General features: G+C 48.1%; 43 protein-coding genes (1 of these 43 running past the window's edge). 3 read left to right on the top strand and 40 right to left on the bottom strand.

The annotated features are described in order from the left end of the window. From gmd to BM123_RS10980, 37 genes are all read right to left on the bottom strand, one after another. Positions 1-663: the 5' portion of a GDP-mannose 4,6-dehydratase gene (gene gmd / locus BM123_RS11160; protein WP_090168346.1), read on the bottom strand. Its footprint begins 453 nt before the window's first position; 663 of the gene's 1,116 nt are visible here — the first part of the coding sequence; it begins with the start codon at positions 661-663; its stop codon lies beyond the left edge, outside the window. A gap of 330 nt (positions 664-993) precedes the next feature. Continuing rightward, the gene (locus BM123_RS11155; RefSeq protein WP_175489337.1) at positions 994-2,826 is read right to left on the bottom strand and encodes a DUF1501 domain-containing protein; all 1,833 of its coding nucleotides are present in this window, start codon (positions 2,824-2,826) and stop codon (positions 994-996) included. An 8-nt stretch (positions 2,827-2,834) separates the two neighbouring features. Further along, positions 2,835-4,445: a DUF1800 domain-containing protein gene (locus BM123_RS11150; RefSeq protein ID WP_090168340.1), complete on the bottom strand. Its 1,611-nt coding sequence runs from the start codon at positions 4,443-4,445 to the stop codon at positions 2,835-2,837. 234 nt (positions 4,446-4,679) lie between these two features. Next, positions 4,680-6,095 (bottom strand): exopolysaccharide biosynthesis polyprenyl glycosylphosphotransferase, encoded by a 1,416-nt coding sequence (locus BM123_RS11145; protein WP_175489336.1) that lies wholly within the window; start codon positions 6,093-6,095, stop codon positions 4,680-4,682. Positions 6,096-6,106: 11 nt separating this feature from the next. Then, positions 6,107-7,327 carry a WcaI family glycosyltransferase gene (locus tag BM123_RS11140; protein ID WP_090168337.1) on the bottom strand — a complete coding sequence of 407 codons (1,221 nt, stop codon included), beginning with the start codon at positions 7,325-7,327 and terminating at the stop codon, positions 6,107-6,109. After that, complete coding sequence (locus BM123_RS11135) at positions 7,324-8,235, bottom strand: hypothetical protein (protein ID WP_090168334.1); 912 nt, start codon at positions 8,233-8,235, stop codon at positions 7,324-7,326. Before BM123_RS11135 ends, BM123_RS11140 begins: the two co-directional genes overlap by 4 nt. After that, the gene (locus BM123_RS11130; protein ID WP_090168329.1) at positions 8,235-9,686 is read right to left on the bottom strand and encodes an MBOAT family O-acyltransferase; all 1,452 of its coding nucleotides are present in this window, start codon (positions 9,684-9,686) and stop codon (positions 8,235-8,237) included. The genes BM123_RS11135 and BM123_RS11130 overlap by 1 nt, the downstream gene beginning before the upstream one ends. A 45-nt stretch (positions 9,687-9,731) precedes the next feature. Next, positions 9,732-10,292, bottom strand: a complete 561-nt coding sequence (locus BM123_RS11125) for an outer membrane beta-barrel protein (RefSeq protein WP_090168326.1) — start codon at positions 10,290-10,292, stop codon at positions 9,732-9,734. Between the two features lie 85 nt (positions 10,293-10,377). Further along, entirely contained in the window at positions 10,378-10,932 is a 555-nt protein-coding gene (locus BM123_RS11120; protein WP_090168320.1) for a putative colanic acid biosynthesis acetyltransferase, read from the bottom strand. Further along, a complete protein-coding gene (locus tag BM123_RS11115) occupies positions 10,925-11,887 on the bottom strand; it encodes a glycosyltransferase family 2 protein (RefSeq protein WP_090168319.1) in 963 nt (320 codons plus the stop codon). Before BM123_RS11115 ends, BM123_RS11120 begins: the two co-directional genes overlap by 8 nt. Next, complete coding sequence (locus tag BM123_RS11110; protein WP_090168315.1) at positions 11,854-12,984, bottom strand: glycosyltransferase family 4 protein; 1,131 nt, start codon at positions 12,982-12,984, stop codon at positions 11,854-11,856. The genes BM123_RS11115 and BM123_RS11110 overlap by 34 nt, the downstream gene beginning before the upstream one ends. A 71-nt stretch (positions 12,985-13,055) precedes the next feature. Next, positions 13,056-14,072: a glycosyltransferase family 4 protein gene (locus tag BM123_RS11105; RefSeq protein WP_090168312.1), complete on the bottom strand. Its 1,017-nt coding sequence runs from the start codon at positions 14,070-14,072 to the stop codon at positions 13,056-13,058. Continuing rightward, on the bottom strand, positions 14,065-15,303 hold the full coding sequence (locus tag BM123_RS11100; RefSeq protein ID WP_217642157.1) for a hypothetical protein: 1,239 nt from the start codon (positions 15,301-15,303) through the stop codon (positions 14,065-14,067). Before BM123_RS11100 ends, BM123_RS11105 begins: the two co-directional genes overlap by 8 nt. A 116-nt stretch (positions 15,304-15,419) precedes the next feature. Then, a complete protein-coding gene (locus BM123_RS11095) occupies positions 15,420-16,673 on the bottom strand; it encodes a glycosyltransferase family 4 protein (protein ID WP_090168309.1) in 1,254 nt (417 codons plus the stop codon). Between the two features lie 44 nt (positions 16,674-16,717). Continuing rightward, positions 16,718-17,701, bottom strand: coding sequence for a glycosyltransferase family 2 protein (locus BM123_RS11090; RefSeq protein WP_090168305.1), 984 nt, complete (start codon positions 17,699-17,701; stop codon positions 16,718-16,720). Beyond that, on the bottom strand, positions 17,698-18,723 hold the full coding sequence (locus tag BM123_RS11085; protein WP_090168302.1) for a hypothetical protein: 1,026 nt from the start codon (positions 18,721-18,723) through the stop codon (positions 17,698-17,700). Before BM123_RS11085 ends, BM123_RS11090 begins: the two co-directional genes overlap by 4 nt. Before the next feature lie 2 nt (positions 18,724-18,725). Next, positions 18,726-19,328: a DUF4254 domain-containing protein gene (locus BM123_RS11080; protein WP_090168298.1), complete on the bottom strand. Its 603-nt coding sequence runs from the start codon at positions 19,326-19,328 to the stop codon at positions 18,726-18,728. 18 nt (positions 19,329-19,346) lie between these two features. Continuing rightward, a complete protein-coding gene (locus BM123_RS11075; protein ID WP_090168295.1) occupies positions 19,347-20,471 on the bottom strand; it encodes a glycosyltransferase family protein in 1,125 nt (374 codons plus the stop codon). After that, positions 20,468-21,418: a hypothetical protein gene (locus tag BM123_RS11070; protein ID WP_090168293.1), complete on the bottom strand. Its 951-nt coding sequence runs from the start codon at positions 21,416-21,418 to the stop codon at positions 20,468-20,470. The genes BM123_RS11075 and BM123_RS11070 overlap by 4 nt, the downstream gene beginning before the upstream one ends. Before the next feature lie 249 nt (positions 21,419-21,667). After that, positions 21,668-22,600, bottom strand: coding sequence for a hypothetical protein (locus BM123_RS11065; RefSeq protein ID WP_090168291.1), 933 nt, complete (start codon positions 22,598-22,600; stop codon positions 21,668-21,670). After that, complete coding sequence (locus BM123_RS11060) at positions 22,597-23,310, bottom strand: hypothetical protein (RefSeq protein ID WP_139211848.1); 714 nt, start codon at positions 23,308-23,310, stop codon at positions 22,597-22,599. Before BM123_RS11060 ends, BM123_RS11065 begins: the two co-directional genes overlap by 4 nt. A gap of 179 nt (positions 23,311-23,489) precedes the next feature. Further along, positions 23,490-24,776, bottom strand: a complete 1,287-nt coding sequence (locus BM123_RS11055; protein WP_090168286.1) for a lipopolysaccharide biosynthesis protein — start codon at positions 24,774-24,776, stop codon at positions 23,490-23,492. A gap of 2 nt (positions 24,777-24,778) precedes the next feature. After that, a complete protein-coding gene (locus BM123_RS11050) occupies positions 24,779-27,097 on the bottom strand; it encodes a GumC family protein (RefSeq protein ID WP_090168283.1) in 2,319 nt (772 codons plus the stop codon). Between the two features lie 287 nt (positions 27,098-27,384). Beyond that, the gene (locus BM123_RS11045) at positions 27,385-28,098 is read right to left on the bottom strand and encodes a polysaccharide biosynthesis/export family protein (protein WP_175489334.1); all 714 of its coding nucleotides are present in this window, start codon (positions 28,096-28,098) and stop codon (positions 27,385-27,387) included. Positions 28,099-28,189: 91 nt separating this feature from the next. Beyond that, positions 28,190-28,936, bottom strand: coding sequence for a tyrosine-protein phosphatase (locus BM123_RS11040; protein WP_090168278.1), 747 nt, complete (start codon positions 28,934-28,936; stop codon positions 28,190-28,192). A 286-nt stretch (positions 28,937-29,222) separates the two neighbouring features. Further along, positions 29,223-29,780 carry a transcription termination/antitermination NusG family protein gene (locus BM123_RS11035; RefSeq protein ID WP_090168276.1) on the bottom strand — a complete coding sequence of 186 codons (558 nt, stop codon included), beginning with the start codon at positions 29,778-29,780 and terminating at the stop codon, positions 29,223-29,225. A 662-nt stretch (positions 29,781-30,442) separates the two neighbouring features. Next, positions 30,443-31,675: an ADP-ribosylglycohydrolase family protein gene (locus BM123_RS11030; protein WP_090168274.1), complete on the bottom strand. Its 1,233-nt coding sequence runs from the start codon at positions 31,673-31,675 to the stop codon at positions 30,443-30,445. A 126-nt stretch (positions 31,676-31,801) separates the two neighbouring features. Continuing rightward, positions 31,802-37,921 carry a hypothetical protein gene (locus BM123_RS11025; RefSeq protein WP_139211847.1) on the bottom strand — a complete coding sequence of 2,040 codons (6,120 nt, stop codon included), beginning with the start codon at positions 37,919-37,921 and terminating at the stop codon, positions 31,802-31,804. A 447-nt stretch (positions 37,922-38,368) separates the two neighbouring features. Continuing rightward, the gene (locus BM123_RS11020; protein WP_090168269.1) at positions 38,369-39,541 is read right to left on the bottom strand and encodes an adenylosuccinate synthetase; all 1,173 of its coding nucleotides are present in this window, start codon (positions 39,539-39,541) and stop codon (positions 38,369-38,371) included. 123 nt (positions 39,542-39,664) lie between these two features. After that, on the bottom strand, positions 39,665-40,540 hold the full coding sequence (locus BM123_RS11015) for a hypothetical protein (RefSeq protein WP_139211846.1): 876 nt from the start codon (positions 40,538-40,540) through the stop codon (positions 39,665-39,667). Positions 40,541-40,756: 216 nt separating this feature from the next. Further along, on the bottom strand, positions 40,757-42,682 hold the full coding sequence (locus BM123_RS11010) for a histidine kinase dimerization/phosphoacceptor domain -containing protein (protein ID WP_139211845.1): 1,926 nt from the start codon (positions 42,680-42,682) through the stop codon (positions 40,757-40,759). Between the two features lie 377 nt (positions 42,683-43,059). Then, positions 43,060-43,269: a hypothetical protein gene (locus BM123_RS11005; protein WP_090168263.1), complete on the bottom strand. Its 210-nt coding sequence runs from the start codon at positions 43,267-43,269 to the stop codon at positions 43,060-43,062. Positions 43,270-43,299: 30 nt separating this feature from the next. Further along, positions 43,300-44,721, bottom strand: a complete 1,422-nt coding sequence (locus BM123_RS11000; protein ID WP_090168261.1) for a SusD/RagB family nutrient-binding outer membrane lipoprotein — start codon at positions 44,719-44,721, stop codon at positions 43,300-43,302. 11 nt (positions 44,722-44,732) lie between these two features. Then, positions 44,733-47,840 carry a SusC/RagA family TonB-linked outer membrane protein gene (locus BM123_RS10995; RefSeq protein ID WP_090168259.1) on the bottom strand — a complete coding sequence of 1,036 codons (3,108 nt, stop codon included), beginning with the start codon at positions 47,838-47,840 and terminating at the stop codon, positions 44,733-44,735. A gap of 368 nt (positions 47,841-48,208) precedes the next feature. After that, on the bottom strand, positions 48,209-50,743 hold the full coding sequence (locus tag BM123_RS10990) for a ribonucleoside-diphosphate reductase subunit alpha (RefSeq protein ID WP_090168257.1): 2,535 nt from the start codon (positions 50,741-50,743) through the stop codon (positions 48,209-48,211). Between the two features lie 116 nt (positions 50,744-50,859). Next, positions 50,860-51,837, bottom strand: coding sequence for a ribonucleotide-diphosphate reductase subunit beta (locus BM123_RS10985; RefSeq protein ID WP_090168255.1), 978 nt, complete (start codon positions 51,835-51,837; stop codon positions 50,860-50,862). Positions 51,838-52,407: 570 nt separating this feature from the next. Next, on the bottom strand, positions 52,408-53,424 hold the full coding sequence (locus BM123_RS10980; RefSeq protein WP_090168253.1) for a Gfo/Idh/MocA family oxidoreductase: 1,017 nt from the start codon (positions 53,422-53,424) through the stop codon (positions 52,408-52,410). Positions 53,425-53,534: 110 nt separating this feature from the next. On the opposite strand from BM123_RS10980, the gene BM123_RS10975 reads away from it, so the two are divergent. Then, entirely contained in the window at positions 53,535-54,461 is a 927-nt protein-coding gene (locus tag BM123_RS10975; RefSeq protein WP_090168251.1) for a DnaJ C-terminal domain-containing protein, read from the top strand. Then, complete coding sequence (locus tag BM123_RS10970) at positions 54,461-54,775, top strand: chaperone modulator CbpM (protein WP_090168248.1); 315 nt, start codon at positions 54,461-54,463, stop codon at positions 54,773-54,775. Before BM123_RS10975 ends, BM123_RS10970 begins: the two co-directional genes overlap by 1 nt. Before the next feature lie 68 nt (positions 54,776-54,843). On the opposite strand, the gene BM123_RS10965 is transcribed toward BM123_RS10970, so the two are convergent. Further along, positions 54,844-55,275 carry a hypothetical protein gene (locus BM123_RS10965; protein WP_090168245.1) on the bottom strand — a complete coding sequence of 144 codons (432 nt, stop codon included), beginning with the start codon at positions 55,273-55,275 and terminating at the stop codon, positions 54,844-54,846. A gap of 354 nt (positions 55,276-55,629) precedes the next feature. Here BM123_RS10965 and BM123_RS24210 point away from each other — a divergent pair, with 354 nt between their 5' ends. Continuing rightward, complete coding sequence (locus BM123_RS24210; protein ID WP_175489333.1) at positions 55,630-56,157, top strand: GNAT family N-acetyltransferase; 528 nt, start codon at positions 55,630-55,632, stop codon at positions 56,155-56,157. On the opposite strand, the gene BM123_RS10955 is transcribed toward BM123_RS24210, so the two are convergent. Together BM123_RS10955 and BM123_RS24205 are read right to left on the bottom strand one after the other, a co-directional pair. Next, entirely contained in the window at positions 56,154-57,263 is a 1,110-nt protein-coding gene (locus tag BM123_RS10955) for a TlpA family protein disulfide reductase (protein ID WP_175489332.1), read from the bottom strand. The genes BM123_RS24210 and BM123_RS10955 overlap by 4 nt on opposite strands. A gap of 158 nt (positions 57,264-57,421) precedes the next feature. Continuing rightward, on the bottom strand, positions 57,422-57,671 hold a 250-nt coding region (locus BM123_RS24205), incomplete at its 5' end, for a hypothetical protein (RefSeq protein ID WP_217642156.1).

The following is a 57,671-nucleotide window of genomic DNA, read 5'->3' as shown; positions in this document are numbered from 1 at the left end:
CAGATTACCTAAATAGAGGTTTTCCTGAAGGCCCAGGCTGATCTTGGCAACGGCACGGGTAATCTTCCGGGTTACAAAAGTTTCTCCCCTGAGCGGGCTCTCATGATTAAAGAGTATTCCGTTACAGGCGAACATGCCGTATGCCTCCCGGTAATTAACCGTTATCCAATACGCATACAATTTTGCAGCGGCATAAGGAGATCTTGGGTAAAAAGGCGTCGTTTCACTTTGGGGAACTTCCTGCACAAGTCCGTATAGCTCCGAGGTGGAGGCTTGATAAAACTTGGTTTTGTCTTTGAGCCCAAGCAAACGTATGGCTTCCAGTATGCGTGTTGTACCGATACCGTCAGCGTCCGCAGTATACTCAGGCATTTCAAAGCTCACCTTCACGTGGCTCATTGCTGCCAAATTATAAATTTCATCCGGCTGAACTTCCTGCACAATGCGAACTATATTCGTACTATCCGTCAAATCTCCATAATGCAGGATAAAGTTGCGATCCGAAATATCCGGCCCCTGGTAAAGGTGATCGATTCGGTCAGTATTCAGCAAAGATGCCCGGCGTTTTACGCCATGAACGACATACCCTTTATTGAGCAGTAATTCGGCAAGATAAGTACCATCTTGGCCGGTTATACCGGTGATGAGTGCGCGTTTTGCCATTTTTTTGAAATTAAAAAACCTTAACCATATTTGGCCAGGCGACTTGGAATGAAATTAGAGTTACAGACTTCATAAAGTGTGACGCAGATCATCAACAAATCAATTGTTTTTGGTATCAGAACGTCAGTCCATCAGCGTCATTGAGCGGTATCGGCTGACGCAAGTTTTGTTTAACAGGTATTTTTAAGAGTAGGTTAGGACAACCAGGCTAATTCCATGAATAGCCTATAAGACGAACTACTATTCGTGGAAGAAAATGGAACATCATTCTTAATTCCAACATCTTTGTAGGGTATTAGGCAAATTACCTACATTCCCGAATGTTAACCACTATTTCTCCACGACAAGTTTGAAACTATGTATTTTTTTGGGGCCAGTAGACACTTTGACGGAATACATCCCTGAAACCAGTGCTTTAGTAGGTAGAGTTACCCGATGACCAGGTCCGGCAGCGACAGCAGTAGATACCTCAGCAACGGTTTCCCCATTGAAGCTGTAGCAAGTGATCCTTACCGTACCATCACCTGGTGCATCGACGACAAAGTCAGTCCATTCCTTACACGGATTTGGTGAAGGAATGCTTACCGTCCAATCATTGACTAAGTCCGGAGTCACCATAGCGGAGGCAATTCTGGTCGTTGATACATTTCCGGCAAGATCAATCACCTGTAACTGATAGTAATAGAGTACCCCCGGCTCGACGTTTTCGTCAAGTATACTGTAGCTTCTATTATTAGGATCAACAGTCCGGGAAAGAAGCACCTCAAAATTTTGTCCATCCGTACTCCGGCTGATCCTGAATACATCATGGGGTTCATCGCTGAAATACTGCCATTCAAGCCGAATAGCTTTTTGCCAGGCAGATGCTCTAAAGTTCTCGATTAATGTTGGCAAGGTTGACGCACAAGCGCTAAGAATTGGCAAGTACTCGAAATCCGGAAAAAGTATTTGTCGAATTTCCTGATCTTTTGCTCCTAACCAATCGATAAGGACTGACCCAAATACATTGCGGTAGTCATATTGCATATCTACACCAGCAGATATGCTTACCTCTGGGTCAATAGTAACGTCGTCTCCAAACACTGCACCTAATGTACAGTTGCCAAATAAAAACATAGGGCCGGCATCACCATGATCGGTTCCCCGGCTGGCATTCGCCTTTATCCGTCGACCAAACTCACTATATGTCATTCCAATAACTCTATCTTCCAGGTTGAGGTTAAAGAGATCATTTTGAAAAGCGGTTACTGCTTCACTAAGCTGTTGCAATAAGTTAGCATGAAAACCTTCACTTCCATCCCCGCCAACCTGATGAGCGTGAGTATCAAACCCATCCATCCGAAGAACGTATATTTTCGTGCTTAAGCCTCCATGAATTAGCCTGGCGACGTCCCTTAGCTCGCGGCCCAACTTTGAATTGGGATATTCCACCAGATTATCTCCCAGGTCGCTGGCATTAGCAATTCGATTCCCGTAAGCATTGGTCTGCTCAATGGTGTCCAATAGAAAGTCCATATGCTCTCCATAATAACTGTCTTCAGGAATATTCCCCCCATTTTCCTGCAGTGTAGTAAAGCCATTAGTACTATCAAGCGTTTGGCAATAGTTTACAATGGGCCCTTCACAGGTAGGGTGAGCTACTGAACTAAAAGTTATGGCCAACGGGTCAGGGTTTTCTGAATTCGGGTAGCCATCAGGGTAGTCTTCAGCAGACATTGCGAGGTAACGCCCCAGCCAACCTGTCTCAAGTTCCACATCAGAGGCCGAGCCTGTTGCCCAAATATCGCTGGAACGAAAATGACTCCGGTTGGGGTTGGGGTATCCTACACTCTGTATAACCGACAACAGACCTTCTGCAAACATGTTTTTCATGCCTTCCATTGCAGGATGAATGGCCAAATTCTCCTGTAGAGGTAGCAGACGATTCTCGGGAGCAAGAAGATTTTCTCTTACTGACAATAAGCTGTCATATGAACTCAAAGGAAATAATGTATTGAGGCCGTCATTGCCTCCAAACATCTGGATGAGAACAAACACCCGATCCTCTGTACTAAAATTCAACTTGCTTAGTGAAGGATGTGAACGAGCCCTTGCGGCCAGATTATTCCCCATAACGGCCAGCGGGAGTAAGCCTGCATGTTTTAAAAAATTTCTTCTTTTCATGCTCATCCTTATTGAAGCTGAAACTCAGCCATATTAAAAATAGCTTGAAGTAGCCGTCTGACACGACGTTCAATCAGATTACTTATTTCTTCATCATTTGGATTCGAGATGAAGTCGGCGTAGAGTTCCAACCACGTAAAGGCCGGTAGCCCTTCTAAAATTTGCTCCTGAAGAATGCTCACTCGAAATGGCGAAGGTCTTTTCGGAAGAAAAAGTAAAATTAGTTGATCAATCAAATTGTTTACATCCCCGGGGGTCTCCAACGAGCTAAAAAAACCAATCAAATCCAAAGGGAGTAAATAATTATTAGTATGAAAGTGTGGGCTGGTAACTCCGTCAGAAAATTCCCGGCGGCGTTGTAGCAATACCGGACTAACCCAATTTCGGGTATAGCCTGGTGAGTCATAGTAGGCTCGCCACCCTGATACTGTAGGGCTGAAGAGAAAGGACATATTCATTGTTGAGATCAGGTTACTCAACTGACTCCCCATCTGGTAATGAATATTAGTGGTCAGATTTAAATGATCATACCCGCCTAGTGGCCGAACTACTCCAAGCACAAATTCGTAAGGGTTCTTAATCATCGCCCCCCTGAATGACAGGTCAAAAAAGTGTTGAGAACCCAATAGTTCTTTAAGTACTGTACCGATATTATAACCGTTGCTAAGCAGACGATTAGCCATACAGGCAATCACCGTTTGTTCTACCTCCTCAGGTATTTCACTGTACACAAAGTAGCGATAAAGTTCACGGCTGATCGCGTACGCGGTTTCCTCTTGTTCCAGAATCAGACTAATTAATACTCTGTATTCTTCTTCTCCCTGATTACTGATAACCCGATTACCAAAGTGGTAACTCATGATCTTTTCCCCTTCATCATGGTAGGAACTATCGAAGTAACTGTCTACCGGAGTATCATTATCGCTAAAAACAAAATCATAGTTTCGCCACCCCGTCAGGATGCGGGCTGCGGCCGCAACGTCTTGTTCAGTATAATTTGAGTAGTCGCCACCTCCTATTTGCACGCCTTTCTGAATCGTGTATAGTTCCAGGAGCTCCCTGGCATAGTTCTCATTAGGGTTATTACGATGATTAACTTCTCCGTCCAAAAACTGGAGCATACCGGGATCAACTGTAATTTGCTCAAGTAATGTACCAAAGTGCCCCGAACCGTAAGTATAAAAAAGCTCAATGGTTTTATACTGAGCCCGATGGTCAATCACCCCGCTCATCCCAAAATGGTTTACCCAGAAAAGATTTAGTTTTTCCTGAATATTAACCGTGTCAGAAAGTTTGTTATGTATGTACCAGGCGTTTAAAGACTGAATCCGGTAATTCTCATCATCCTGAACGCGGTAAGGCTTGTCTACCCAGGTGGTGCCAACGGGTATGGTCGGGTCACCGGTAAAGACGTAATTAATGGGGGGAGCCGGTACAGGCATGGGCTCAAACAGCCGGTCTATTGTAGCGGACAATCCATCCCGCACTGCCTCATGAATCTCACTTAGCTTAGGACCATACATAGCCCTTCGCAACAAATAAGCTGCTTCAGACTCTCCCCACGAACCAGAATATGGTTCCAAAGGATCTCCCACCAATTTTAGTGAATCTGAATTCATTTTGATCTTGAAATATGGGAAGCAAAGCCTCCCTCTACTAATCGCGAAAGAATCTTGTCAAACCTTGACAAAACGACACATAGGCAAGATAAAGACACATTTTGAGGCTACAAAAACAATATTCCGTTTTAACGTTTGCAAACCGCTCGAAACCATCTAAAATACCGAAACAGGCAAAACAGCTTCGCATTTATTAGGACAATCACTAATACAAGGGAAAGAGCGCAGAATTCCCTACACTGCATTTTCTTCTCCCTTTGCTACATTGAATACTGTGTACAAAATGCACCTGATATCAAGAGGAAGGCTCCAGTTTTCTAAATAGCGAACGTCATACTCTACACGCTTTTTCATTTTCCACAGCTCTTCTGTAGGTCCCCGGTATCCATTCACCTGTGCCCATCCCGTAATTCCGGGTTTAATCTTATGTCGGATCATATACTGCTCTATCAAGGCGGCATACTGCTCGGTATGCTTAAGCATATGAGGCCTGGGGCCAACTACTGACATCGTACCAAATAGCACATTAATAAACTGTGGCATCTCATCAATACTCTTTGCCCGTAAAAACTCCCCCAGCTTAAAAACTCGTTCATCTCCTTTCTGTGCCTGCACCAAGTTGCTATCGCTATTCACTCGCATTGTCCTAAACTTGATCACCTTAAAAACTTCATTATGGTAACCGGAGCGTTCCTGAACAAAGAAAACAGGTCCCGGGTCTTTAATTTTTATCAGAATACCTATAATCGGTATTAACCAGGACAAGATAAAAACGATGACCAGCAGACTAAAAAAAATATCAAAAGCCCTTTTCACCACCTTATTTCGTAACATTGACAGCGGCTCCTGCTTCAACGTCATTATGAACATATCTCCGTGCTGATGCCCTTTATACCCCCGAGGAAATATGCTAACCTCCCTGGGCGCAATTTCCACATCAATAAACTGTGCCTCACACATCTTGAGGATTTCCCGCTTACTTTCCAGGCTTAAGCGACTATAAAACATTATCACTTTCTGAATATCAGGCCGGCCAGCTAAATAGGGTTTTATATCTTGATACCCCCCTATATTATTAATGCCTTCGTATACTGAGCGGCCAAAACGCCCTACCATAGTTGCATTCTTAGGGAAAGAGTGTTCAAAAGCTTCAATCAATGCTTTGATGTTCACCTCTTCACCGCCAACCACTATATATTTAAAGGAAGCGCTTCGTCCGCGTACCCGCAAGTGATGGATAATCCGACCAGTGTTAATAGCCAGAAAGGCGATAGCATACGTCAACCAGAGGTAGCCGGAGGTAGGAGCATCATATAGTATCTGATAATAAAAAACGGTAATAAATGCCAGATGAAACACCAGGATTTTCAGGATTTTGCCTAGCTGCAACTCAATTCGTATTCTTTCGTACCAGCGATAAGCTTCAAAGTGCATAGACAAAGCGACCCAGGTAGCATTTACAAAGAACACTAGCGGCAGGTGCCTGTAGATCATATTATTAACATCAAGGCTATCGTATATCAGGAAAGCTGCCACCAAAAAGGACAGGTTTATCGCCACAAAGTCCGTGATGATAAGATCGTACCGATGCGGTACTTTTCTGATTGGGCGAGTAGCCAGGGAGCTTGCTTTTTGATGGTTTTTCGTCACAGCAAAATAATCTATGTGTTCGCAATAGAAGTTAAAAAGCTTGTCAACACCTTTTCTTTGTTCAACTTTGTTTCCGCAAAATCCCGGGCACCAATACCGTCTGCATGTCGGTTGCCTGCCAAGATTTCATCCAGCATTTCCGCCATTGCATCAGCATTTTCCGGAGCGACCAAAGAGCCAAGTTCAAACTCAGAAACGACATCATACAGGGTCGTTCCTGGTTCAGCGGTAACGAGAGCATGACCGCCGACAGCAAGTATATTCGTGAGTTTCGAAGGCATTACCAGATCAGCAGCAGCCTTTTTCTGTAAGACCAGATGTATGTCCGCAGCAGCAAGACAAGGCGCTAGTTTCTCCAATGGCTGCAGTGGCAGAAACCTTATGTTCGTTAATTTATCAGCGTCAACTCGCCTCACCAGTCGATCCTTAATACCCCCTTCCCCAATAATCAGGAAATGGATATCGGGCTGTTGTTCAAACCTTGGCGCTATATCGAACAATATTTCCAAACCCTGCTTTTCTCCTAAATTTCCAGCGTACAGGATTATTTTATCCTGATCACTGAATCCCCACTCCTCTCGCAGGGATTCGGCACGACTTACCGGAAAGATCACCTTATCGTCTACCCAATTAGGGAAAAGGAGAATATTGTTTTCAGGAATACCTTTAGCACGCAGCTTATCTCGCATCCCTGTGCTAATCGTAGAAACCAGACTCATCCTTTTCAGAAGAAATTTTTCTGTCTTCTCAAGCATCCGGAGTAAAGGGTTAGATTTAATAATACCTAAATCACGAGCCGCATCGACCTGAAGGTCCTGAATGTGATTAACCACTTTAGTACCATGCAACCATTTGTGTACCAGAGCGGGAAAGGCGAGATGAAAAGGTGGGCTAATCGCAATCACAACATCATAGCGCCGGAAGTATCTGGGAATCCACCATCGAAGTGAACTGAGCAAAAAAGAAAACTCGTGAATGATTCGTTTCATACCATTTACCTGGCCAGGCACATAAAGGGGACAGCGCAACACTCTTACCCCTCGCAGGTATTCTTTCCACCACCCCTTGTTACGGTAATCCTCACTGACAGACCACTTCGGGTAATAGGGCGGTGCCGTTATGAACTCGACCGTATGGCCTTTGCTCACAAAGAACTCTGCCATCTCACCGCTATACTTTCCTATACCCGTAAGCTCTGGCGCGTAATTAATCCCGTACATCAAAATTTTCATTCCCTTTCTAACTTATTCAGGCAGGTAGCCAGTTCTGAGGTGAAAAGGCCAGCCCCCTTTCGATTCAGGTGCGTTGGATCATTATAGCAGGTCGAGTCTGCATAAGCTTGCAGACACCGATCAAATTCAAACAAGTGGGTTTCCGGGTCCGCCAACTCTTTTATACGTTGCATGAAGCCTTGTGTCACTTCCCGATAATTTGGCGCCAGAGCCAACACCAGATTGACATCCCGCTCATGGCAAATAGCTTCGAAGCGTTTGAAGGCCTGCACTTTTTCCCGCAGTTCTAAACTTTGGTTCAGGCTGGAATCCCGGACATATTCTCCCTTGGGCAAGCTCTTATCATTTAGTTCCACCTGGGTTCCATATCGGAGAAGGGTATCATTATGTGCTGGTGGCTGCCGAAAATCAAAGGCCTGCCAATTCACCTGATGCGACACAAACAAGGCATTGAGCAGCCAATTTTTCTGCCCGCGTTTAACGAGTTCCTTTCGAACCGGGGCGTACTTCACCAATGGATAAAGCAGATCAAACCGAAAGTCGATGTATTCCTCTTTGCAAAGCTCATGGGGATCGTCAAGAACTCTTACTATCGTCTCCGGCAAGCGGTTTCTATCCACAAACAGCTCTAACAGGAAGGTAGAGAACTCCACTTCGGTGCCGTGAAAAGACAGGTTAAATACCTTCTTTCCGGTGGCTTCCTCCAACTCCGTGTTTCGGATACTCTCATCGCCACGGGAGGAGCCCATAATCAGGATATCTGCATCAATATTCCCCTCCAGCAACTCCCGGACACGAGGGTCAGACACCCGGTTTGGAACAGAATTCCTTAAGGGTAGAAAAGCCTTATCGATTACCACCAGAAACAGTAAGAAAAGCCCGCACTTAAGTACAAAGTGTTTTACCATCAAAATTGGAAATAGATAAATTCCTGTTCTTCACCCGTAAGGAAGAATATTGTAAAAATCATTGCCGCGTAGCCCAGCCAACGGGCTGGTCTTGGCCACTGTGATCCGAAATTTTCTAAAGCATGCGCCCACGATCGGCCATGCCATTCGAGGGCAAGAAAAACGGGTATAAAACCAATCACGGCCATCTCCCGTATGCTCATCCGGCCCCAGTGAGGAAGCTCGAAAAGAGAAGAAGAAATGATCTTTTTTATAATATCCAGTGCCTGCTGGATATTTTCTGCGCGAAAGAACACCCAGCTAAAGGTGATCAGAAAAAAGGTGAATACTATTTTCGCTGCATTCATCGGAGAAGGCAAAAGAGAGCCTTCGTCCACTACTCCCCAATGCTGCCGGTTCTTACCGGTTAACAGCAGGGGTAAAAAGAAGAGTGCATTGAGGCCTCCCCAGGCGAGGAATGTCCAGTTTGGTCCGTGCCAGAAACCACTTACCAGAAATATGATAAAAGTATTCCGGGCCGCCATCCATTTGCCCCCCCGGCTTCCGCCAAGGGGGATATAAACGTAATCGCGGAACCAGCTCGTCAGTGATATGTGCCATCTCCGCCAGAATTCAGCTACGTCCCGGGAGAAATAGGGGTAAGCAAAATTTCGACTGAGCCTGAACCCAAGTAAACTTGCCGTCCCCAGGGCGATATCTGAATATCCGGAAAAATCACCGTAGATCTGGAAAGCGAAAAAGATCGCTCCCAACAGCAGTGTACTTCCGGAATACAACTCATAGTTATTAAAAATATCATTAGCTAATACAGCACAGTTATCGGCAATAACCATTTTTTTAAACAGTCCGAACAGAATTTGTCGCATTCCGTCTACGGCAACCGCATAATTGAATTCCCGCTTAACTCCAAACTGAGGTAATAACTCCCTGGCCCGCTCAATGGGGCCGGCAACGAGTTGTGGGAAGAAACTGACAAACGCAAAAAACTCAATGATATCCTGTGTCGGTTTTATTTCATTCCGGTAAACATCGATCGTGTAACTAAGCGTTTGAAAGGTATAGAAGCTGATACCCACCGGGAGGATTATCTGTAAACTTGACATTTCTAGTGGGTGTCCAAAAAGGCGGAAGGCTTCCGTCAGGTTTTCTATGAAGAAATTATAGTACTTAAACACCCCCAACAAGCCCAGATTAACGGTTAAACTCACGGCTAATAAAAACTTCCTTTGCACCTGCGTCCGCGCCCGAAAAACACCTTGTCCAACAAAATAATCGATCAATGAACTAAAGGCGATCAGGAATAAGAAGCGCCAATCCCACCATCCGTAAAAAACGTAACTACTAATGAGCAAGAAGCCATTACTCCATCGTAACGACCGGTTAAATATCCCCCAGTAAAGGAGGAAAACCAGTGGAAAAAACAAAGCAAAGTCAATGGAATTAAATAACATCTACCGCGCGGAGAGGATAATCACATGCAGGGAACCTGACTTTGCTTAAAATGAATTTTGAAGGCCAAAGGAGGCTCCAGGCTGTCCCCGCTGAATGACTTCAGCTTGAAAAAAATTGGTATACTGTACTTCCGTAAATGCCGACACCCGAGTACCAAAAGGAAAAGTGAGACCTACCGTTCCTCCGGCCGCGAATTGGGTATCCGGAATCCGGTCCTGAAAGCCCGTGATATCATAATAACCGACAGCAAGGCCAGCATAGGGTCTGATTTTTCCTATGGGAAAAAACTGGTAGTTTATATTCAAATTAACGTTCCCTAAAAGGCCACGTTCCCGGAACCGGTCTTCCGGCGTTCCAACACGAAACTCCGCAGCGACAAGCAGGTCAGTTGTTATTTGCCGGGACACCCGCACGCCCAGCAGAATAGTGGGGTCATAGGTAAAATCATCAAACCGGTAAGCTGACAGTAAAAAGGAGACCCCCATTTTCAGCTGATCAGACTCCTGACTAATGGAATCTGTTTGGTCCTGTCCAGTCAGAAAAGCGGGACATAGGCACAAAAAGATGAGCAATGCAAAAAGTGGAATAAATGGGTAATCGGGCATACTTTTTTCGTGTATAGTGTTTTTATCCGGGCGCGGTCGCAGGTGCAGGCTTGAGTTCTCGAAAAGCCGGGTTAAGCAACTTTATCTATTGACGGTCACGGACTGGTCGTGCCGGTGAGCCTACGCACACCTTCATGGGTGGCAGGCTTTTGAAGACGGAGGAACGGGCTCCAACAATTGTCCCCTGACCGATCGTTACGCCGGGGCCGACGTAAACGTCCGTTGCAATCCAGCACTCTGATTCGATGATGATCGGTTGTTGCCAGATGGGAAACTCTGGCAGTCCGGGGTCATGGCTTCCGGTACAGAGGTAGCTCCGTTGAGAAACAACGGCGTTGTCTCCTACCGAAATCGGCCCGAGACTGTATAAGATGACGTCATCTCCAATCCAGGCATTTTCTCCCAACGTCACCTTCCAGGGAAACTGGAAGCGAACCGTTGGTCGGATAATGGCTCCTTTCCCAACTTTGGCTCCGAAGAGGCGCAACAACCACCGCCGGTATCCATAGAGGAACTGAGGGGAAAGCGCAAAGAGGGTTCCCTGTACAATCCACCAAAGCTGAACGTACCAGCCAGGTTTACCGCGAAAGCCATCAGGCATTTTGAAACGGCTAAGGTCCTGAATGATGGTCTTAGCCATTGACGGGTTCCGGTTCTTTGTTCAAAAACTTATCCATGCTAAGGTCATATCGCTCCCGGACTACCTCGGCCAGGGTATTTCCCTTCGCCATTTCTTTACGCAATTCCAGGACGGTGGAATCCACCAGAAACCGGAACCAGAAGCCCTGCAGAAAGTGAAAAACCAAGCCTTCTTTTCCGTCCAGAAAACCAAGTTTTATGAAGTAGCGGTGGAAGAGGTAAAGAAAGCTACGCAAGAAAAGTGGTGCCCGCTGAAACACCCGTGTTTTTAGCCATCGGGTTCGTTCAATCGGGTTACCAAAAAACTGAGCTTTCACCTCGCCGGCGTCTTCCCGGCTGTGAATTAATTCTACTGCTTCGAAGACAGCCCAACGGGCATGACTGGTGGTGAAATCACGCAGACTGCTCATTACGCCGTCCGCCATATCTGCACCTCGGGGAGCTTCGGCGGTTTTACCATTCACGATGAAATGCTGGTCATACACTTTAGCCTCGCAATGGCCGAGGTGACGGCGGTAAAGGCGAAGGTGATAGATGGGGTGATACCCACCATACTTGATCCAACGATCCATAAAAATGGCCCTTCGGGCAAACATATATCCATCGACCGGGCTGTTTCCGGGATCGAAAGAAGTATTTATCCACTCTACCATTCCCGGCAGGAGGGTTTCACCAGCATCAACGTGGAGTACCCACTCGGTTTGGAAAGGTTCATTCGCCTGAGCCCAGTTTCGTTGGGCCGCATAATTTTTAAACTCATGCTGCACGTAGCGAACCTGACGGTCTTCCAGAATCGAAAGCGTACGGTCAGTCGAAAAGGAATCCACAACGAAGATATTGGCATCGATGTTTTCCATGGAATCCAGGCAGGCATTGATGTTGGCCTCTTCGTTATAGGTCAGAATGATAATGGTAAGTTCTTTCATTGTATTGCGGTCTGGTAAGCGGTTTCCCATTCATTTACATTTTCGTAAATACTGAATTCTTCCCGGGCTAGCTTGAGGGCGTTAGCGGAGAGTTCGGCCACTTTTTCGGGGCTTAGGCGTAATATTTTTTCGACTGTTTCCTGAAGAGACTCCGGTGAGTTGTCTACCCAGTAACCAGCTTCCTTTTCTTCAAGGATCTGCCAGGGAGTACCCAGGCTGGCCACCACCGGTGTTCCCTGAGCCATCGCTTCCATAGCGACGATGCCAAAATTTTCGGTATGAGACGGCATGATCTTAAACCAGGCCCCTGCCAGTAATTTTTCTTTCTCCACTCCGGCACGATGACCCAGAAATTCTATTTTATGATTAAGGCCCGCAGCTTTAGACTGGGCCATCAAACTATGACCATAATCATTGTCGTAGCTGCCTGCGATCTTGAGCACAAAATCCGAATCACGAAAGGCGGAAGAGGCCGCCAGGCCCTCGATTAGATTCTCAATTGCCTTCTTAGGGTCAATACGGCCAATGTAAAGGAGGTAATGTTCCTTAGGTACACTGACGCGATCGGGCAGTTCCATATAATTCGGAATCTGGACCACCTTACTGTCTGCACCAAATGCATCCCGGATATAGGTTGTTTCCGCATCACAGGTAGAATGAAAATATACCAGATCCTTATTTACAAAAGAGTTAATGAGCCACAATACAAGTTTCTTTCTTTTGCGCGAACGCAGGAGCATAGGTGGGTCGAGGTCGCCGCGAGAGGACCACAGCATCGGCTTCTTGTAAAACACTGTATTTATAATGGCCATTAACCAGGCGGCCGGATAAGTGATCATTGAAAGATGCAGGACATCAGCCGTAACCAGCCTGCTGAGCGCGCGCCTCATTACACTGATGGGAAGATAGTGGATGGGGTTCCTCGTATAAATGACTTCTCCGTATTCAGTATCTAACCAACGATTCAGTGGTGTAGTATCCGGTTGGCCACGGTCTGTTGTAGAGATTACGGGGTGGTGCCCCTGACGGATGAGTGCCTTTGTAATCCAGTAAACGGTGTTATCAGGGCCGCCAGTTTGTGCCGGATAGAAGCTACCTGTAGGAAAAACGATGCGTAAATTTGACAATGGCTCGTTGATAAAGGTTATTGTAGCAGGTTAAGATATATCTATTATTAAGGAAACAGGAATCGGGAACATTAGCTCTGGCCTACCATCTGATAGAGTTCATAATACTGTTGGGCGATATTTTCCGGCTGAAAACGTTTTCGGTTGCGACGGCCGTTATCAATAAGTTTTTGGCGAAGGGATCCATCTGCAATCAGTCGCAGTACTCCCCGTCGGATATCCTCCACCTTATAAGGGTCGACCAATAGTGCAGCATCCGCCGCTACCTCAGGCATGGAGGAAATATTACTGGTAAGCACGACACGCTCTACGGAATTAGCTTCAATGATGGGCATACCAAATCCTTCAAAAAGAGAAACGAAGGCCAGCATATCACAATTTTCGTAGGCGGTTACGACCTCGCTTTGGCTAAGATTGTATTGGTTAGTGTATTCGACGCCGGACTGAAGAAGTTCCTTCTCTTGTTCGGCGCTCAGTTTTCCGATAATCGTCAGGTGGCAGGGAATGTCTTTGAGAGCACGGACCAATCTTTCCAAATTTTTATTATCTCCGGTACCTATCTGAAGAATGTCTGGCCGTTTGGTGTTGAATACCTTCGGGGCAGGGCGAAATTTATCGCTAATACCAACGGGAATGACAACGATTTTTTCCGGGTCACAGTTTGTGTATCGAATGATATCCGCCCGTGTTGTATGAGATACTGTTGTGACGACAGCTGCTTTTCGTACCGGGCCTTTCAGATACAACCACTTCATCATGACGGACTGAAAATAGCTACCTGCTTTACGGTCCATAAAGCGGCAATCATGAATTGTAAGAATCACTCGTCTGGCGTTCATCAGCAAGTTCAGAAAATGAACCTCACCTGTAATATGATTCACACCTTTTATTTCTCGTTTTCCTGCTTCCCATACATTGAAAAACTTACTACGGACCCCGTCATTAAATTTTCCGGAAATGAACACGGTTGCCTCGATACGATCAGCCAGTCTCTGACGGACATCTTCAAAAATTGCCTCCATACTAAAATTGAAGCCAGGCCTTGGTAGTCGTTGAAAGAAGGCGACAGGAATACGTGAATTATCCATAAGCTTCTTGTTCCTGGTTTAACGGCGGGTTAATAGCGGCAATGGTAAGCCCCATTGAGAATACAGCAAAGCCCAGGGAGGTAGGCTGCCCCCACAGCGAGTTAATCATTCCGAGCAAAGAATAGCTCAATAACATCCATGGAAGAGCGTTACCCATGAACAGTTTTTTAAAAGAAATGAAAGCGACGGAAAGCCCTAAAAGTATGCGGGTAATAATATTTATGAGGCCAATGAAGAGCCCCTGCTCGCCAACTACTCTTCCCGTTTCCCCCTCATCAATCAAGTACGACACTCCACCCGTAAGAATAGTACTACCAACATTGGTCCCCATGCCTATTCCATATCCGAAAAGGGGTCTTTCATCTGAGAAGGCAAGGGGGCGGGTAAATCCTCCCAGAAACCTATCGGTAAAAGTGCCTTCAATACCGCCTTCGGATACTCCGGCGTTTTCGAATCGCTGTGCAAAGGCTGCAAGCCCCGTAGACACGACTTCCGTCTGCGCTGCAAGCAGCAGAATAACGGGAACCACCAAAATCATTCCGATAAAAGTAAAGATGGATTTAACGTCAGTGATGCTGGCAAAACTGAGAAAGACGAAGCAAATGACGGTTTGAAACAGGAACGCCCGACTGATGGAAAGAGGAATAGTGATAAAAATAGCTAGTGTCGCCATCAATAATATGAGCTTACTTAAGCCGGAGCGGTTCCTCCAAAAATAGAACATGAAGGCTACGGCCATTCCGTATAGTAAACTGTTACCATTTGTGAAGGAGAACAAACCAGGGGGGCGAAAGAAGCCTAATGCTCCCGAGAAACCGGCTCCTTCAAGATTCCCCCCAACGCCGCGATTTACCCATGCGGACTGAGGGCTATAAAACTGCAGTGCCACCAAGACTGTCATGGGAATGATCAGGTACATAAGGACCCTCCCCAGTTTTTCTACTTCAGCGCGGTCAAAAATTTCGCCGATGATAAAGATTAGTGGGAAATGAAAAAGGTAAATCCGAAGGCCAAAAACAGCTACTGGAATACTGCCATGGCCCAGTCCTATTGCCGTAATAAAACTTATGAGGGTCGTAACAAATATGATTACGGTATAAGCATTCCAAAAGCGATACCCATAGGAGATATAGTAATAGATAATAGCAATGGCTACGGGGTCTCTCACAATCAGCAGGGGGACACTAAGTTGTGGCAGCACCCATTTTCGTAAGGCTCCTTCGAATAACATCAACCAGAAATACAACCAAATAAGTTGTTTGAGCTTACGCTCTCCTGGTCTACTTATATCTGTCATACCCTGTAACGAGTGCGATACCGGATCACTGTAAGATATATAGCCTGTCTTCATACTGTAACGGATCCAAGAATTGCGGAGAGCTCACTGGCTACATGGCCACCATAGCTACTCCAGGTGTATCTTGCTGCGTGGGCAGCAGCAGCAGCCCCCATTCTGGGTAATTCCTCCCGATGGCTTAAGAACCAATCAATCTTTTCAGCGATTGCCTCCGGGGAACGTATTGGGACTAGAAAGCCCGTTTCACCGGGCACGACCAAATCCTGTCCACCCGTATTGGGCGTAATAATGATGGGGAGCCCCTGGCTCATTGCTTCCTGCATCACCAGTGCACGCCCTTCAACAATAGAGGGCAAGCAAAAAACATCACATTCAGCCATGAGCTGGAGCACATCCGGATGAGAACGTGTAGGCTCGTATCGAAACCCGAAAAACTCCTTACGGTAGAATTCAGGCTCTGCGAGCTGACTCCCTAAAACGACGAGTTCAACACGGTCTGGATCGAGTTGGCGCATAGCCTCAAATAGGTCTCCAAGTCCTTTTCGCTGTCCCATGGACCCCACAAAAAGGACACGTAACCGACGATTAGGATTGAATTCACCTGGGGAAATTTTGACCCTGGTTCCTTTTGGAGATCCAAATGGTGACACAATTTTCTTTTTTTCAGCGGCCCACTCTGGCAGGGAATCCATCACGAAGTAACCTGGTCCAACGACCACATCCGCGAGTTCTAATTCTTTAACTTTTCGTTCTGTTTTTTCAGCACTATCCATGATTCCTCCACCAAGCGTACCCGCCCACTCTGGTCGCCGCTCAGCTTCCTCCATCATTAGTTGTCGTCCTGTTTCCCAATAGGCTATTGGCAGGTCGTAGATACATACAAGGCCATGCTTTCTGGCTTCGATAAAAGTATCGAGCGCACCATCTTCGTATGCGTAAACTGCTCTTAATTCCTGGGAATGTCGACTTACATAGCTTTTAACCTTTCGGTCATGAGCGCGATAGATCGCATCAACGGAAAATTTACCAACTTCGCGAGCGGTTAGTTTTTTTAAGCCCATTTTATTAGCCGTTACCCGCATCAGCTCTCCAAAAGGGTACTGCACCGTACAATCCTTTAAACCTTCAGGAAACGCCCGCCTGCGAAAATCATTCAGGGCGGGAAGCCGTCCCAGCTGATCCCACACATTTCCCGAATAAGCGGCAATTGATGTATGAAAGCTTTGCAATAAATCTGTTTGATGCAGGCTATTAGCAATGGCTCTTACATTGGCATTCCCCATAGGGTGAGAGAGAAGGATCATTTAAATGGTCTGTTTGTCAAGGATAAGTTAGATGTCAATAGCCCTTAGCGAAGGGCTACTTTTTTTACGGCAGACTTCAGAAAGCCAGTCATATTTTTTCTTAAGTCATATACAAATCCAAGATTATTACGGTAGCACTTAATGGCAAGCGTAACCGAAGGGGCATCAGAAAGTCTAAGAATTGCCTTTTCCAAACTTTCTTTTTCCTCCTCTGAAAATATTGACCACGACAAAGCTGAGGCCTGTCGGCGAGCCAGTTCTGCTCGTCGGGAAGCGACTTTAGAAATATCCCATCCTCTTTTTTGAAAAGCAGGCTGAATACGTTCTTCAAAAACAGTAATCAGACCTTCCACTTCGACTTGTTTTCGTTTATTTCGAGTATTTCCAACGTCTTCCCAAACGCGGTACTCCGATAGTATTTCAGGCACATAAGCATTTCCGAATCCTGCATCAGCAATAGAGACATTCAAATAGTAGTCTTCGGCGAAGTGCATTGTCGGGTTTACGAAGTTGGCGGCCTCAAGAGCTTCCTTACGAAACATCAAAATATTAGCCGCTACACGATAACCGCTCAGAGCATTGCGTAGTGTAGTATCAGCGTCTTGGTACTCTTTATTCCTGTACAGCTTTCTCAAGCGAATTTGTTTTCCATTTTCATCAATCTCCCGAACGGCTCCATGCGCATATCCGGCACGTGGGTTTCTATCCAATGCGGCGGACAGGCTTGCTATGTACCCCGGCAGGAGAATATCATCTGAATCCAGCTTAACGACATATTCAGATTCTGCTAATCGAAGACAGGTGTCGGGGTTACGGCCTACTCCCAGGTTTACCGGCTGATGAATAACTTTAAGAATTTCAATTTCCTTTGCCAGATTATCCAGGATAGCTGCAGTTCCATCAGTACTACAATCGTTGGAAACAATAATTTCGCAGGGTGGAGGAATTTGGCTTGCCGCGCTACGAATAGTTTTTTCCACGTAATCTTCCTGGTTATAGGTAGGGATACAGATAGTTACTTTATTCATCCTGGAATAGATTGGAGTATATTCTGAGAGTACACCTCGCTTTTCCAATTAAGGCAATCGGCGTAGCCAGCCATACAAGTGGGGTGAGCTTTTCGCTCCATTTTCAGGCAAGGGTGACAAGGAGCTACTGCATCTACAACTTTACCGCGGTAAACTGGTGTAATTATCCGGGAAGCCAATACCTCAGTTGTGGTGATCGTGCACCTTTCGGTTGAATATTGTAAAAGATGGGAACTAAAGCTATCCGTGCTAATCGTCCAGTTTGATCGATGGCTCAAAGCGACTATATCTCCCGGTTCACTATAGTAGTAAACAACCTTTAAGTTTGCCTTTTGAAACTCCGTTGCGTATGTATCCTTGATAAAGAAAGCATAGTAAGCTTCGGGCAAATGTTTCTTTGCCCACCATACCGGAATAAACTGCCGGCTTGTTCCATTTGGAAACACAACGGTACTTTTCTGAATATCATCCGGAAAGGTCAATTCAGGAGAAGTAGGCATCGCAGCAGCTCGTAACTTTTCTACGTGCTCATGATAATCCGATTCCATTTGATGGAGATAAGCCTCATAGGTGACACCTCGCAACACTTTCAATCCAATTATATCCATGTAGCCCTGGTAATCGTTAATTACTTCCCAGGGAGGAAGATGGATTTTGCCAAGTACTTGCCCGACGTTATGTAAAGCGATGTTCAATTGATCTTTAACCGTACGGCTTCCTTTATCTGTAATAACGGATCGATGATAGGGGGCGATATAACTCTTGCCTTTTCGAATACCTGTAGCCATATGCTTAAGTCCAAGACTGGTAAACCTGATATCGCAATTATCTTTCTCCTCCAGAAAAGTTAAGCGGTCATTGAAAGTATAATTGGCAAGATTTTGCATAAACCCGGGAACGAAAAGCTCAAACTTTATCTCACCACAAATTTTGGCCATCGCATAGAAACTAGCCATACGCATCCACATATCACCGTTACCACCCTCCGAAATATCAATTCTGAGTGTTTTTGAGTTTGCCATAATTACTCAACACTTTGTTGCTGCCGCTTGTACAACTCGGGGTTCAGACTAGGGTCATTATACATTTTGAATTGCCGGTACACTTTAAACTTAAGAGTACCGGTCTCTAGCTCCGAAAGAATTCTTTTTAGAGTATTAGCGAGATCTTTAATCTGTTCATCCAAAACAGCAACTTTACCAGCACACTTAGCGATGTGATCAGGGCTGGCATCAATTCTATCCACCTCTTCCTGCATATGATACCTTTTCAGGGCCATGATACTTAGCCGATCGATCATCATACCAGGCGTCTCGGAATGCATCATAGCGTCTGCGCCGGCCTGACCATTCTTTTCCGTAAAGTTGAGTACCCATTCATCAATCCGTTCCATCGCATTGTTTCGATTTTGGTTAAACCGATCAATATTTCGTTTTGCCAATACGATTCGGGCATCATCAATATTTTTGATGCGCGCTACATCCTCCTCGTGCCAAAGACTGAAGTTATAAAAATGATTTTCCTCAATATACTTCCAGGGAAGTATCGTCTCTGTAGCTTCAAGTTTTTCATGCCAGTCAGCAACAAGCTGTTTCTGATAAATCAGAATCTTTTCAACATTAATCATAAGAATGAAGAATTAGGTTTAATGAATAATAGTTAGTGGTTCAAGGAATCGCCTTGCCACCCATTCTACCGACCAACGTTCTGAAGGTCGATTATATAGTGTATTGATTGAAGGCTCAATCATGTGGTCATACTCTGGCAGAGAATCATTTAGGGTAGCCATGACTTCGACCTTATGTAAGCGCAATGCGGCAAAGACCCCGCTTTTCCCCAGATGCTGGCGGGGGGTGCAAGAAATAGCAACATCTAATCTTTGCATTACCTGAGATACTCGTTTAGCGGATAGTTCACCCAAACGAATATTCCGAACAGGTAAATTAGCTGTAACAAGAGCATCTGCCAATCTTTGCTCACCATCTGATGACGAACGTCCAAAGGTGATGATAAGCAGTTCCTGATTATTTCCCCTTGCCCTTTCATGCAACTCATTTATTGCACTGACCAAGTCGACTTGGGGATAAATTGTTCCAAATATTCCAGCGGCCAGATATTTACGCTTAAATGAAATTTTATCGATATTCAGAGCAGATCCTTCCGCCCCATCCCACTTTTCAGGAGCCCCCATGGCTATAGGAATATTACTAAAAAGCGGCAATAAATCTCCATGAATACCAGCCCGAGACAGAACGGCCTGATACAGTTCATTCGAGGTATTAATTACGGCAGGACTAACACTCTTAACAAAATACCGGACTAACTGCCGTTGCCCTGCACCAACAATCAGGTGTTGCAGGGGTGAATTTCTGGTAATTCCAATCCAACACTCGTGAAACATCAGGTGAATACGATAGGGCTGTAAGACTTGTGTAAGTCGCCGAAGAAAAAACAATGGCAAACCTTTTTGATGGAAGGCGTAAGGGACAAATTGTATACTTACCCAGTCTGGTTTTAGCCTTTCTATTTCTCTTTTAACTAAACAGAGTCTTTCTCTTTGCCCTGCATTTCGAGGAATTCTGAAAACCGGAATCATATGCTGTCCCGACTTTTGCCGCTCTTTCCTGCAATGACTTACCCAGGGGTCATGCGAAGCAATGATACTCGCCGTATGTCCAAACCCCTCTAAAGCTGCAACCAACTCTCTGGTATAATCCCCAACTCCGTTTCTACCGGGTTCTATACCGCCAACAAGGAAGACAATATTCACGACCGTCCAATTACGCGACCTAACATAGCAGATACTCGAACAGCAGAATGTTTCCGCCAATAGGTTAGATTTGAATAAACCTTGACAGGCGTTTTAGTATGCTTCCAGTATAGCTTATCAGTATTTGCAGGTTTAACACTGTTGAGTAGAATTTCTCTCAAGTGATTTTTAGTCCAGGGTTTTTTCTTACCCGCTGCATGTGACATAACGTATCCAATTTTCCCGAAATCCATTGCTCCTTTTTCCATTATAGAAATGCTCGGGTACAAATCTTTTACGATATTAAGAGCATCTTGATCAGTATAATGGAATGGGTTCCAGCGATCAGCAATGCCGATAACAAGAGGGCTACCGATGCACCTTTTCATAAGGGTCTGTACTTCTTTCCATCGTGTCAGAAAAGCACGATATGAACGGTGAACACCAACGAATCCTCCATTAACGTAAATATCATCTTTTGGCACTATTCTGATTCCATTTTCAGCATAGAAATGCTTCCATTTCAGTCGTATAGGGTGTGACATAGGAATAGGGGAATTCATATCCTCCACCATTGCGACTCCCAGGTCAGACCACTCTTCGAAATGCCTCCAATCTGCTTTGACAACAATATCCGGATCAAAATAGAAAAGGCGCTCAGCCATTGGGCAGTATTTTTCCCATAATTCAAGCATGAAATCCGGTTTTATATTGGTCATATGGCCAGTATCTGCCTGTTTTAAAAAATGCACAAAAAGGTCTTCTGCAACAGAAAACACATCATGGCCTTCGCTTACTTTTCGAATATCACTCACCCATGGAGGTAGCGCCCCTCTATATCCAGCATAAATATCCCCTCGGAAATTATTAGCATAGAGTGAATTTAACAGGACAGCAAAACCCAGGTGATATTGCTTTTCAAAAAGTGTACAAATTACACTTGTTGGTGAATTGTTCATAGTATTCATAACTAAGTTTCATAAAGCAGCCAATTACGACTACAAAGCGTAACCTCCGCCCCCATAAGCTTGATTCTATTTTTTAGATAAATCAACGACTAATGGACAATTTCATCTTTGACATTAAGATGAAGTTACAGGATAAACGAAACGACCATTTTTATTTAAAACATTCGTTCTTTCTTAGTACAACACATGAATCTATAAAACAACACCCAACATAATCACTAACAATTTCCTAAAAAACATCACTAAAAATCAGCCCCCATATTTCCTGTAAAATCGGCCTAAAAACCGGAATGCCTTACAGACTAAAATATTCCAAATTACTTTATGCTTTTTTACAGGCTTGAATTCAGGACCATTCACATTTTCCCAGTATTTAATATCAGCCTGCCGTGGAGGCATACCTTTAAAAAAATCCAGAAAAAAGTTCCGATTCCATGGTTTGGGGCCAAGCGGATGATGCATAAGCTGGAGTCCGTATTCAAAACCCATTGCCTCCGGACCGATTGTAGAAGTAGGCACCTCCGTAATCATCATGGCTACATTCAATGAATCCTGATTCGCGCTAAGGACCATTTCTGTACGGTCTTTAACCCGAAACTGCTTCATTCCTCCGCTATGAGGCGCAAGTAGCTGAAAAGCATTATTCCAATCAGTAATGAATTCATTGTGCTCCCGTCGCCATCCTAAAAAACCGCTATTGTAATATTGATCATAGGTATTTTTAACTAGCTGCCCCTCCGTTTCCGCAAGTTTTGCCCACTGAATGCGAATCGGGTGTCTACGAGAAAAAACATAATTAATGTCTCCGCAAACAGCTACTCCTTGTTGAACCCACTCTCCAAAAAATGACATTCTTGCGTTTACTATAATATCTGAATCGAAAAAAAAAAATTCTTCAGCGGCAGGTTCTAATTCTTCCATCAAATAGCGGAACCAGTTTGGTTTTTCATGTACCATATGTAAACTACCAGCCATTTCAATGAGCTCTACGGGGACTCCCATAGACAAGGAAAACTGGTGCCCGTTGGCCGTAGGTTTCAATTCAGGAAGCCATTTTGGCAGTTCATCCCGATAGCCTATCACGATCTTATCAATATATGTACCATGGTGAACGACTGAATTGATCAGAGCTGCAGCGCCTAAAAAATACCTACCTTCTGCGAGGGTAGTTAAAACTTTCATACCTGGAGATTATGCTTTTGTTTAAAATAATTTTGACACAATTGAAATTGATCGTCATTTGCACTTCCACCTACATTGTCATAATAAAGATTTGGCGATTTATAATTAGGAATTTCCGGAGCATCTTCGTATTGATATTTAACGTCGGTTAGCGTAAACGTATTCCCATTCAACAAGGCACAAAACCAGAACCAGATATCATCGGCCTTAGGTGCTAGTTCTTTAAACTCAGACACCGTAGTTGTCAGCTCCGGCATACTACCTGGTGGAAAAAGTACGCCTCCTGTTCCCGTTGGAAAGAGATCCTTACCTATTACAGCCTTTCCTTGAACTGTTGGCACCTCTTTCTCCCAATCAGCGTACGGCTTTATGGCCCCATCAGGATAGTAGGTCACTCTATGAGCTCTTTGAGCAACAACCATTTGCTGGCCCTTCACCTCATGATATCGGGCCCTGATAGCATGAAACCAATAAGGAGGATAGACAATATCATCATCGCATACAACGACTGCTTTTCCAGGAAAATCCTCAAGAGCATAGATTAACTTGGTATGTGGGCCAACATCCTTAACCTCCCGAATTTCCAGATAGCCAATCAATAGTAATTCGTTTAACACTTTATCTTGCTGCTCACGAATTGACTTTTTAGTCTTTTCGCTAACATAAAGTACAATGCGCTCAGGAATTTCATCCCCATTAAGAATGGACAAGATGGTATATTTCAATTGGGACACCCGTTCTGGGATAGCGGTAAAGCTTACTATTATTCCCTCCTGTCGTTCAAATCGGGCAGCCTTCACGATTAACTGTCTGCGCTTAACGATCAACGACAACATTTTTCTCCAGGGATTCCAGCCTTGGCGAACCCGGAGGTAGATCTTACCAATCATTATTCAGAGGAGAGATTGTAAGTAAAGAAATGGATGATCCTGTACAGAAGGCCGATTGCCGCTCCCAAAATGCTAAAATTCAGCACCCCAACTACCGAAGAGTAATCAATAAAGAAAACAAGTAGTACTATCTGACTAAAAACGGTAAAGGGCAAAAAGAGAGCTGGGTTTGGTATAATTCCCCGTGCGGAAGCAAGACGATTAACTGTATTAGCGACGAGAGTTATACAGCTCCCTATGGTCATTAAGAGCATTTCATATTCTAAATCCATGTAATCCGGACCAAGAATAAAGAGAAACGGTTTGGGAAAAAGGTAAATCCCCAGGATCAAGCAAAGAGAAATTCCTGATACCGCTCCCACAACTTGAATGAAGCGAAGCCTGAGTTCTTCAGGTCTTTCCATTAATCGGGCAAAACGCGGAACAATCAGCAGATCCAGAGAGTTTTGGATAAGCATCAATAAGACCATCAGTCTCCCTAAGGCCCCGATTTCCGCTATGCCGCTTGTACTACCAAAAATAGATATTAACCAAACAGTAATCTGCCCGGATATACAATAATATATGCTACCTGGTAAAACTCTCCATACAGTTTTGAGAATCTGACTTCGGTAAAAGTCATCAGATTGACTGTTCTCCGCAATATGTTTTTGAGACAATTTTTTCAGGAGTTGATTGGCCTTGATTTGGCCTACTCCATTTGCTAAGACAGCACATACCGCTAAGGGAAAGAACAACAAACTTCCAGCAGTTGCCAAAGCTCTCCATATGTTTGACTTTAGATCAATCATTAATGATGAACTTACTTCCTGATGTAATCGAGGAACTACCTTAAGTAGTCCTCCTGAAAGTGAAGCATAAAAGGATGGCAGCAATGAAAGAATCAAAATGATTACCCAAAGATGCGACAGCTCCTGTTGTCGTAAAAGGTAATATAAAATCGGCATAGAAACTGCCAGGCTACCAATCGCAAACTTATGCCTTAAGTCCATTCCGGTGGCTAAAACTTTACCTAATTCTTTAGGCTGCTGCCATACTTTACCACCTTCAGAAAGAACGCCAAGAGAAATCCCTCCATCTGCCAACACAGCCATCGTCCCCAGCATCGTATTAACCAAAACGTAGTAAGCGTACTGCTCAGTAGGCAAAAGTCGAATAACGAGTATACCCGATATGAAGCCAACTGCCTGAATGGCCAATTGCCCCCCTGCTGCTACTCCAATCAGTTTCGTCCATTTACTTACAAATGGATACTGCGTCGCCAGTTTGTCTAACTGTTTAAGCACTATTATTTATAGTATCCTTGAGCGTAACCATAACCATAGTCACGCTTTGGCTGTAAACCATTAACAACGACTCCAACATTAGGTAATTTGTCCTTATCGGATATATCTGTTAAAACGTCGAGGCTCATTTTGGGTGTATACCCAAGTCGCACAACATACAGAGTGATATCAACCAACTCCTTGAGTAACAAAGCGTCCGTAACCAGGCCCACCGGAGTTGAATCGATAATTACAACGTCAAAATCCTCCCTCAGTCGTCTGATCAATTCGCCGATCTCCCCTCTCAACAAAAGCTCTGAAGGATTGGGAGGTATCGGACCACTTTCAATCAGGAAAAGATTTTCATTATTGGTTGGCTTTAGAATTTCATCGTAGGTCGCCTGCCCGATCAAATAGTTTGAAAGCCCAACACCAGGCTTAATTCTCTTTGTTTTCCTGGCACCATTTTTCATTGCCTCAGCAAGGCGCGGTTTGCGCAAATCTGCCCCTACCAATACTGTACGCTTATTACCTAATGCCAGGCTATAACCCAAATTGGATGCGACAAAAGTCTTCCCCTCACCACTAACTCCAGAAGTAAACAACAACACTGGCGTACGATCCTTTTTGAACATAAAGCCCAGATTAGTTCTTAGCAAACGAAACATTTCCGCCACACCAGATCTGTTATCCCGTGAAACAACAATTGCTGCCTTTTTACTGGACTGAGCGATTCGCCCAATTACCGTCAGACCCGTTAGTTTCTCCAGGTCTTTTTCTGACTGAAGCTTCGTATCAAAAGCTTCCTGTAAAAACATGTAGAGTCCGGGAATAAGAAATGCCAGGCCAAAAGCCAGCATATAGGTTTGTTTTGGCTTCGGACTAATCGGAACTCGTTTAGGAATTGCTTTATCAACAATACGAGTATTAGGGATTTGAGCAGCTACCGTCAGAGCAGCTTCCTCACGTTTCTGCATAAGAAAAACGAAGAGGTTTTCCTTTATTTTCTGTTGTCTTAGTACCTGAAGAAGCTTTCTTTCATTCTCTGGCATACGATTCATGCTCTGTTCTATTGGCTGAATTCGCTGTTCAATTCTACTGATACGTTCGTTTGTTTCTTCATAAAGTGTTTCCACACTCTGCCGTAGACTTCTACGTAGATTTTTCAGCCTTTCCGTGAAAGTAATTACCACGGGGTTATTCGGCATAGCGACTTCCAGTGTTTGACTCCGCTCAAAAATCAGTGTATTATATCTGTCAACTAACAAAGTAAGTGTACCATCAATAATTTCTGACGCCACTGAAAGTGGACGATGAGACTCCGTTGAGCCACTTAATTCCATCCTGAGCTCATCGATTAACGTTCTTCTTACCTGAAGCTCACTTAATTGAGCATCTGCTTCATTGAGCTGAGCTAAATAATCTGCTCCACGTGTTGCCTGATCTACCACCATCCCCTCGTTTTGCCTAAGCCCGGCAACGGATGCTTCTACAGAATATAATTCCCGGCTCACATACTCCAATCGGGAATCAATGAAAGCAACGGTTTGCTCGCCCGTCAGACTACGCTCATTTATAGTTTTATAGTTATAGACATTGATCAATTCATTAACAACATCCGCCGCACGGTCCGGATCTGTGTCTGTATATACCACGTCAACAGTATTGGATTGCCCCTTCTGGGAAATGCTTAATTTCCCCACCATGCTACCCGCTACATCATCATCTTTACGATAAGAGACAACATACCAAAAACCATCCTCTCCCGGACTTTCGTATTTATCCGTCAGTTTAAATGAAAAGAATTTATTGCCAATGAGGAATGATTCTCCCGGGATCATTGCAGTTGTATCTCCTTGAGAGACGAGCCTGAACTCATCCTTCGAATTCCCCAGAATTGATATTGATCCGTATTCTGGTTCTACTGAATCCTGGTTAAGGCTATCAACCATTTGAATGACAAACTGATCAGGCTGATAAATGTCGACATCTCGCACCTTTCCCTTATGAACCACTTTTATATTCAGCTTTAGATTTTTAACCACCTCACACATCAAAGCCCGGCTACGCATCACGTTAAGTTCATCCTCAATACTATTCTGATCAAAGAACCCCAGTTGTTGTGTGAACTGCCGGGTTGAAACACCGTCACTATCTAGCGGGTCTTCGACGATAAAACTACCTTTGGTAGTATACTCCGGTGTAGCATATCGTAATTGCAGGAAAGCCAGAGATCCGAATACCAATAGAGTAAGGGCAAACCAAAACCAATTTTTGCGGTAGCGAAAAATCAGGGCTCGGTAATCGATGCTCAAGCTTGGCACCAAATTCTCCGAGCGCATACGTACGGAATTCAATGTTGAAGTAGACAAGAGAAGTTACTTTGAATTAATTATGGGATGAATACTTGATTCTCGCTGCCATTTTCCAGCAGTAGTATCTAAAATCCCAAGTAAAGCTTTCTGGGACTTGTAAAAATCGACCAGGCCAGGTCACAACTTAATATTCGGACAAAATCAAGAATATGTTGTACGATGCCAGGCAAGTGAGCTAAACCTGAGCAGCACAACGGTCAGGAAGCACTGGATGCTTCTTACACTGCTGAAAATGTCCTGTGAGAAATGCTCAATCAATCTCTCGTAAAAGCAAAGATTAAGGTAACAAAAGACAGTAGTGCCGAACCATAAGAGATTAAACGTTGGCCAGGGTCAGAAACGGTGGCAGTTTTAGCCTTAATTGGTTTCACGTAGACCACATCATTCTGTTTTAAATAGAAATATGGATCATTGAAAAAGTCTTCTCGCCGAAGATCAATGTGCTTAAAAACACGCGTCTCCTCTCCCTCCCGAACCAGCAAAATATCTGAACGATCAGCATATGGAGTTAAATCTCCTGCATGCCCTAAAGCATCCAGTAAGGTAACCCGTGAATTAGTCAGGCGTATGATCCCGGGAGTAGACACTTCGCCCAGAACCGTAATTTTGAAATTCAGATAGCGGGCGCTCACCACGGGATCTTTAAGGTAAACCTTGAGCTTACCGTGTATCAGGTTTTTAATCTCCTCCAGATTCATCCCTTTCACCATCAACCTGCCAAGCAATGGAAAGTCAATGTATCCCTCCCGGTCTACCAGGTATCCACTGAACAACTCCAGGCTGTTAAAATCAATACCTTGAGTGTTCCCCGTAGATTGTCGTTCAATATTGAAGGGAGCCGCTGCTACCGGATCAATACTGTGAACGTTAATTCTCAACAGGTCATCAGGCTCCACCCGAAGTTGCAAAGCGTTCAGTACAGGCACGGGCGTATCAGCCGGTAGTTTTGCTTCATTAAAGTTTACCAACTCCTTATGGTTTATACACGAGGAGAGTAGTATGACTAAAATAAATAAGGTAGTGTTTATGTGTTCCATTTTAATTTATTTTAACTGGTGTTTACAACCTATTATTAAAAAACTCATGTTCGGATAACAGCTTTGCTACTGACCGGTCTTTTAATCCGGCTTTTAGAACTGAAAGCTGTTGAACATTGTGTATGTCCGTTGCCAAAAAACTGACCCAACCTTTATTGATTAAATCGAATGCACGATTACGTGCCCCCTTCCCATAGTACCCGAATAAAGACAGTAGATTTACCTGTAACTCACAACCAAGCTTAACTACCCGTTTCCATTCTTCCGTTTCGTTCTGCCAGTAATTATAACGCTCAGGATGCGCCATTACCGGATGAAGTCCATTAACCTGAAGTTTGAAAATATACTCTTCCATATTCGGAGAAGGAGCGACAAATGGCATTTCAATTAAAACCCGTTTCCCTGGCAGCGTCATTATTCCTTTGCCATCAAGTAAGTGCTCAAAACTTTCATCAATCAGATATTCAGCAGCAGCCTCTACATGAAATGTATCGCCCCGATTAGAAATGACATCTGTTATTTTTTTTAAAGCACTCTGTATCGTCTCCGGCGTATTCGGATACCGATCAGCAATTACGTGAGGGGTTGCGTAAAAGCGTTCAAACCCTAATTCGCTCAACCCGTTTAATAACTGAAAACTTTCCGTTAACGTTTGGGCACCATCATCAATTCCAGGCAAAATATGTGAGTGGATATCAGTCCCCAGGAAGCTATAGTCAGGCAACAGGTTTGCTCGGTGAAAAAAATTAAAGGAAAATAAATTCTTCATCGTTCTGTTTTGATATGAATAAACCTCCGTGTAAAAGCTCTGACTATCAATGGAATGGCTTCGCCCTCTATGCGTCGGGGAGACTCACTTCCTGAAGAAAAACAAATAAATAAGAATTGCCTCTAGGGTTATTAAAAAGGTGCGATCACCCTTTCAAGGGGATGACAGCTTGTTTGTATAATAATTTAGTGTGTAATTAAACAAAAGCGATCCGGTACTGGCACCCTGGCTTTTACAAGCAAATATTGGTGCACATTACCTTTAATACCACAGTGATCACGGAAAACTATTTGTCCATGAATACCTCTTCTAAAAGTGTTATATCTTTTCTTCGGATCTCAAAGGTTCCAAGTTGGGTCTGAAGTTGATCTCCAAAAGAAACCACAAATAAATCCTTGCCTTTTTTATCGACGAACCGCCCCCTGACGCCTGCTAAAGGACCTCGTACAATTTCCACCAATGCTCCAGCCCGGAGTGTATCAACGGGCTCTTCGCACCAGCTTAGCTGGTCAGCGCTACACAATCTTCGCAGATGGGATATCTCCCCTTCAGAGACGACTGAATAGCTATCTCCCGTTTTCAGGAAGCCAAAGACAAATGGGATACCCAGAATCGGGCCCAGGTCTTTTTTTCCGGCCCGGACAAATACATAGCCAGGGATTATCGGTAATTGCCTTACCAGTGATTTACTGGCATACTTATATAGTCGCTCCTTAAGGGGGACGTAGGCCTCGATCTGATTAGATTCTAATGACTTGAGTACTGCCTTCTCTTTTCTTGAGCCGACGTACAAAACAAGCCACCTTATATCTGATATACCGTTTGTAAAATTAGTGTGTACCATAGAGCTGTATTTCTGTTGTGTTTAAATCAAAAGTTAACATACCACCACAATAGCAAAACACAGCATGACCTTAGCACTAAATTATAGCTATAATTCAAATTTACCAAATTCTATTCGTTAACAACGGCTGATTTTAATCTTAAATAAAATTTTATTCTGAAATATTGAAAAAACAGTTAGCCCCGAAGCAGAATATTTACCACTGATAAAACCATCATCGTCAAACTATTACATCGAAAACAGTCAAAAATCAAAATTAAATTCCGTAACAATATGAAGCCTTCGGAGCGCCTCTTTTTTTCAAAAAAAGTTCAGCTTTTTTCAATTAAAACTCAAAATAAAGCTTTCTGTCACCCAAAAACATCCATCGACCCCGTACAGACCGCTTCACCTGTTGTTAACACTCTCTCCCTTTTCACCTGCTGATGATGGAGTTAAGCGGACAAAACGCCTCCCTTCCGGCCATCTACACCTTCATATTTTTGGCTCCGGCCGTCTTAATGGCTTCCGTTCGGAAAACGATGCACGATAAACTATCTCGTCCTGCCAATTCACCCCGACTGAAACCCGGTTCGGGCAGTAGCGATTGCTATAGTTAGTCCGTAGGTTTCTTATCGAAGATTGAGGGGCGCTCCGAACTTTATGGCCCCACGAACTCAAGCCTATCCTTGCTCCCTCACCATTTCGCGAATCTTCATTCCTTCCCGGGCCATGCGGGCAAAGTTGTCCATTCCCTGCCGGGGAAAATTGCGGCGGGTGCGGTGTATCCAGAAGCTGGAGGAAAGCGGCTGCCCGAAGGTTTCCTCAATGGCTTTGCGGCCCATCATGAAGCCAAGCATGCCGCCCCAGGTGGCGGTGGGGTTATCAGAGTCCCAACCGCAAAGAGTACCGATTTTGATGGTTTCTTTGAGGTCACCTTCTCCGTAGAGCAGGCTGATGATGGAGGCGGCGAAGTTGATACCGGCGGCGAAGCAGCCGTTGCAATAGATGTTCTGGCTACTGATGTCGTATCCATCGGCCTGATCAACCTGATAGTGCTGGTAGACGGCATCGCGGCATTGCTCCCAGGGGATGCCGGCGCTGTACCGGGCGCGAACGAAGTCGTACATGGCCGCCGGGTAGCGGCCGTTGGTGAGGTACTTCCTTGCTTCATCCCCCAAACGCTGCACCTGCGCGCCGTCGCCCTCCTCCGCCGCCAGGGAATACATAACGACGTTGAATTCGGCGATTTCTGCAGCTTCTTCCCGGGCCGTTGTACGAATGGGAAGATGCGCCATTTCCAATGCTTTCGCCGGGTCGCCGGGGGCGTAAAGACCAAATATTTCCGTTGTTAACTGGGCATCGATCATCGCATAATGCTCGTTGTAGCGCGGATCTCCCGTTAGCGGCGGCAGCGTATCTGACAGCATGAGATCAAGCGCCCGCTGGTTACTGACCCAGAGGTAGTTTTCTTCTTCATGGTGAATATGTTCCATCCAGCCAGCGGCGATCTGCTCCGGCCTAAGCAGGGGCGTTTCGTGCTGTGCCAACAGGTGCTGGTACATATACTCAATATCGGTGTCATCGTCCGCTCCCCAGACGCTGTCCGGAGGCACGAGAACAAAATCAATGATCGGCGAAATCTTGCTGATACTGTCCCCTGACCAGATATTCGGCTCATCCGGTCCGCCCCAGTCAGCACGGGTATAAAAAGCAGCTGTTTTAATGTTTCCCACCTCACCGATCTTATCCATTTCGGTGATAAGTCCCGTCCAGTTTGCGATGCACTGACCGAGCCAGAAGCCTTCGAATTGGTCCTGAAGAGCAGTTTTCGCTGACTTTCGTGGTTCGGAGGGCGACGGCGCGCAGGTGCAAAGAGAAAATATAAGTGAGCAAGGGAGGAGCAAGCGAAGCATCCCGTAAAATAAAGGAGCTCCTCCTCAAAACCTAAAACGGCCAGTAATAAGTACTCAGGCAATGCTTGCACTGAACACTTATTACCGACCGCTTTATGGTTTACTGGTCAGAGATCAATCGGGGGATTAGTCGTTCGATCCGTCCCAGCCAAAGTTTCCACAGTCTACTAACAAGATGGTAAAATCCATCCGCGCTACATCCGGCCCACAGGGCCCTTCGGGGTCGTCGCTAACAAAACGGAAAGACACAGAACCAGCCTCGCGGTCCATTGGTCCGGGTATATATTCCGTAGCGCCCGGCACCCGGTTTCCGGTAGTAAAGGTTCCGTCACCCGATGTTTGGAACTCACCCGTCAGGTCAGCGGGGCTGATCGTAAGGGCATCCTCAAGGTCAAAGCCTGTAATACAGGTTGTTGAGCCCGTCAGCTCTACCATTGGGGCCTGATCTACGGTAACCGTTAGCGTTGTTTCAGCCGTACACTCACCGTTGAGGGTAAACTGAACGGTGTATACCTGATCGGCCTGCAGATCGGAAATAGTCGGTTCGAAGCTCGTCGGATCGTCCAGTCCAATGGAAGGGAGGATCAGGATTTCGAGATCTTCCTGTAATGCTGGCGGAATATTAAAATCAATTTCCTGAGCGCCTTCATTACATACCTCTGCAGTGTAGGGACCGAATTCGAACGGATCGTTAGAGATGACCGGAATGCTAACATCTACCGGACAGACTCCGAAGGTACCCCCCACCTGAAGGATGGCTTCGGTAAACCCATCATTAAGGCTGAAGCTCACCGTACCATCTCCGTTATCCGTGACGGTACCTGCAGTAACGGGATTAAAGCTGTAATCCAGGGGAGCGCAGATTCCCGTTAACATTCCTTCTTCACCGGGGCAAAGTGCCACGGATTCTCCCAAGTCATTGAGGAAGGTGGGCAGGATGTCCATTACGGAAAGCACCGACTCGCCACAGGCACAACCGGGCACCGTAAATCTAATCAGTACAGGACATACGTCAAGCACGTCAATTTCATTAAACATTCCGCTGATGGAAGCCACCTCACCGCTGTCTATCGCAACGTTGATGTTCATCGTTGTTCCCAGCTGCTGATCCGTTCCTGGCTCATACGTTCCGTTTGCATTAGCGTCCCGGTAAAGCTCTACGGCCGCGGGGCCGGTGTAAGCAGCACTTGGAGCCACAATTTCCAAGTCGTAAGCGATGTTGAAAGTACCTGGTGTCGGGCCACAATCTGCGGTAATCTCGTTGTCGGTACCAAGGGTCACCGTCGGAACTACCTCTACATCGAAGATGCTGCTTTCAGATAGTAACGAGGCCAGCGTGCAGGTCTCCATAGTTGTAGGACAGGTCAGCGGTGCCGTTGCCTGTTTGAAACCGGCACTAAGTTGGTAAACACCACAGTCTATGCCATCGACGTTGAGCATTACTTTGACACATAGCGCACCGCCAATAGCGATACTTTCCGGACCGGTAAAGCTGTACATAGTCACCCCACCACCGAGGTCTTCCTCTACGATATCGTCAATAACGAAATCGGAAGGGGCTACTACTACCACATCATCTGCTTCCAGAGAGAAGCCAGCGGGGAGGGTAAACATTACTTCGAGTTCTGTCGTGGGGGCTTTACCGACATTCAGCGTTGTAATCAGCAGTTCTGTTCCCGACTCACTACAGCTTACCTGAATCAGTTCTGGCAGGTCCAGCTCAAAGAGAGGCTCCGGAACATCCGGAGTCGCTACTCTGATGGGATCAGAGGTAGTATCCATGATGTACTGAGGTTGCTGGCAGGCATCAGCGGCATTCAACCTCGCAGCGAGCGGGGTGCCGTTGATGAAGTCACAGCTGGTTGCCGCATCGAAGGTAATTTCGATGATATCGCCCACTTCAAACTCATTCGGAGAGAGGAACGCATCAATTTCCGTCTGATCAAAGACGTATCCACTACCGTAGATCGTATTGCTGTCTGGGTTCGCCACCGGTGGAGAAAGGGCCATCGTGCCTCCTCCGATCAACGTAATTTCAAAGGAGCTGAAGTCTACATCCAATCCAGTAGGTATCTGAATAACGGGTTGTAAGTCAGATAACGAGCCCGAGCCGTTATTTACGTACAATATGCTATAAGTTTGATCTGAGCACAGATCTGACTGTGTGGGCAGATTGAAGGAGATGTCCACCTCAGTAGTTCCACCCCGATACTCATAGCATACTGCAGGTGAGCATTCAAGCATGAATTCTTTATAAACATTCACCTGCTGTGTAATATCAATCTGGCTACCAGGGCAGCCCAGGATCGGCGTCATGCAAACCATACCTGCATCACAGAATAGCAGGTCGGTTGTAAGTGTGATTTCGAAACAATCATCAGCCACGTTTTCGGCGGGAATTTCGACCGCGTAAAAAATGCTTGAATCTGTAGCAGAAGCAATACTGAAAGAAGTTGCATCTCCGGAGATAGAGAGGAGCTCTACACTGTTGGACAGCTCAATGCTGAGGGCGCCGCCGGGGAGAATTTCGCCACCATCCGGGCACAGCATGTAAGTATTTGTCTCTGTCCCCATATCGTCGGTGAGGAAGTCCATACCAACGGAAGCAGCAGAAACGATCTCTGTGGGGCGGGCACCGGTTTCCGTAACGGCGACTACATTATTAATGCGTCGTTCGCGGTTAATCGGGAAACCCGGCAGGAACTGTGGGCTATCTTCGAGGCGCAGGAAGGGATAGAATCTGGAACCAGTAACCGGAGGATCCGATACAGCGCCATCACTTTCACGTCTTGCCTGAACAACGTTTCCGTCGTTATCCAACACCTCCCCATCGACACTTGCAGATCCACTTGTTTGGAAAGTACCATTCGAAAATAAATCTGGAAGGTGAAGATTAGCGGCATCAAAGTTCAGGCTTAGCCCTCCTCCGCTTGTTGCTTCAGCAGAACACCCCCGTACCAGTGGAATACGGAATACCAACGAGTCCTCAGCCCCTCCCATGAAGCCCAACAAGGGGTAAGTGCCTCCTACCGTGATTACATCACTCAGTGCTTCATCGGGGCCTCCGTATCCTGCATAACCATCAGGACGGACACCATCGGCTTTTTCTGCGTCAACGAAGCTCAGGATGCCCGTTCCATTCGGGAACAAGACCTGCTGGCCGTTAACGGTTGCGGTATCCACATTACTGGATCCAGTGGGCTCTACCGGAACAGGGCTAAGGCCTCCGGTTTCAACCGTAGCTCCTCCTGCGTAATAGTAGGGCTCAGGAAAATTGATGTCGAACTCTTCAATACCAGCCACAAGCCGGTACTCATTGGTATACCAATCGGAGGGAATCCCCGTAACGTCATAGCTAACTACCAATGTAGCCTCGCAATCGTCCGTATACTCGATCCTTGAGCTCCCTTCAACCATTGGATCGGCATATTGAAAAGGTTCAGAGGTTGGGGAACATTGGTTGCCATCAGTATTATAAATCACATTATCCGCAGGGTCCCCGATGTATCCTCGGCTGTCAACCAATCCGGTGAGCGACATTGTGGAAACCATTCCGTTCCAGGAAGGATTATCAACTAACACAACATGCCAAACGATGTTTATGGTATCCTCACCAATAAACCTTCCCCCTACCAAATCAAAGAATGGCGTATTGGCATCCGGTTGTCCATTAAGATTATTGACTTGCAATCTTAACAACCGACCATCCAGATCATCATTTGATGAATTACCCGTACCGAATGTATACCCTCCATTGGGGAGCCCTGCCATTTCCGGCTCGTTAATACCGTAACCAAAGGTATTATCACCTCCCGAGTTTATCAAAACGCCAGAAGCACCTACATTAATATCTCCGCTAATACTCGCTCCAACATCAATTTCCGTTCCATCTTTCCGGTTAATCGTAAAGGATTGCACACGTGCCGTTTGAAGATCAAACATGGCCTGAAAGTTCTGGGAGGTTGCAGAAGCGCCCCCTGTCACCCTAAGGTCCGTACGAAAATCAAGGAATTCATTAGACTCATTAAAATCGGGATCAGCCCCCGGTTCAACGGTTAATTGATAAAGAATTTCAAGGGTATCACCCGATACGAACCGGCGAATATCCTGTTGTGAAATAGTTTCCGGGTCCACTTCGGTAGTCCTGGTTTCATCCTCAAAATTTGTGTTGACTCGCTTTACGAAGGTGGAAATAGTGTACTCACAAACACAACCCAGGCTATCCGGGTCAACGGTAAAAGTTGTTGAGGTACACGTTCGAACGGGCGCACAATCACAGCCGTCTGCACATTGAGTCGTTAAAAAGGCGTCTACAAAAAGCAGTGCAGGAGGTGCACAACGTGGCGTATCCAGTGTAACACTAAAATCGTAGTCAAAGGGGACTCCTGACATGACACTACCCGTATCGACGGTAAAGAGTAGCTCTCCGGTCATCGGACGCGCTACAGTAACCTTTCCCGGACTGACGGTCATGCCGTTAAAGGCGATGTCCGTGAATTCCATATTATCGAGCAGGTATTCATTACCCGTAATCAATAGCTCCAATTTAGCTACTCCCGTACCTACCGGATCACAAGCGAAGAGGTCATTATCTCCAAGCGTATAACTGAAATTAATTGGCTTGGTAGTTGCATTCAGCGGGCCACCCATCGTACTCCGACCGATTTCGCCAAAGTCATAACCACTATACATTGAACCTCCAAAAGTGAACGTCTCTTCATTAGTATACTCGGAAGTACTCTCTGCATCAAAATTTTGTAAATTAAGTAAGGGTAAAGTAGCCGTCCTGTTTCTGGTATCGCAACCCGTTCGCCCCGAAAGGCTAATTTCCCGGAACTGGCAATCTGCCCCGGCATCAGGCCCTCCGGGAAGGTTAGCCCCCGAATTACACGCTAATTCATCTGAAGCACAGGCTACCCCAAAGACAAATCGCAGTCGTATGGATTCATCGCCTGGCATATCATCAAAAAAGCCGTCTCCATCTGTATCGGTTAGACCGCCCCCACTCACCAAATCGTTTTGGCGCAGATCCAGCGTTACGGTTCCCGCACGGTTGGCCGTAGGAACACCCGTGCTGGCAGTAACCTGATCTTCGCCTCTCACACTGTAGATAGATTCATCGAAAACACCCAAAATAGTCGCACCGTCTAACGATACCAATGCTACCGTATCCAGAAATAAGCCAGGGTTTTTACAACGACGAAGGAAAAGGTTGATGCTTTCCATCTGATCCGTTATTTCCAGATCCCCCGCAGCACCCAGCTCTATATCCAGCACATAAGGTTGTCCGGTACAGACATCAGGAAGTTGCTCACCCACAATTTCTGCCTGCCAGGCGGGATTTTGCGGGAAATTAGAGCGTAATTCTCCTGCACTCCGCTGGTCTACGGGACCGGTACAAAATACCCCGTCACAAGCACTTACCGCAGTATAAACCGGGGTAAAGTCTACATTGGGGAAGCATTCTGTATAAGTGTAACAAACATTGATCGTTTCTATCTCGTTGAAGTCCAGAAAGCCATCAGCAGTAGGATCTGTCACGGTCAGGGTCATTTCACCCGTGACCGCATCTATAGTATAATCAGTAGCTGCCAGAACATTACCGGCTCTTCTCACCTCGACGATACTGATTCCCTCCTCAAAGCCATAGTTTGATGCCGTAAAGATATAGCCCGTCGCTGAGGCATTTATGGTAGACTGGCTGACGTCAAGGGAGTGGCAACGAATATTACCGGGGCGGTTCAGGTTAAGGTTTGGCGGGTCATTCGTAATCACAACCTTAGGGATAATAACATTGCCACCATAATCTTCCAGCGTAACGGAGCCCGTACAGGCTACTCCATCGGCATTGGTGTAAGAGAAGTTAATGGTTACATCCGGGTTGTTGATAGAAAAGTCAACACCACACTCTGCGCGTACACCGAGATAAACGATTACTCCTCCCGTTGCTTCACTCACCTGGTCCAGCAGGAAAGAAGGGGACTCGGGGTTCTCAGTACTGATGGTATCCAACTGTGCTCCGGAATTTGCGAGCGTGTTGTCTACGTAGGCAAAGCCACCGTACTCAATGCCATCTTCAAAAACCACATCCAGCCGGATATCCTGCAACGGAGGAACAGACTTAGTGAAAAGCATAATCGGAATGGTATCTCCCGCACCGCAGACCTCCAGTGCGTCGGGCTGAGCGTAACACTCGATGTTGCGCAAATCCTGCACCCGTAATTGGTCCGGATCTGGTGAAAGCAAGCTGGTCGCAGGCAACGCAACAAAGCGGTGAGTCCGGTACGTAAGCTGAAGTTTACTTTGCTCTGTCAACAAGGCACCGGGCAGTAAATCTGAAAAACCCGCGGACGTCAAGCCTTTGGAATTTTCAGCACTTAGTGTGTTAACGGTAATCAACAAAAAAAGTAAGGAGAAAGCAGAAATAACCGCTGTTCTAACCCATCCAAACATGGAAGGGCCTGTAATTGGAAGAGAATACATATGGCGCGTGGTCGTTAATTATTCAAGAGAGAAAACTCACAAAAGACTATAAATCAAAGCCTTAAACATACATAAAATCACTAAAAGAAAGCTTTGAAAAAGGTCTGTAATGAGAAACATATTGCAAATTAGCCAAAAAGTCTGACTTTAGGAACTCCCTTAAAGATCAGTGAGCGTTCAGCCTCGTCGAATAAGCAAAGCAGAGACGGTTCATATCAGAATTCCCTTCCTGATTTTCTCTCCGGATGGGCCGTAACTGACAAGGCAACTCGCCCAATTTACACCTAACTTATTCGCCAGATCTTTGATTCCGGCAAGTTGTAATTTCTCCTCTTCATCCGTTACCCACCAACTTCCATCCAACTGGTCAAGACAGGTAACCATCAGGCTGCGGGATAACCCTGCTGAATAGTGTTCATCCGCCTGCAGGGCGAAACGAAGCTGCCCTAAATCCAGTAAACTGCGCCGCTGATGCCCCTGCCAGGGGTTGTAGACATTCGTTTCATCAGGGGTCGGGACCAAAGAAGGTTTTAGGTACTCATTCGTCATGGGGCCGTTACCATGGCGGGTTTGGTAAGCACGGGTAACGTAAAAAATGTCGGGGGTAGGGAGGTGAAATTTCCGGACCAACTTAAGGGCATTACGACTGCTGACGTGGGCGCGGGTAACGTGAGGGAAGTAGCCAAATTCCTGATCAAGGAGCAAGCCCTGGCTTCCTTCGAAAATCAGCGCATCGTAGCTTTCAGCGGTTTGATTCAGGTGGGCGTCCCGCAGTATTGCGGGACTCGTGCAATGAAAAGTTGGGCGGCAATAATCGACGGCCGCCCAGAAATCCTCCAGCATCTGATTCAGTATAGCGACATCATACACCACGCCGAGTTTTTTCTGGTAATAGGCCGCTACGGAAGTTAGTTTCTGCTCCAACACAAAATCGTCCTGCAAGTCCATCACGTGAAGCTTGTGGGGCCCTTCATGGCGGGCAATGGTAGCCCCGAAACCCAGCCCACAGCTACCGTGCTTTTGTCCCGCTTCCAGTTGTCGGTTATACAGCAGATCATAGGGTGTGGTAACGGGTGCTAATCCATCTACGTAGAACTCAGGGCTTACGTCAAGTGCCCGCAATGCCTCCCGCTCGTTGGCATAGCCAACGGGATGGAAGGTGCAGTTGGCCGACCAGAAGGTCGGCGCACCCGCCAGCGTCCCGGCGCCAAAATTGCTAAACACATGGCGGCGACCATCCGGGCAAACCACCGTATGCCCGGCCTGGTGCCCGCCGCTAAAGCGAACGACTAATGGCCGCTCATACTGGCGGCAGAGATAATCCGTCGTCAGGCCTTTGCCCTCGTCACCGAAACCGAGGCCGAGAATGATGTGGGTTTGCATAGTAAGGGAGTAAAGGGGGTAAGGGAGTAAAGGGAAAGGAGTAAAGAGCAAAAGGCTTGCAAGGCCAGGCCGTCGACCCCTACTCCCGGCAGGTGAAGGGCTGTCCTGACGGCTAGCAACCCGTTAGACAATCAACGCCTCTGACACCGCTCGTCCAAGTGCAGGATCTTCCTTGCCTACTACCTCCGCCACCGGACTACCGGAAACGATAGCTACCACCATGGCCACCAGTTTTCCTAGCTGCTTGTAGTTGCTCAGCGTGATGAATCGTTTGCCCAGCAACGGTTGCCAGTAGTTCAGTACACGGGCATTCCCCGCCTGGGCATTATTCCGGCCTACGTGTACGTGGAAAACATGGTAGCGCTCTTGCGCCTCGGCCAGCAGTTCGCGGTCGCTCAAAGTCTGAGCACGGTCATAGCCGAAGATCTTCTGCTGCAGCTGACCTTCGAATGAGCTGTGGCTGGTGTCATCACCAACCGTAAATAAAAAGCCCTTCTGCCGGCGCTTCTCCCAGCAATCGATGCTGGTGTGCCGGGCAGCAGCATGCCAGGCCAGCAGGTAACTCTCCGGGGCATCCCCTCCCCCGCCCTCCAGAAAGAGCCGGCTGAGACCATCATTGACTAACTGGGTAGACGACTCAAACTGCCCCAGCTGCAAAGGCGCCTTGTCGCAGCGATGATCACCAACGGCAGAAAACATCAGCTGAGGGTCCGCTACACCGTGTTCCGTAATGGTATCCATCATCAGACCAAGTTGATTGGCCACCAGGTCATGGGGAATGTGCCCCATGGAGCCCGTCACGTCCAGAAAAACACCGATAGCAAGGCTGTTCGGATGCTCCTCTGAGTCCCGACTCTCCCGCATCCCCACCCGAAATGGGTCCAGCTTCGGATCCATCCGACGGTGCTTGTTGGAAGTAAAGATTTCGTCGCGACTCTTTCCCGCATAGCTACTACGGTAGGATTTATATTCGGCAGAAGACCATTTTCCGTATCCCATAATCATTGGTATTTGAAGGGTGAAAAAATGTTAGCTTGTTTTTTAAACTAACTAGTTGCACGACAAAGATAAGTCTACTTAGTTTAAAAAACAAGTAAAGTATTATTTTTTCTCCCGCTGAGATTGTCCGACGCCCTGCTCTGCACCCTGACCGTTTAGTCAGACTGCAAATAAGCTGCTTTCCCGATGGATCACTTCAAGCCTGCTTGTCCGGCTCTAAAAGCTAAGCTCAAGCCCGGCCCCTTTACCTTCCTGCCGCTGCAGTTTACCGCCCAGTTGATCCACTAAGCTTTCTACCAGGTGCAGGCCGAAGGAATTCGTCCGACTCTCCTCTGGCATACCTACTCCATCATCCTGTACCGTTAGTGAATGCCCCTCCCCTTCGGGCTGCAGCTTGATCGAGAGGCGACCACTTTCCCGCCCGTCATAGGCGTATTTAAGTGCGTTGGTCACTAATTCATTCACGATAAGCCCGAGGGGGATCATCCGGTCGATGTCAAGCTCCGTATCTTCCACATCAAGTAGTAAAGCCAGTTCCAAATCCGGACGCTTCAGGTTTTTCACTAATTCGGTTACCAGTTTTTCCAGATAATCCCGGGCATTGATCAGGGTATTCACTTCATCCGTCAGATAAAGCTTCTGGTGAATGAGCGCCATACTGCGCACCCGGCTGTTCCCCATTTTCAGGGCCGCTTTGGCGCCGTCATCTTCGAGGTACCTTCCCTGCAGGGAGAGGAGACTGGACACCATCTGCAGGTTATTCTTCACCCGATGATGAATTTCCTTCAGCAGGGTTTCTTTTTCCTTCAGGGCCTTTGCAATCGTATCTTTTTGTTTTTCAATACGCCGCCGCTGCCGAAAGAGCCCATAGGCAAGAAAGCTCAATAAGGCTAAAATGAGCGCCGCCCCGATAAGTAACCATTTTTGACGGGTGATGCGGTCCTGACTCACCTGGTCCTCCAGCTCCAGCCGCTCTATTTCCGCTACTTTCAGGTCATTCTGAAACTGTGCTTCTGCATTGGCTACCGATTTTTCCAGTTGCGCTTCATTGCGCTCATTGGTGGCCTTCAGGAAGGCATCGAGGTAAGCCTGCGTAGAATCCGGCTCCCGTAAATTGATAAATGTCGTGATCTGGCTCTCTAAAATTTTACGCTTTACCTCAGGAAATTTTGCGGCACTGTTCAGTGCCTGCTGGCCGATGTCCCGTGCTTTCCGGTGTTCGCCCAGCTTGTTGTAGACAACGATTAAGTTCCCGGCAGCGGAGGCATACTCTCGTTTAGCCCCCAGCTTTTCAAAGGTAATCGAGGCCGATTCAAGTTGGTCCCTCGCATCAGCGAGTTTGCCCTGCCGCAAATACACTGTGCCCAGGTTGGTCTGCACGAAAGCCCTTTGCCCGGGATTGGGCCGGCTTTGCTCATCAATAGCGGCCAGGGCACGCTCGTAGTGATAAACAGCACTGTCGCGGTTCCCCATCGTATTATGGGCATTGCCCTGATTCAATACGGGGTGAAAGTAGCGGTCAGGGCGCTTCGCCTTCCGGTACATCCGCTCTGACTCCCGCAGTGGAGACAATGCCTCTTCAGTCAGACCAGTCTGCATCAGAATAGAACCAAGGTTAGACAGCGTTCCGGCCAGATTATCTTCCTCCCCGGTCACGCTGCGAAACTTTTCGATTGCCTGCGTTGCCTGACGGTGCCCGAAGGCAAGATCCTGCGTAGCCAGCCCAATAATCGTTCCCATCTGATGAGCCCGCCCGATGGAGGCGGCAAACCTGACGCTGTCCAGTCGTTTATAGGCCTCAATGGTTTTCTTGATAACCGGGCGAGCCTCCGTGAAGCGCCGTTGCAGGCGCAGTGTCCACGCAAGCTGAAAGTTGTAGGTGGCTTCAAAAAAATCATCGTCCACTTTCCCCTTAAAGCTCCTCATCGTGTCCTGATAGGCCAAAACGAGAGCGGTGTCCTTCGGTGACAACTTATCGTGAATACGGCTGTACTGAAGAAATTTTTCACTCTCGCTGCGGGCCGTATCAATGATTCGGTAAATACTGTCCCGGTAAATCTCAAAGTTCGCCTTTTGGGCGCTGACGCGGGTGCAATGGAAGGTTAGCAGGCAAAGAGCCAGAAGACAGTAAGAGGATTTCACGGTATGGGTAGCTAAGTAGGTAGAAAATGGGTAAAAGTCATCGTAAACGTAGACTTCATGACTCAATTTAGGTGTTTTGATGCATTTCGGGTGTTAAGAAGGCCATGGTTTAAAAGAAGACCCTTTCTCCACTCTTGCAACGTTGCTTTATGACCAATAAAACATGAGTCATCCCGAATTTTGAGCAGCCTTTTCTGTGTTTTCTCGGATGAAACCTGGTTCGAGCGGTATAAAAAGCGATCAGCGGACAGTATTCAGAGCCGTTTTGCCTGAATACTGTCCGCTGACCCCTAAAAATCTTATCATTTACCAGAAAACATAGTCATCTCATCCAAAACAGGGATAACTCATGTTTATCTCTCACTGTTCAGCAATACCTACGCCGAGCAAGCAATACAATCCGGATCATCCAGACTACAAGCTTTGCCTACATTGGCTACCTGATCAGCGCTGAACTCGTCAAAACCGCCGGCGGCGGGGGAAGCTTTGGCTTCTGACTTGGCGGCGGGGATTTCAGCGGCAGCAACGGCGACAGCACACTTACCCTTGCTGCTTTGTCCCCTTGCCTGCACCTGCGTCCGCGCCACTCAAAACACCGCAGCTACAGCGAGTCAATGTTACTGATCCCAGAACAATGCGTCCGTCAGTGTTACCGTCGGAGTATTGGCCCGGTTGCGATCCAGTTCAGTATTGGGATACTGCAGTCTGGCGGGGAAAGTAGCGATGGCGGCGTTGGCCGCAAGGGTGAAATCCTCGTAGGCATAATCGTATCGGCGGGCGTCCACCCAGGTTTCCGGGTGCAGGAACAGCGCTACGTATTTTTCCCGGAAGATATCGTCCCGGTCGATGTCCTCGTCCTCTTCGCCGTAAGCATCCGTAAGGTAAGCCTCGATCGCATCAGCCGCAACGCCTAACTCGTTCATGCTGGCGCGAATCCCGGTGCGGAAAGCGGCGTCTGCCCGTTCCTGGCTTCCGGTCGCCAGTGCCGCTTCGGCCTCAATAAACTTAAGTTCCATGAAGGTAATGATATCCAGGGAAGCATCCACTGCCGCCGGCCCTTTATCCGACTGCAGGTAGGTTTCATCCGGTTGAGTACCATCCCCCGTTCTGCCGACACCGTTAGGTGTACCCCGGTAGTCTCCGAAGATGGTCGTGTCAGTCAGTAGCGGCAGGCGCGGGTCAGCTACCCCGAAGGTAGTACCGTTCAGTGCGTCAACGAACTGCTCAGAGAGCCAGCCGCCGAGCAGCAGGGCATCGTTGTTGACCGCTACCTGCGCCCAGGGGTTACGCACGAGGAAAGTCTTCAGGTCAGCATCATCGTCCGTACTCGTAAAAGAGTCATCAACCGCCGCCAATACTGCTGCGGCATCGTACTGCCCCGTTTCACTCAAGTGGTTGAGGTACCGTGCCCGCAGGGCGGAAATAGTCTTGCGCCAGGGGTCGAGGTCATCATTCCCCGTCACTTCGAAAATAAAGTCGCTGCCGGATTTAATGCGCGGCGTACCGTCAAAGGCATCGAGGGCATTTTCCGCCTCATCCAACAGGGTGAAGATGGTTTGGTAGAGATCTTCTGCGGAGTCATAGGTTGGCCGCAGCGTTTCCCCCGAAAATGCATCAGTGTAGGGAGCGTTTCCCCAGTTATCAACTACCAGACCAAGATTGATGGCCATCAATACCTTACCGATACCCACGTGAGCCTGCGCACCGTCTTCTTCGCCGAAACGAATCAGGTCATAGACATTGGTCATGGTGTTATAGAGGTTGCTCCAGGCACTACTGCCGCTTACTTCCAGGTAGATATCGGTCGTGTTGGCTTCATTTGGGCTAGCCAGGTACTGCACGAAGAAGGCCGCGTGGCTGCCACTTACTCTTTGCTGGTTAAGGGCTGTGTTATAGCTGGCTTCAGCCAGCAGGCCGTCCAATGGCGGACGGGTGGCAACATTGGGGTTTTCGTTAATATCGAGGTAATCGGCACCGCAGCTAAATACGGTGAAGAGGACCCCGGCGCAGAGCGCGAAGCGAATGATATTCCGTTTCATCAGGGTAGAGTTTAGAAGTTGAGGTTAAGGGTAAAGAAGAAGCTGCGGACGTTGGGGTAAGTGAAGCCCCCAAAACCGTCATCACCGTTCTGGTTGCCGCGAGAGCCTTCAGGGTCGTAACCGCTGAAGGGAGTACTGAGCCAGAGGTTGTTCCCCGTCAGGGTTACGTTAGCCCCGGAAACGAAGTTGTTCGCAAACAAGCTGGCAGGCAGCTGGTAGCTCAGGCTGACGTTGCGAAGACGGATCCAGTCAGCCTCCTCAATGAAATTTTCCGTGATTCCACGGAAAGTGTTCCGGTAGTAACCGGCTCCGTAGTTTTCTCCGTCAGGACCTTCGCCCTGCCCAAGGAATACAGGTTTGGTATTCGGAGTACCGTCGGCAAGAACACCTTCGAAGACAATCGTCTCGTTCCGGTCCGTCGTGTAGGGCGCAATGCCAAAGGCCGCAAAGAAATTCCCCTGCTGGTTATATTTCTGCACTCCCTGGCGGGTGTCGAACATGAACGACAGGCTCAGGCCTTCGTAGGTGATGGTATTGGTGATGGCACCAAACCAACTAGGCTGGGTGTTGCCAAGAATCTTCTGCTCGGTTTCCCGAACGGGGAAACCATTCTCACCGATGATGATGGGCAGGCTCTCGTCAATGAACAGACTTTCCTCATCCGCTCCGAAGCGGGCATAGCTCGTACCGTACAGGTTGCCGTAGGGCTGCCCCGGCACCAGACGGATGCTTGCCGAGGAACCGGCATAACCGAAGGAACTACCCAGGAAAATATCCTCGACGCCTTCAAAAATTTCCAGTACTTCATTGCGGTTGCGCGTGAAGTTGAGGTTGACGTCCCAGTTCAATTTTTCCGTTTTTACCGGAGTTGCCCGGATGCCCAGCTCCACCCCCTGGTTACGCATGGATCCAGCGTTAAGCACAAAGGTCGTAAAGCCCGTTGCATTAGACACTGGCACGGGGATGATCTGATCAACACTTTTAGCGTTATAGTAGGTAAAGTCAACCCCTATGCGGTTATCCGCAAAGCGAATGTCTGCTCCCAACTCGATAGTATTGGTGCGTTCCGGTTTAAGGTCGGGTGAGCCTTGCTGGTTACCCCGCGTCCAGCGGGTAACTCCGTCGATGGGAGTGTTGGTACCATAAACGACACTCGTCCGGTAGGGGTCTGTGTCCTTACCAATACCCGCGTAGGAGGCCCGCAACTTAGCGAAGCTGATCGCTTCGGGCAGATCCACCAGATCAGAGAGCACAATGCCAAGGCTGACGGAGGGGTAGAAAAAGGAGCGGTTCTCAACGGGCAGGGCGCTGGACCAGTCGTTACGCCCCGTTATGGAAAGATAGATGGCGTTGAGATAATCAAAGGAAAGGTCTCCGTAGAGGCCCAACAGGCGACGCTGAACAAGGGCGCTGCTGGTGGTGATGTTCGCGGCGTTGTTCAGGATAAAGAGGTCGAAAATGTCCAGTTCACTTCCACTGGTGGTTACCCGGTTGTATTCGGAGTCGAAAACATCGAAGCCCGCCAGGAAGCGTACCCCCAGATCATCATTGAACCGATGAGTAAGTACACCATTGATGTTGGAGGTTATGTCCCGCCGGCGTATGCCCGTTTCGGTTACGAAGCCGAGGCCGTTATTTTCAAAGTTAGGCGCGCCGTCAAAAACCGGTCCCTGCCCATAATTTTTCCGAAAATCAGAATACTGGTCGAGCCCGAGAATGTAATTGATGGTCAGGAAATCCGTCGGTGAATAACTAAACTTCAGGTTACCAATATAGCGGTCGACGTCGTCGATGAATTTATTGGTTGCCTCTCCGTAAATGGGGTTATTGCCCACTGTCTGGTTGCGGCGATAGCCGCGCATGGAGCCGTCGGGAGCGATGTAGTCATTCACATCAGCCTGTGGAGCCCAATAAACGAGTCGTTCATTAAAGCGGTCAGCGTTTACCCGATTACCGCCACTGCGGATGTAGTTGACTCCTCCGCCGAAGCTGAATTTCTCCGAGGCTTTATAGTTAGCATTGATCCGGAAGCTGGTGTTGGTATAGGTACTAAAGGGCAGTACACCTTCATGATCGAGATGAGAAAGGGCGGTACGAAACTGCGCCTTATCGTTGCCTCCGGAAATACTGAGCGTGTTACGCCACTGGTTGCCCGTTGTAAAGGCGTTTTCAAAATTATTGAAAATCTCTTCGGGGTGGTCAGGGTCAACAGCCCGGGCCTCTTCTACCGTCGGCCCCCAGCTGGGCCAGAAGCTGTCGGGGTCGTAGCTTCCACCAAAGCCCTGGGTAAACTGTTTTTGGGTTTCGGGAAATTTATTGACTTCCTCGGTGCCGTAGGTCGTGGTATAATCAATGCTTAGTTTTCCGGATTTGCCCTGCTTGGTGGTGATGATGACGGCGCCATTGGCGGCACGCAGCCCGTAAAGCGCCGTGGCGGCGCCTCCTTTAAGGATGTTCATCGACTCGATGTCGTTGGGGTTGATGTCCGCCACCCGGTTAGAGACGTTCCGGCTGCCTCCTCCGCCTACCGTCAGGGTCTCATTGGTGATGGGGATACCATCAACCACGAAGAGCGGCTGGTTATCAGCATTGGGGTCGAGAGAGTTGATCCCCCGGATGATGATCCGGGCCGCCTGCCCGGGACCACCACCTGCACTGGAGACCTGAACGCCCGCCGCTTGCCCCTGCAGAGCATTAACGAGGTTGGTCTGCTTCAGCTGGGTGATCTGCTCTTCGCCGAGTTCTTCGACAGCGTAGCCGAGGGCTTTGCGCTCACGGCTGATGCCCAGGGCGGTGACCACCACTTCGTCCAGCAAGGCACCAGCTTCCAGAATAACGTTAATCACGCTTTCAGAGCCAACCGTCCGCACCTGTCCTCCGTAGCCGGTGTAGGAATAGATCAGCTTATCCCCGGTGTTGGCAGTCAGGGAATATTTACCGTCAAAGTCGGTAACCGCACCGCTGCCGGACCCGGCCACCACAATGCTTACGCCAATAAGAGGATCTCCACTGTCTCCCGTCACCGTTCCGGTGATGGTCCGTTGGGCCAAAAGGCTGGCGGTGGTGGTGAACAGTATTAGAAGCAGGCCAATAAGCCTGCCCAAGTGTATCGGTTTCATATACTATGGATTTTCGGTAAAGACTTCAATATAGGAATCTAAGCATGAATAAATCATCTTATTTTAGATGTCCATACAATACAGCTCGACACATGAAACAAAACAACCTTTTGGGTGACAAAAAGCACTAATTATTTTGTTAACATCAATTTTAAAGAGACAAAAGCCCTGACAAACATCTGGAAAACTCATTAATTTTACCTGACTGGATTAACCGTACAGTCCCAAAAACAAGCCCTTAATCCCGCCGTCATCATTCCGGTTTTTTCGCAAAAAAGAGCCCTTAATTTCCAGCGGCCAGCCCCAAATAAAAAACCCCGAAGCCATTCATGACTCCGGGGTTTCTGTTTTCTGCTGTCAGACAGTGTTTATGCGCTACAAGCAATACAATCCGGATCATCCAGACTACAAGCTTTGCCCACATTGGCTACCTGATCAGCGCTGAGCTCGTCAAAACCGCCGGCGGCGGGGGAAGCTTTGGCTTCTGACTTGACGGCGGGGATTTCAGCGGTAGCAACGGCGGCAGCGCCCTTACTCCCTTGCTGCTTTGTCCCCTTGCCTGCACCTGCGTCCGCGCCGGATTTCAGCACCTTGGCTTTCACTTCGCCGTCCCCTTGCTCGCCTGCTTTCTGCAGTGCGTTCTTGTCGACGGTGAATTGGATAGCATCCCGTGCAGCCTTCGTACGGAGGTAGTACATGCCCGTCTTGAGGCCTTTGCTCCAGGCGTAGAAGTGCATACTGGAGAGCTTACCGAAGTTGACGTTCTCCACGAAGAGGTTCATACTCTGGCTCTGGCAAATGAAGGCACCCCGATCAGCGGCCATGTCGATAACGACTTTCTGGCTGATCTCCCAGACCGTCTTGTAGAGGTCACGGAGGTGCTGCGGTACGTCGTCGAAATCAGCGATCGAGCCATTGCTGGCCATCAGGCGGTTACGCATGCTGTTGTCCCACAAGCCGAGGCCGATGAGGTCGCGCAGCAGGTGCTTGTTTACCACTACGAACTCTCCGGAGAGCGTCCGGCGGGTGTACATATTAGAGCTGTAAGCCTCGAAACACTCGTTATTGCCCAGGATCTGGCTGGTGGAGGCCGTCGGCATCGGTGCTACGAGCAGGGAGTTGCGCATACCGTGCTTGGCGAGGTCTTTCTTCAGTCCGGCCCAGTCCCAACGATCAGATGGCGTTACGCCCCAGAGGTCGAACTGCAGTTCGCCCTTACTGGCCGGTGAGCCCGGGTAGCTTTCGTAATGTCCTTCCTTCTTCGCCAGCTCGATGGATTCCGTACAGGCCGCGAAGTAAATCGCTTCGAAGATGTCCTTGTTCATTTGCCGTGCCTCCGGAGAGTCGAAGGGCATCCGCATCATAATGAAGGCATCCGCCAGGCCCTGAACACCAAGACCGATCGGACGGTGCTTGAAGTTGGAGTTCTTCGCCTGCTCAATCGGGTAGTAGTTACGATCAATCACCTTGTTAAGGTTCCGCGTGGCCACGCGGGTTACCTGCACGAGGCGATCAAAGTCGTAGGTACCGTCTTCTTTCACGTACTTAGGCAACGCAAGACTGGCCAGGTTACACACGGCCACCTCATCGGGGCTGGTGTATTCCATAATTTCCGTACAGAGGTTAGAACTGCGGATGGTACCGAGATTCTGCTGATTGGATTTCTTATTGGCCGCGTCCTTGTACAGGATGTAAGGCGTGCCGGTTTCGATCTGGCTGTCGAGAATGGCAAACCAAAGCTCCTGCGCCTTAACCGTTTTACGGGCCAGGCCTTCCTTTTCGTACTGGTGGTAGAGTGCTTCAAACTCACCGCCATACACGTCAAACAGTCCGGGGGCTTCGTTGGGATCGAAGAGGCTCCAGTCGGCGTCATCTTTGACGCGCTGCATGAACAGGTCGTTCATCCATAAAGCATAGAAAAGGTCGCGGGCGCGCATCTCTTCTTTACCGTGGTTCTTCTTGAGTTCGAGGAACTCGAAGATATCGGCGTGCCAGGGTTCAAGGTAAACGGCGAAGGCGCCTTTGCGCTTGCCACCGCCCTGGTCTACGTAGCGGGCGGTATCGTTGAACACCTTCAGCATCGGGACGATACCGTTGGACGTGCCGCCGGTTCCCTTAATGTAAGAGCCCGTAGCCCGAACGTTGTGAATGCTGAGGCCAATACCACCGGCAGCCTGACTGATGCGGGCACAACGGCGGAGGGTTTCGAAGATCCCCTCGATGCTGTCGTCGGTCATGCTCAGCAGGAAGCAGGAGCTCATCTGTGGCTTAGGCGTTCCCGAGTTAAACAGCGTTGGTGTGGCGTGAATGAACCACTTTTCGCTCATCAGCTGGTAAGTCTCGATCGCACTCTCGATATCGTCCTGGTGGATACCCACGGAGACGCGCATCAGCATTTGCTGCGGGCGCTCCACTACGGCACCGTCCATCCGCAGCAGGTAGCTGCGTTCGAGGGTTTTGTAGCCGAAGTAATCGAATTCGAAATCGCGGTCGTAGATGATCGCAGCGTCCAGTTTTCCGGCGTGCTCCCGGATGACGGCCATTGTATCGTCGCCGATCAGACCGGCGGCAGCGCCGGTCTTGGGGTCAACGTAATTATAGAGGCCCTCCATGGTGGCGGAGAAGCTCTTGTCCGTTTCCTTGTGCAGATTAGAGATGGCGATGCGGGCAGCAAGCTGGGCGTAGTCCGGGTGGACAGTACTCATGCTGGCGGCCGTTTCCGCAGCGAGGTTATCGAGCTCTACGGTAGTTACACCGTCATAGAGGCCCTGAATAACCTTCTTGGTTACGTTGATGTGGTCGACGAAGTTCTCGTCCAGCCCGTAACACAGTTTCTTAATGCGGGCGGTGATTTTATCAAAGGAGACGTCTTCTTTACGTCCGGAGCGCTTGATAACTTTCATGATGAATGGTATTGTGGATGCGGACGATGCTGGGCGCGGCCGCAGGTGCGATGAATGGTTGTACCGCCGACTTCGGTCGGCGTAAGGGGCCCGCCGACCGAAGTCGGCGGTACAAGCTAGAAGTCCTCGTCGAGGCTAAAGGTCTGCTTGTCCCGGTCAGAGGTAACGCCAGCTTTCTGGTACTCCCCTACCCGTTTTTCAAAGAAGTTGGTCTTACCCTGCAGGTTGATCATGTCCATCCAGGGGAAGGGGTTTTCTACGTTCCAGACTTTCTCCTGACCGAGTTCGGACAGCAGGCGATCGGCCACGAACTCGATGTACTGACACATCATGTCAGCGTTCATCCCGATGAGATTTACGGGCAGGGAGTCAGAGACGAATTCTTTCTCGATCGCTACGGCGTCTTTGATAATGCCGGTCACTACGCCTGGTTCAAGCTTGTGTACGATGTGGTTGTTGTAGAGCAGGCAGGCGAAGTCGCAGTGCATTCCTTCGTCCCGGCTGATGAGTTCGTTGGAGAAAGTAAGCCCGGGCATCAGGCCCCGCTTCTTCAACCAGAAGATGGAACAGAACGAGCCGGAGAAAAAGATACCCTCCACAGCCGCAAAGGCAACGATGCGTTCGGCGAAGGTGCCATTATCAATCCAGCGCAGCGCCCACTCGGCTTTCTTCTGTACGCAGGGCATCGTTTCGATGGCGTTGAAGAGGTAGTCCTTTTCTTTTGGGTCACTGATGTAAGTATCAATCAGCAGACTGTAGGTCTCCGAGTGGATATTCTCCATCATGATCTGGAAGCCGTAGAAGAACTTCGCTTCCGTATACTGTACTTCCGCAACGAAGTTCTCCGCGAGGTTCTCGTTCACAATACCGTCAGAGGCTGCGAAGAAAGCCAGCACGTGCTTGATGAAGTGACGCTCGTTATCATTGAGCTTGTTGTTCCAGTCGTTCAGGTCAGCACTGAGGTCAATTTCCTCGGCGGTCCAGAAGCAGGCTTCATTGTCTTTGTAGTATTTCCAGATATCGTCGTGCTCAATGGGGAAGAGTACAAAACGGCCGTCGTTTTCGGCTAAAATCGGTTCAATCTTGGCGTTCATTAACTTGTCTTAAAGAAATATTGAAAAAAAGGATGAGATAAAATGCACTGGTTTCAGTAAGTCGAGAATAGACCGTCGGCTGCCTGCTTACTTCTTGGCCCTTAAAAAGATAGAGCCAGCGGAAGAAAGAAGTGTCAGATTACGAGGTCGTGAGTTCATATTGAGGCCCGCACAAAGGCTAAGGCCAACCAAGGCGGCACCCTTTTAATGGAAGAATGCCGCCTCAGCCTAAGTGGTATCAGTAAAGTGGCAGGAGAGGAAATGGTCTAACAATTCGTAGTTTTCCCTCGTGCAATGGCTAAGGTAAACTAAAGATTAAGAGATTGGTAGATTAGTTTTCCACACCTTGTGGAAAATATTTGATTAACCGCTGATAATCAACGACTTAACATTTTACCTCATTTTCTCCACATTGTGGAAAACATTTTCAACATGTGGAAAACCGGGGCTTTTCGTGGAAAACTATGCTTGCCGACCAACAACAATCGTTTAAAATAAAGGGGGAACGGTATGTTTTTTATAGAAAACGGTTAGTGTTTGATTTTCCATTTTGCCTGTATTCTATCTTTTTCACTCCAGAATATCCTCAATTATTTCCAGCTGAGCGATAACATCCTCTATTGGAACCGCCAGTGGAGCTGCCTCTCTGATCGTAGCATGGAGTTGATCAAAGAGCCTCATCCATTGTCCCTGCAGGGTTGGGTAAATCTCTTTTTTCAATCCTCCTTCTTCCGTTTTGGTGTGAAGAGCTCCTGCCTGGCTCGCTGGTTCCCAGCCAAAACCGGGATCTCCGGGTAGCAGCCCGGCCACGAGATGATCCTCCTGTACGTCGATACCGTACTTCACATAAGCGCCCCGGTCTCCGTGCAAGCGGTAGCGCGGAGTCGGTGCCGCTACCAACAGGCTGCAGGAGAGGTCGGCTACGAAGTCATCATATTCGAAGTGCAGGTCGAATGCATCCGGAATAGTCGAAAAAGAACGTTGTTTCCAGGTCCGTCCACTTGTGTGCTTCGGGATACCGAAACAGGCAATGGTTTGATCAATTAGGTGAGCCCCGAGATCGAAGAGCATCCCCGCTCCCGGGCCGGGGGTTTCTTTCCAGGCTTTGGCGTTGGGCGCTGGCTTCCAGCGATCGTAGCGAGCCTCATAAGCAACCAGGCGGCCTAGTTTGCCCGAGCGAAGTACTTTCTGAAGGGTGAGAAAATCACTGTCCCAGCGGCGGTTTTGAAAAACGAAAATATGAAGGCCCCTGCTAACCGCCAGCTCCCGTAGCTCCCGTAGTTCTGCAGCCGTTGTGCAGGCGGGCTTATCCACTAGCACATGTTTACCTGCTTCCAGAACCGCCCGCGCCAATTCGTAGTGAGTACTGTTTGGGGTAGCGATGGAGACCAGCTCGATGGATTCATCCGCCAGCACTTCTTCAACGGTTCTTGCCTGCATTACCTCAGGGTACGCCTCCTGCAGGGCCTGCTTTCGGCTCGTCATCACGCACCTGAGTTGAAAACCGGGATGAACGGTAAAGAAAGGGGCTTGAAGTTGTCGGCCGGAGAGGCCGAAGCCAAGGATGGCCGTTGGAATGGGAAGCATCTAAAATCAGGCTACAGCGTGAACAAAAAGAGGGTTGGCGAAGATAGGAAAAGTGGGGAGGTATCAGTTCTCCCGCTAAACCTCCTCCTTCACTTATCCGTTTTTATGGCATGGCACAATTCATCGATTATTATCAGGTTCTCGGTGTTCCTAAAGACGCCGATGCGAAATCCATTAAGAAGGCCTTTCGGAAACTAGCCCGGAAGTACCACCCCGATGTGAACCCGGGCGACAAGGAAGCGGAGCGCAAATTCAAAGAAGCCAATGAGGCTAACGAAGTGCTCTCTGATCCGGAAAAGCGTAAGAAGTACGACAAATACGGTAAGGACTGGGAGCAGGCTGAAGCCTTCGAAAAAGCCGGTGGCGGAGCGGGAGCGGGCTATGGCGGCCGAACGGGCAATCCTTTTGGTGGCGGGCAGCGGTACACCTATACCAGCGGGGACGGAGCGGATTTCTCTGACTTCTTCGAAAGTATGTTCGGCGGCGGCGGCGGCGCATCCTTCGGCGGCGGCGGACGCCGGCGGGCGGGTTATCGGGGGCAGGACATTGAGGCCGAGCTCCAGGTCCGGATGGAAGATATTCTCCAAAATAACAAGCAGGTTCTGACCGTCAACGGCCAGCAGCTGCGGGTCACCATTCCCGCTGGCGTGGAGGAAGGACAAACCCTGCGTCTGCGCGGCAAAGGCGGCCCGGGGGCCGGCGGCGGGCCGGCGGGTGACCTCTACATCACCTTTCGCGTCAGCCTCCCCAAAGAATATCGCCGCCAGGGAGCTGACCTGTTTCGCACCCTCAACGTAGACCTGACCACCATGGTCCTGGGTGGCAAGGTAACCGTTGAAACTCCCACCGGCACCGTCAATGTTCCCATTCCAGAGCTCAGCCAAAACGGCAAACGTATCCGGCTCAAAGGCAAGGGGCTGCCCGTATACAAAGGAAATGGAAACGGTCACTTATACCTTGAGCTCAGTGTCCTCCTCCCGGAAACCCTCTCCGACGCGCAACGCAAACTCTTTCAGGAATTAGCTAACCTCTCCTAATGGCAAAGATCATGACGACTTCCTACATCACCGTGCAGCAATTCTGTCAATTCTACGACTGTGAAACCATTCTCGTCCGGGAATTGATCGACCATGGCATCTGCCAGGTCCGGCAGGACCGCGAGATCCTCCTGATCCCGGAACCGGAAATTCCCCGACTGGAGCGGGCTCTGCGCCTGCACCTTGACCTGGGCGTCAATGCTCCAGGCATTGACATCATCCTTAATCTGCTCGATCGGCTCCAGTCGCAGCAGAATAGTATTGAAGATTTCCCGATACAACCAATCGAAGATCACCCTAACGGGGAACACTGATCTGCGGGTCATGGCCAGTGCCAACCGCCGTTCTCCATAAGATTTGCTGCTTTACACGAATAAGCCCCCTACTCTATCTCCAGCACGCGGTCCGTTCCGTCCAGGGTAAACCGGGTGGGCAAAGCTCCTTCCGTCAGGTAATCACTCAGGTCAAAGACATATGTCTCCTGAATCTCGGCCTGGCAGGTAATTCCACCAGCAGCCGGATTAGTAAAAATAAGGCGCGCACCACTCTGGGTGGGCAGACTCTCCGCAATGTTCCCACTGGTGACCAGGTCCAGTTCCCAGCCCTGTGAACTACAGCCCGTCGTGGCGATGGTTACAGTCAGACATTTCCCCTCCACGGAAGCCTCGAGGAGGCCAAAGCCGTCGGAAGGATCATTCACCCGGTCGGCGTCAATGATAATGGCACTGCCGCATAATTCCCGCGGAGTATCCGGGTCTGACTTTTCACAACTCAACAAGCAGAAGGCAACAAGGACTGTACAGATATACTTCATTAGGATTTCATCGTTGGTTAGCAAATGGGAAGACGGAGTTCCGATTGTAAACGTTGGCGGAAAGTCTTTCTAATGCCGTTGAGCAGGTTAATTTATTTTCAGCCGGCGAACCGCCCCCCGGAAATCGGGCCGACGGCCCGGGTGTGCATAACAGATTGCGGGTTTGAAGTAAAACCTAAGTCTATTACGCCATCTAAAAACCTCTCCCCCGGCCCCTCTCCGGAGGAGAGGGGAGACGTCTCCGGCGGCAAAGTTCCCTGGGAACCTGCAATTTGTTGTGCACACACGGCCTGGCCCGGGCGAAGTTCATCATCCGGTACAGTGTATATTACCCCACCAAATTACCGTCGAGCTATGGCCCTCCAACCCCCACTTGAAACAGAACGCCTTTACCTGCGAAAAGCCACCCCCGATGACGCGCATTTCTTCCTTGCCCTCCTGACCAGTAAGGGCTGGCTGGACAATATCGGCGACCGGGGCGTATACACCCTGGCAGACGCTAAAAAGTATTTGGAAGAGAAGATTCTCCCGGGGTATCAGGTGCCCGGACAGGGCACTATGCTCTGTGTCCTTAAATCCGACGGTACCATCATCGGCAACACCGGCATCTATGATCGGCCGGGGCTCGACCTGAAAGATTTCGGTTTTGCTTTCCTGGAGGCCTTTCACGGTCAGGGCTACGCATTCGAGGCATCGGTGGCTAACCTGGCCTACGCCAAATCTCATGGCATCAACGAGCTACTGGCCATCACCCTACCCACGAATGGCCCGAGCTTACGCTTACTGGGCAGGCTGGGCTTCGAGCGGGAGAAAATGATCCGGCTGGAGGGTGACCCGGAGGAGTTGGTGTTGTTGCGGCGAACGTCAAACACGACTACCTAACGCTCTTCGATACTGGCAATGAACTCCTCCGAAAAGCCAACTTCCACCCTTTCCACTTTCCCCTCTTCGTCAATGATGACGAAGGTTGGGTAAGCGTAAATACCGTACATCCTGTCCGGATCCCGCGCTTCGGGGATGGCAATGAAGGGCATCCCCTTGTCTTTGTAGTGGGTGCTGATCTCCTTCGGTTTATTCATGTAGCTGAGGTAGACTCCCTTCATCCCATCAGCCAGTTTAAAGCCCGGCCGGTTAAATTCTTTCATGGCCAGTTCACAGCCACCACAGCCGATGAAGGAAAAGTCGAGCATCAGCCGTTGCCCCCGGTAATCCTTCAGCGCAAAGGTGTCTCCCGAAAGGGTCGTGGCAACAAAGTCCGGCGCAGGTTCCCCTACGGTAATTTGGCCCTTGGTTCTGCTTGCATCGTAGGCGGTTTGGGTGGTCTGTGCATAGTTTCGGACGGGGACATAATTGAGTGGCTCCAGCTGGTCTTCTTCGTAGTTTTCGTACCAAAAAGAAACTACCTGATTTGTTCGTTCATTGATAAAGTGAATAAAACGATTCCCTACCACTCTCCGGCTTTCCGGATCAATAAATAAATACTCATAGCGCTGATAAGTAACGGTATCTTCCTGGCTAAAGGAGCTGCGATAAGTATACATCTTTGTCATACGGCCAGCAAAGGAGGTATCGCATTGAAACTTCCAGTCGGGCAGGCCCAGGAGATAATCAGGAGCGGAAGAGATCGTAAAATTGGGAGCATCATTCTGAAAATTAGCCATTGTCTCCTCTTCAGTACGCACGATGGCGATTCCCTCATCATGTAAATCCAATCCCGACCGCTCACCAATCAGCCAGCTATCATAACTTTCTGACTCCTTGATGTAATCGTAATCCCAGGTCGGCTTCTCATTGCGGTAGAGCTTCACCGTACTGAAAGAGGTGTCTGCCGTCCCCATAAAACGGTTATCCCATATCTCATGCAGTTCGTAGCTGATGGATTGCGCCATGGCCGTTTTTGCCCGGACGTCGGCCAGGAGATCTTCGGGGCTTTCCGGATGGCAGGCAAAAAATAGGGGCAGGAACAATAGTGGGAGTAGATGCTTCACGGTAATAGGTCTTGTCATTAGGTTGTTGCATACAAATATAGACAAAGGAATTGGGGCGCGAACGCAGGTGCAAAGCAATACCTTTTGGAAGCAAAGACAGGTAGGCGCCTTTCCCGGGCTGCCCCACCACCGGCAACGGCTAAGCACAGCCGGTGCTCTTACGTAAAGTTCTGAAAACCAATTAAAAGTCTCTCTTCCATCTCCTTTCCTCCTCCCGCTCCTCCGGAAAAGCATGTTTGGCAACGGTCATTGGGCGGCTGAACGGGGTCCGGGTAGCAGAATGATTTTCCGAAGGAGTTGGAGGAGAAGAGGTAGGGCAAACGCATCAAACTTCGTTTGCTACGTTTTTGATTGGCGATTGGCGATTTGCTTCGCAGTACTTCGTGCTCTCGATATTTGATTAGCTTG

The organism is Neolewinella agarilytica (assembly GCF_900110645.1).
GTDB classification, from domain to species: Bacteria; Bacteroidota; Bacteroidia; order Chitinophagales; family Saprospiraceae; genus Neolewinella; species Neolewinella agarilytica.
The sequence above is the reverse complement of the archived record's forward strand: the minus strand, read 5'-3'. Positions and strand labels throughout refer to the sequence as shown.

Excerpts from the sequence above, each read along its gene's own strand:
- BM123_RS11155 (WP_175489337.1), bottom strand. The coding sequence starts at position 2,826 with ATGAAAAGAAGAAATTTTTTAAAACATGCAGGCTTACTCCCGCTGGCC.
- BM123_RS11150 (WP_090168340.1), bottom strand. The coding sequence starts at position 4,445 with ATGAATTCAGATTCACTAAAATTGGTGGGAGATCCTTTGGAACCATAT.
- BM123_RS11140 (WP_090168337.1), bottom strand. The coding sequence starts at position 7,327 with ATGAAAATTTTGATGTACGGGATTAATTACGCGCCAGAGCTTACGGGT.
- BM123_RS11135 (WP_090168334.1), bottom strand. The coding sequence starts at position 8,235 with ATGGTAAAACACTTTGTACTTAAGTGCGGGCTTTTCTTACTGTTTCTG.
- BM123_RS11130 (WP_090168329.1), bottom strand. The coding sequence starts at position 9,686 with ATGTTATTTAATTCCATTGACTTTGCTTTGTTTTTTCCACTGGTTTTC.
- BM123_RS11125 (WP_090168326.1), bottom strand. The coding sequence starts at position 10,292 with ATGCCCGATTACCCATTTATTCCACTTTTTGCATTGCTCATCTTTTTG.
- BM123_RS11120 (WP_090168320.1), bottom strand. The coding sequence starts at position 10,932 with ATGGCTAAGACCATCATTCAGGACCTTAGCCGTTTCAAAATGCCTGAT.
- BM123_RS11115 (WP_090168319.1), bottom strand. The coding sequence starts at position 11,887 with ATGGGAAACCGCTTACCAGACCGCAATACAATGAAAGAACTTACCATT.
- BM123_RS11105 (WP_090168312.1), bottom strand. The coding sequence starts at position 14,072 with ATGGATAATTCACGTATTCCTGTCGCCTTCTTTCAACGACTACCAAGG.
- BM123_RS11100 (WP_217642157.1), bottom strand. The coding sequence starts at position 15,303 with ATGTTATTCGAAGGAGCCTTACGAAAATGGGTGCTGCCACAACTTAGT.
- BM123_RS11095 (WP_090168309.1), bottom strand. The coding sequence starts at position 16,673 with ATGATCCTTCTCTCTCACCCTATGGGGAATGCCAATGTAAGAGCCATT.
- BM123_RS11090 (WP_090168305.1), bottom strand. The coding sequence starts at position 17,701 with ATGAATAAAGTAACTATCTGTATCCCTACCTATAACCAGGAAGATTAC.
- BM123_RS11085 (WP_090168302.1), bottom strand. The coding sequence starts at position 18,723 with ATGGCAAACTCAAAAACACTCAGAATTGATATTTCGGAGGGTGGTAAC.
- BM123_RS11080 (WP_090168298.1), bottom strand. The coding sequence starts at position 19,328 with ATGATTAATGTTGAAAAGATTCTGATTTATCAGAAACAGCTTGTTGCT.
- BM123_RS11070 (WP_090168293.1), bottom strand. The coding sequence starts at position 21,418 with ATGAATACTATGAACAATTCACCAACAAGTGTAATTTGTACACTTTTT.
- BM123_RS11065 (WP_090168291.1), bottom strand. The coding sequence starts at position 22,600 with ATGAAAGTTTTAACTACCCTCGCAGAAGGTAGGTATTTTTTAGGCGCT.
- BM123_RS11050 (WP_090168283.1), bottom strand. The coding sequence starts at position 27,097 with ATGCGCTCGGAGAATTTGGTGCCAAGCTTGAGCATCGATTACCGAGCC.
- BM123_RS11040 (WP_090168278.1), bottom strand. The coding sequence starts at position 28,936 with ATGAAGAATTTATTTTCCTTTAATTTTTTTCACCGAGCAAACCTGTTG.
- BM123_RS11035 (WP_090168276.1), bottom strand. The coding sequence starts at position 29,780 with ATGGTACACACTAATTTTACAAACGGTATATCAGATATAAGGTGGCTT.
- BM123_RS11030 (WP_090168274.1), bottom strand. The coding sequence starts at position 31,675 with ATGCTTCGCTTGCTCCTCCCTTGCTCACTTATATTTTCTCTTTGCACC.
- BM123_RS11020 (WP_090168269.1), bottom strand. The coding sequence starts at position 39,541 with ATGCAAACCCACATCATTCTCGGCCTCGGTTTCGGTGACGAGGGCAAA.
- BM123_RS11015 (WP_139211846.1), bottom strand. The coding sequence starts at position 40,540 with ATGGGATACGGAAAATGGTCTTCTGCCGAATATAAATCCTACCGTAGT.
- BM123_RS11000 (WP_090168261.1), bottom strand. The coding sequence starts at position 44,721 with ATGAAACGGAATATCATTCGCTTCGCGCTCTGCGCCGGGGTCCTCTTC.
- BM123_RS10995 (WP_090168259.1), bottom strand. The coding sequence starts at position 47,840 with ATGAAACCGATACACTTGGGCAGGCTTATTGGCCTGCTTCTAATACTG.
- BM123_RS10990 (WP_090168257.1), bottom strand. The coding sequence starts at position 50,743 with ATGAAAGTTATCAAGCGCTCCGGACGTAAAGAAGACGTCTCCTTTGAT.
- BM123_RS10985 (WP_090168255.1), bottom strand. The coding sequence starts at position 51,837 with ATGAACGCCAAGATTGAACCGATTTTAGCCGAAAACGACGGCCGTTTT.
- BM123_RS10980 (WP_090168253.1), bottom strand. The coding sequence starts at position 53,424 with ATGCTTCCCATTCCAACGGCCATCCTTGGCTTCGGCCTCTCCGGCCGA.
- BM123_RS10975 (WP_090168251.1), top strand. The coding sequence starts at position 53,535 with ATGGCACAATTCATCGATTATTATCAGGTTCTCGGTGTTCCTAAAGAC.
- BM123_RS10970 (WP_090168248.1), top strand. The coding sequence starts at position 54,461 with ATGGCAAAGATCATGACGACTTCCTACATCACCGTGCAGCAATTCTGT.
- BM123_RS10965 (WP_090168245.1), bottom strand. The coding sequence starts at position 55,275 with ATGAAGTATATCTGTACAGTCCTTGTTGCCTTCTGCTTGTTGAGTTGT.
- BM123_RS24210 (WP_175489333.1), top strand. The coding sequence starts at position 55,630 with ATGGCCCTCCAACCCCCACTTGAAACAGAACGCCTTTACCTGCGAAAA.